The sequence below is a fragment of the Nostoc sp. NMS4 genome, assembly GCF_017115095.1.
In the GTDB taxonomy this organism is placed as follows: domain Bacteria; phylum Cyanobacteriota; class Cyanobacteriia; order Cyanobacteriales; family Nostocaceae; genus Nostoc.
In genome coordinates, this window is record NZ_JABXKI010000086.1 from 1 (window position 1) to 53,784 (window position 53,784).

Genomic DNA, 53,784 nt, shown 5'->3' on the forward strand with positions numbered 1-53,784 from the left:
ATTTTCAATCGACTCTACATTTATATTATGCAGCTTAAATGCCGATTAGCTTATTTCAGTATCAACTGCTCTATTTTTGTGCTTCTACAGAGTATTTGACAATGAGCAAGCAATTTCTACCATCCGCACCACGTTCGTATACAACCCGGTCAGCCAACCGCCGCAGGAGAAACCATCCATACCCACCTACTTGTAGAGTACCTGGGGCTGGCTCTGCGATCGCATCTGGATTGAAAGGTTTTCCATAATCCCAAATTCTAATCTCTAGTCGGTCAATCCACAGATAAACGTTAATTTCAATGGTTGTTTCTGGGGGTAAAGCATGATGAGCGTGACGAACAGCGTTGGTAAAGCCTTCTGCTAATGCTAAATTGAGGCGATCAAGTTGGGTTTTTGACCAGCCAAGTTGAGACAAGTGTTGCAGACAAAATTGCTCAAACCATTCTTGCACCTGGTTTAAGAGCCTGAGTTCGCTCTTAACAGTCAGATGGTCTTGCTGCACTATACTAAGCATTAACTGTGAGTTGAATATAAGTAAACCCAAGTTGCTAGTTATTAAATTCTGCACTGTTCGCAAAACTTCTCTGACATAAAAAAATCTAAATTGACATATTCTATGTACCAAAATACAAAACATGAATGATTTTGGCATTCTGAGGGTTGTAACTAGCAACTTACGTTAAGTAAGTAAGAAATGTTTGTATTTGTTGACTATCCGCTTTTTTGTTCAGAATTTAATTCTGTTAGCGGATAGCTAAGGTTTAGCCCATTCTGGCTTCTGATTTCTGAATTCTTTCCTGTTAAAATTGACGCCTGTTGATTGTTTTCAAAAGCACATCTGCATCTGCTCTTGAAAATCACAGGCGTCAAAGCACTTTGTAGTGACTAATTTAGAATAGTCCCAAGGTCAAAGATTTGTCCAATGGCAAAGCAGCACCGATACCCAGCCATAAGGTGACAAGAGTACCAACAAGGAATACTGTGGTTGCAACTGGACGGCGGAAGGGGTTTTGGAACTTATTCACGTTCTCAATAAAGGGAATGAGGATTAGCCCAACTGGTACCGAACCCATTGCTAACACTCCTAAAAGTTTGTTAGGAAGCGATCGCAAAATTTGGAAGACTGGATACAAGTACCATTCTGGCAAAATTTCCAATGGTGTGGCGAAAGGATTTGCTGGTTCACCGGTCATTGCGGGATCTAGCACAGCTAGAGCCACAATCGCAGCGAAGGAACCCATGATCACGATTGGAAAGACATAAAGTAAGTCATTAGGCCAAGCTGGTTCACCATAGTAGTTGTGACCCATGCCTTTAGCGAGTTTGGCTCTTAACTGAGGATCGCTCAGGTCAGGTTTTTTTTGTGTTGACATTTTGAAATCTGCTCTCCTGCTTAAGTTAAATTAAAGCATTTGTAAAAGCTATCAGCTACTAGGCAACCAACCCAGACGGCAGCATTTGTGTCTATCTCCGGTCAGCCGCCTAGAGGTTTTCTACAGCTTTCGGCTCCAGATACAAGTAGTTGTTTTTTGGAACTTATGTGCAATTGATTTCTTGTGTTTCATAAGTTTAAAACAAACAACTCGATCTGAAAACTGACAAATGTTGCCTTTCGCTAATAACTGAGATTACAAAGGCCCGGAAATGCCTTGCTTGCGAATCATCAAGAAGTGAAACAGCATGAATACCGCAATCAACCAAGGTAGTACAAATGTGTGTGCGCTGTAGTAACGAGTTAGTGTTGCTTGACCAACACTAGAACCGCCGCGCAACAGGTCGGAAATCAGAACTCCCACCACGGGAATCGCTTCTGGTACGCCGCTAACGATTTTCACAGCCCAGTAGCCAACTTGATCCCAAGGTAGAGAATAGCCGGTAACTCCGAAAGAAACGGTGATCACAGCCAGGATCACACCACTTATCCAGGTCAGTTCGCGGGGCTTTTTGAAACCACCAGTCAGATAAACCCGGAAGGTGTGCAAAATCATCATCAATACCATCATGCTGGCAGACCAGCGATGGATAGAACGAATTAGCCAACCGAAGTTTACTTCATTCATGATGTACTCCACTGAGGAGAAAGCTTCAGCGACTGTTGGCCTGTAGTAGAACGTCATGGCAAATCCAGTGGCAAACTGGATGAGAAAGCAAACCAGGGTAATTCCACCCAGGCAGTAAAAGATATTGACGTGGGGAGGGACGTACTTGCTAGTGACGTCTTCAGCGAGTGCCTGAATTTCTAGGCGTTCCTCAAACCAGTCGGAAACGTTGGCCATACAATCTCAAGTTCCTAAAAGTCGGTTGCGGTTGATAAATCCCGAAGTTCTGAATCGGCAAAAGCTTTCACTCAGACTTCTCTCCCAACTAGTAATTTTGGGATTTTAGTAAAGGGGAGTTTTTTTGTTTGCTTTTGGGCTTTTGGCGTGCTAAGAGACTTCAGAAACTTTACACTCTGTAAAGATGGAATATATTGCGATCTCTTTACGCCCCTACACACAAAATGGTGGACACAAAGTAGATTTTATCCTTTGGTGAGTGGATACGATGCATCAGTTGACTGAACAACTTGATGAGAAAAATGCACCACTTCTATAAAAAAAGTAACATAATCGAGAGATAGATTTCATCAACAACAGGGGAAGTAGGGATTATCTAGGCAATTTGGGTTGAGGTGGAATTGATAATGGGGTTCATGAACAAACAAGTCTTTCGGGTTGGATTTTCATTGTTAATGGCGTTTTGCTTGGCGTTGGGTTCGCTCACTCAGCCGGCAGTGGCTTTGACCGGCGAACAAAAACTGGTTTCGGAAGTTTGGCGAATTGTTAATCGCACTTATCTAGATGAGACATTTAATCATCAAAATTGGGCGGCTGTGCGGCAAAAGGTTCTGGAGAAGCCACTGGCAGACTCAAATGCCAGTTATCAGGCAATTGGGAAGATGCTCAAGAGCCTCGACGATCCTTTTACCCGCTTTTTAGATCCAGAACAGTACCGCAGCTTACAGGTTAATACTTCTGGGGAACTGACTGGGGTAGGATTGCAAATTGCTCTAAATCCTGAGACTGGGAAGTTAGAAGTAGTAGCTCCAATCATCGGTTCACCGGCAGATAAAGCGGGGATTAGACCACACGATCGCATCCTCAAAATTGAAGGCGTTTCCACAAAAAATCTTACCCTTGATGAAGCTGCAACCAAGATGCGCGGTCCGAGTGGCAGCCTTGTAACTCTGGTGATCGAACGGGATGGAGAGGCAGAAACGGAAATTAGACTGACACGCGATCGCATTGCTCTTAACCCTGTGGTTTCAGATTTGCGTGTTTCTGCTGAGGGTACACCCATTGGCTACCTACGTCTTGCACAATTTAATGCCAACGCTTCCACAGAATTGGCGCACGCTATTTCTAGTCTAGAAAAAAAAGGCGCTGCTGCCTACATTCTAGATTTACGAAATAATCCTGGGGGGTTATTGCAATCAGGAATTGAAATCGCCCGTCTGTGGTTAGACTCTGGGACGATCGTTTACACAGTTAATCGGCAAGGCATTCAGGGTAGTTTTGAAGCCTTTGGTCCAGCGCTGACGAAAGATCCTCTGGTGATTTTGGTGAATCAAGGAACTGCTAGTGCTAGCGAAATTCTCGCCGGCGCACTTCAAGATAACGATCGCGCCCAGTTGGTAGGCGAAACTACCTTTGGCAAGGGCTTAATTCAATCCTTGTTTGAATTATCAGATGGTTCGGGCTTGGCTGTTACCATTGCTAAGTATGAAACTCCTGAACACCGTGATATTAACAAACTAGGTATTAAGCCAGATAAAGTTATTTCCCAACCAGCCATTAACCGCGAACAGATTGGTACTGAAGCTGATTTGCAATATCAAGCAGCAGTCGAACTTTTAAAGAAAAACTCGGTGGTGGCGGGGAAAGCGTAAAAAGTTAGGAGTTAGCCTTGTTCCCAGTCATAGACTGGGAATGAGCGAATAATTACTAATTCATAATTAAAGAATGGCATTAATTTTGAATTTTGAATTCGGAGCGAAGCGACGTGACTGAGACCACCTCAAATCAGATTCGTTGGAATAGTGCCGATTTAGAACTATTTCCTGACAGCGAATGGAAACGTTACGAAATCGTTGCTGGAGAATTGTTTGTGAGTCGCGCTCCACATCTAGGTCATCAAGACTCTGGGGGTCGTATTTATGCACGATTATTATTTTGGTCGGAAGAAACCAACCTGGGTAAGCCTTTTTTTGCCCCAGGTGTGGTGTTCTCTGATGTAGATGACGTGATTCCTGATGTGGTATGGGTGAAGCAAGAACGCCTAGCTGGAATTGTCGATGAATCTGGACACCTGACTGCTGCACCAGATTTAGTTGTGGAAGTCCTTTCTTTGGGTAGTCAAAATGAGCACCGCGACCGCGAAGTGAAACTGCGGTTATATTCCCTCAACGGTGTCCTGGAATATTGGATTGTCAACTGGCGACTCCAGCAAATAGAGGTCTATCGGCGGGATGCGGGACAACTCAGGTTGGTAGGAACGTTGCGATCTGAGGATGAACTCACATCTCCTCTAATACCTGGTTTCTGCTGTCAAGTCGCCCGTTTTTTTTGAGATTCTTTGTCATTGGTCAGCTTAACACAACTGCGATTTTCTAGTTTATGTCGAGAACGGTAGCTGAATTACAAATTCAGTTCCTTTGCCAAGTTGGGAATTTACCGCGATCGCTCCGCCATGTTTTTCGACAATAATTTGCCGGGCGATCGCTAACCCTAATCCCGTCCCTTTACCGACAGCTTTCGTAGTAAATAAATGGTCAAATATTTTTGATTTGACTTGTTCACTCATTCCCTTACCATTATCAGCGATCGCAATTCTAACTAGATTATTTTCGATTGATGTTGTAATCGTAATGCAGTTAGGATTGGCTTTGATTTCTTCAAATATGCATCCGGTGTTAGATTCATCTAAGGCATCAATGGCATTTGCTAAAAGATTCATAAATACCTGATTTAATTGACCGGGGAAGCATTGAATTTGAGGCAAATTACCGTAGTTAGTGACAACTTCAATGGTAGGACGTTGTTCATTGGACTTGAGACGATGTTTCAAAATTAAAATTGTGCTATCAATACCTTCGTGAATGTTAAATGGCACTTTGTAGTCTTGATCGGCACGAGAGAAAGTACGTAAACTGGTGCTGATGTTTTTCAGCCTGTCGCACGCCATAGACATAGAATCAATCATCTTGGGCAAGTCTTCTAAGCTATAATCCAAGTCGATTTCTTCAGCGTGGTCAATAATTTCATCACTTTTGTTAGGTAAACTTTCTTGATAGATTTTCAAGTGTTCGATAATATCAGTAAACGTTGGTTTAGCTTGTATGAGACTGGCAGAAATAAAACCGAGGGGATTATTCATTTCGTGAGCTACCCCTGCGACTAAGTTACCCAATGCTGACATTTTTTCACTTTGAACAATTTGTAATTGTGCCTGTTGTAAATCTTGCGATTTTTGCTGCAATTCGGCAAACGATCGCTCTAGCTGTTGGGAATATTCTAGCGATCGCTCATAAAGTCGGGCATTTTCCAGAGAAATCGCAGCTTGAGCGCAGAGTAAATTGAGTAGTTCGATGCGATCGCTCGTAAACGCCCCCGTTGCTAAATTATTTTCTAGATATAAAATGCCCAGCAACTTACCTTGATGCAAAATGGGGCTACACAAGATACTTTTAGGCTGCTGACGAATGATATACGGGTCATTGGCTAAGATCAGATCAGCCGTCGCATCAAGCAACACAGCAGTCTGTCTATCGTGCTTCACTTTATAAATCAGCTTTAGGGGAATGTCCTGACTGTCCTCAACCAGAAGGCGCTGCAACACGACTGGCTCCGAACCCTCAATAATTAACCCTTTGATCAGCAGGCAATCATCTCGCAAAAGCATAAATACACATTTATTAGCCCCTGCATTTTCGATGACGATCGAAAGCAACGATGAAAGCAGTTTTTCCAGTTCGATTTCGCCTGAGATAGTTTGGGAAGCTTTGAGAATAGTTTTTAAATCTAGGGCATCCGAAACACTGCTAATGGTAGAAGTGACCGCAAAGGTGGATGTGACACTCCCCAAGGCAAACATAGTTTCGCTAGTTGATAGAAGAGAGACCAGAGAACGGGTTTGCTCTAGGATGGGAGCAAGCACTTTGGAATAGCGTTTTTCCAAGTCGGCAATCTTGGCTTTTGCACCCCAACGAGCATAACAATAGTAGGCGTTTGTCATGTATTCTTGGGCAATGCGCTCTTTGCCCCAATGGAGGTAGAACTTTGCCGCGAGTTCGTTAGCAAGTGCTTCTTCTTGAATATATTCGTTGGCTTTGGCTCCAGATATAGCCTTGTCGTAAAACTCAATAGCTTCAGCTTTTTGTCCTAAGACTCGACATTTTTCAGCTTCTACCAAATCAACTTTATGCTGGTGATTCATGGGGGCAAAGTGCGCCCAATGCTGTAACTGGGTTTGGTTTTGTGCCACCCGCTCTAATACTGTTGATGCCTCGGCTGACGGTTGACTCAACAGTTCCAGAGCAATCAGAGAATCATAGAAATAAAAGGCAGGTTCGCCGATCATTCCTGCAGCAGCCCTTAAATAGTTTCTGCCTAAGAGTGCATTGTTGTTAGCTTGTTCAACTTCCCCAAACAAAAAGCAAAGGGTCAGCTTATACAAATAGAATAAATGCAATCCAAGTAGGTCATTTGCCGACAGCAGCAGGGGCAGAAATTCCGTCTCTTGCAAGGCTGACCCAGACAAAATACTAGGATGCGACCCAACTCCCAGTAAGTTTAGTATAGATTGCCAATCGATCCGGCAGTAATTGGCTGTGGTCAATTGATTAACTTGCACCAAACCATTGTAGTAGGTGCGCGTAGCCTGCTCCAAAGTGTCCAGGGGCTGACCACACCAAAAAGAATTCATACAGAAACCGTGTCCAGTATATCCAACAAATTCCAGGTTTCCGACTTCTAGACCAGTCGCATAGCCCTCCCTGAAGAGTAGTAACGTTTCTTTGATGTGAGCTTTGCGGTGGTGGAGAAACCCTCCTAGTAACAGTAATACTTCAGGTTTACTCGCTTTAGCATGGAATTTTAAGACGACATTTAATGCCAACTGAGCAAACTGTGTTGCTAAATCTACATCTTGCAAGAGATTACAGAGAATCCTGCCATAGCAAGCATAGTTATGAGATGAAATAGCTATGTTTCCATACCGTAGGGATAATTTGACTGATAAGAAAGTCAGTAAGAGGAACAAGGGAGAACCACAGATGCTAGCTGGTGGGATGAGGCTGCTGGCAATCTGGATAATGGCAATTTTGTTTGCATCACTCATCATCGGGAGGTGAACAAACGTTTCAATTTTCCTGTCGCCAATTAGTTCGCTAATCTCTTGGATTGACTGTTGAATATCCTCTGGCGTGGGTGTTTCTGGAAAGGTGACACCCATCTGTTGCAGGATCTGGATGCCGATCGCAATGGCTTCGGTCAGTTTACTTTGAGAGGTATTGACTTGAATTCTAATCTGGTAGACATTCACCTTTTCTAGCAAAGAGTGTGCCTGAGCAATGACCGTCTCAATGAACTGTTCCATCGCCTCAAAGTCACCGCACAGCATCGCCAATTCCGCCGCATCGTCATGGAATGATCGAGTCATTTCATATTGTTGCTGCCAAGCATTTTCTCCCAGCAATGATAATCCAGTGCTGGCATATTCACGCCCTGCTTGATAGGCTGTGGCACTTTTGGCTTTGCGACAGGCAATCAGATTAAGCCCAGCTAGTTCATCTCGTTCTGTTTGTTGGCTAATTAAAGCAGTTCCGTGATTTAATTGATTGACTATTTCAAAAATCCGGTCAACTCTAGCTTCTGAGGAAATCTGTTGTAAAAGTAGTTGCCCGATTTGGTAATGAGTCGTCTGTTTTTGGTCATCGGGAATCAGAGAATAAGCAGCTTGTTGGACGCGATCGTGTAAGAATTTGTATGTAACAGTCTCTTGATTTTCCGGTGTACCTGCAAGAGTTTCTTGCCCAACATAAAACTTATAAACATCACTGAGCGGTAAAATTAATCCTTCTTGTAATGCTTTCCACAAATCAGCAGCCGCCTCAATTGTCGATTTTTGCGAAACAATTGCCAAAGTTGCTAAATCAAACTGATTCCCAATACAAGCAGCTAATTGCAAGACATTTTGAGTTGATTGTGGCAGTTTTCGCAATTGAAATGCCATAAAAGCCACAACGTCATCTGTAACTGCTTGAGTTATCACTTGTACAATATCACATTGCCAACAGCCTAATTCAAAATCAAATTTAATGAGATTATCTTGATGCAATGCTTTGAGAAACTGGGTTGCAAAGAACGGATTCCCTTGAGTTTTTTGAGAGACTAATTGAGAAAGAGTCCATGCCAAATTTTCTGTACATTTGAGTGTGTCAGCAACTAACTGATTTACTTGCACTTGACTCAGTGGTGCTAAAGTAATCGTGTTAATTGTGGCTTGTGCTTTTTGAATTTCACTCAAAGTTAACATCAATGGATGTCCTGGGTTGACTTCGTTATCACGGTACGCACCAATTAACAAAAGATACTTTGTATCAGCCATCAATAGCTGCATTAACTTCAGCGATGCTGAATCTGCCCATTGCAAATCATCTAAGAACATCACTAATGGATGTTCTAAGCTGGTAAAAACTTGGGTAAATTTTTGGAACAATAAATTAAATCTATTTTGTGCCGCCGTTCCTGATAATTCTATGGCGGGTGGTTGTTCACCAATAATTCTTGATAATTCGGGGATAACTTCAATAATTACCTGTCCATTGTCTCCAACAGCCTCTAATATTTGGTTACTCCATTGTTGGATTTGGGCATCACTTTCGCTTAAGAGTTGTCCCATTAAATCCCGGAATGCTTGCACAAATGCACTAAAGGGAATATTCCGTTGAAATTGGTCATATTTCCCTTTGATAAAATAACCACGTTGGCGCACAATTGGTTTATGAACTTCGTTGACAACCGCAGTTTTACCAATTCCTGAAAAACCAGCTACCAGCATCATTTCTGTTGCACCCAGGCTGACTCGCTCAAATGCATCAAGTAATGTTTGAACTTCGGTTTCTCGTCCATAAAGTTTGTCGGGGATGATTAAGCGATCGCACACATCCCGTCGCGCAATCTCAAAGCCTTCTATCTTACCAGAAACTTGTAGCTGATGTAAACAATTTTCTAAATCAAATTTCAAACCTAAAGCACTCTGATATCTATCTTCCGCATTCTTCGCTATCAATTTCATCACAATATCTGAAATTACTTGCGGAATCTCTTCCCTGTTTGCTAATGCAGTAGGCATTTTAGCAATATGAGAATGTACCAACTCCATCGGATCGTCTGATTGAAATGGTAAAATTCCAGTCAGTAATTCGTAGAATGTCACACCTAAAGAATAAAAATCAGTTCGGTAGTCAATCCCCCGATTCATTCTGCCTGTTTGTTCCGGGGAAATATAAGCGAGTGTGCCTTCTAACACATTAGGATTGATTAGTGTCTGCGTTTCCCGTGGCAGTAAAGATGCAATACTAAAGTCAATTAATTTAACTTGTTTGGTTTCGGGATTAATTAGAATATTGGCGGGTTTGATATCTTTGTGAATAATTCGCTCTCGATACAATATATCTAAGGTATTGCAGAGTGCGATCGCTATTTCTAAAAAATCTTGTACAGACGCGATATATCGTGTCTGGACAGAGGTGAAATAATTTTTGAGAGAAATCCCCCCAAAGTCTTCCATCACTAACGCATAACCATTTTGGTAGGGTTCTAGGCTGTAGGTTTGGACGATTAGGGGTGAGTTAAGATTTTTAGCTATAGTGTACTGATTGCGAAACGACAAAAGTTCGCTGAAATTCGGATAAGGATTTTTCAGCAGTTTAATCACTACAAGTTTGTGGTCAGTCTCTCGATAACCGCGATAAACTTGGGTTCTGGAACCATTGTAGAGTTGTTCGCTGACTTGATATCCGGGAATACTGACTTTTATACTTACCATGCTGCTAAATCCTGAAGATTTCCATATTTAGTATTCCCAGATATCTGAAGTTATTTACCAAAAAAAGCGAAAAATTATACCGGAATTGCAATGATAAATTCTGTACCCTCACCCAAAACTGAGTTAAAACTCAATTTTCCGCCGTGGGTTGATTCGACAATTTGACGAGCGATCGCGAGTCCTAATCCTGTACCTTTACCAACAGCTTTCGTCGTAAATAAATGGTCAAATATTTTTGATTTCACCTCTTCACTCATCCCCTTTCCATTATCCGCAATGACAATTTTAACTAGATGATTTTCTACTGTAGTTGTAATTATAATGCAGCTATGATTAGCTTTAATTTCTTCAAAGCTGCGTCCGTGATTATATTCATCCAAGGCATCAATGGCATTTGCGATTAGATTCATAAATACTTGATTTAATTGTCCAGGAAAACACTCAGTCTGAGGTAAATTACTGTACTTAGTTATCACTTCAATTGCTGGACGTTGCTCGTTAGCTTTCAGACGATGTTTTAAAATTAAAATCGTGCTGTCGATGCCTTGGTGAATATTAAAGGGTACTTTATAATCTTTATCGGCACGGGAGAAAGTTCGTAAACTGGTGCTGATATTTTTCAGGCGATCGCACGCCATAGTCATGGAATCAATTATCTTAGGCAAGTCTTCTAAGCTATAATCCAAGTCAATTTCTTCGGCATGGTTACGAATCTCATCACTCACATTAGGTAAGGTTTCTTGATAGAGTTTTAAGTGTGCAACTACATCAGCGATGGTAGGTTTAGCTTGTTTGAGACTGGCAGCAATAAAACCGAGAGGATTATTCATTTCGTGAGCGACACCAGCAACTAAGTTACCTAGTGCAGACATTTTCTCACTTTGCACCATTTGTAATTGGGCATTTTGCAGATCGGTTAGCGCTTGTTCTAAGTCAAGTGATTTTTGCTGCAAGGCAAGTTCAGCTAGTTTGCGATCGCTAATATCTATCTTTATGCCATCCCAGAGGATCGAGCCGTCGGCTTGCCGTTCCGGTCGTGATGCCGCTTGTACCCATTTCACAGTGCCAGAGGTCGTAATAATCCGCCATTCATGCTGAAATGGCGTAAGGGTCTGGGTAGAATGCATAATTGCCTGAGTGATGCCTTGGCGATCGTCAGGATGCTCTAGCATCCGAAAGTCTCTGATTCCTGTCAAGAACTCTTCAGGTGGCACTTCATATAAATCGGCACAGCCTGGACTAACGTAGGGAATTGAAACAGAACCATCGGCAGCGACACGGAACTGGAAAATAATACCAGGTACGTTATCCACTAGTTTCTGAAAGCGGGCTTTGCTGGCACTCAGTTCTACCAGCATTTGTTGGGCTTGCTCATAAAGTTGGGCATTTTCGATGGAAATTGCGGCTTGAGCGCAGAGCAAATTGAGCAGTTCGACGCGATCGCTTGTGAACACCCCCGTTACTAAATTATTTTCTAGATATAAAATGCCCATCAATTTACCTTGATGCAAAATCGGGCTACACAAGATACTCTTAGGCTGCTGACGAATGATATAAGGGTCATTGGCTAAGGTTGGATCGGCAGTTGCATCAAGTAGCACAGTAGTCTGCCTGTTGTGCTTGACTTTGTAAATCACTTTCAGGGCAATATCCTGACTGTCTTCAATGGGAAGGCGCTGCAACACCACTGGCTCCGTCCCCACGGTAATTAACCCTTCAATCAGCAAACGTTCGTCTCGCAAGAGCATTAACACACATTTATCGGCTCCCGCATTTTCAATGACTATAGAAAGCAACGATGAAAGCAGTTTTTTGAGTTCGATTTCGCTTGAGATACTTTGAGAAGCTTTGAGAATTGCAGCTAAATCTAAAGCGACAGAGACACTGCTACTACTAGAACTGGCGGAACTGCTGGAGGTGACACTTCCCAATGCGAAGACAGTTTCATTAGTTGACAGGGGAGAACGGGTTTGCTGGAGGATAGGAGCAAGCAGTTGGGGATAACGTCTTTCCAAATCGGCAACTTTAGCTTTAGCGCGCCAGCGAGCATAGCCATAGTAGGCGTTCGTCATGTATTCCTGGGCTATGCGCTGTTTGCCCCACTCCAGATAAAATTTTGCTGCCAGTTCATTGGCTAAGGCTTCTTCGTTAATAAACTGATGTTCTTTCGCCAGAGCAATAGCTTGGTCATAACAATCAGTTGCAGCAATTTTTTCACCCAAAATTCGATGTTTTTCAGCCTCCACCAGATACCATTTATGCAAGTGGTTCATCGGAGCATTTTGCGCCGATTGATGCAGAACTGTTTGATGGGTTTGCACCTGAAGAAGAATGTCCGCTTGCTCTGCCTCTGGCTGCGTAGGGAAGAGTGCCAGGTACGTTAGCGCAGCATAAAAATGGAAAGTCGGAATATGAATCGTTCCCGATACTGCGATCAAATAGGACTTGCCTTGGGTAATGTAGTCGAGGGCAGCGTGATAATTGCTAAAGTAGTTAGCAAGTAGGAGTTTCTGTATGTAGGCAATAGCGATCGTTGTCAGATCGTTATTCTGGTGGTGCTTGGGCAGCATCAGCGTTTCATCGTAGAAAGTGCCAATTAAGCGATCTGGTTGGCTCACCGTTTCTCTTAAATGCTGCACCGTTTGCCGCACCATGTCGATATAAATATGCGCGGAATCTTGTTTCACCTGAGCTAGGGCAGCACCGTAAACAGACAATTCGGTTTCCAAGTTATCCAGGTCTATACCTCCGAAAAGCCCATTACCGACAGAACCGACTATGCTGTAGCCAGAGGAGAGAAAATCACCTGTTTCCATGCCACTCGTGTAGCTATCTTTTAACGTCGTTATCGTTGCCAAAAGCGCTTGTTGGTGATGTTGAATAAACACCCCAAACAGGTTGAGAGTCATAGACTTCATGGACTGAGCATTCAACCGTTCTAGCAATGAGAGTGCTAACCGACCAAACTCGTAGCCGATTTTGATTTCGCCTAAAAAGCCACACAGCACCATGCCATGAATCGCATATCCTGCCACCGAGGTGGGTGCATTCCCAAACTGGAGCGACAACCGCACCATCGCCGCGCCCAAGAGGGGTAGTAAACCTGGCATTCCCTGGAGGACGGGTGAAAACAGCGCACCTAACAGTTGCATGGCGGCGATCGCGGTGCGATCGCTCATCATGGGTAGATCGACCAGCCCAGCCATCTCTCTACCGCTTAGTTGCTCCTTCAGGTCTTGTAACGCTTTCCCGATCTGGGCTTCGTCAGGTACACTCGGTAAATCTACCCCTAATTGACTTAGTGCATCTCTTCCCACCGCGATCGCTTCTAATATTTGACTTTGAGACGTTTGTGCCGCAATTTGAATTTCGTAGATTTTCACTTTGTCAAAAATCGTCTGCGCTTGCTGCAATACCAATGTGGCTTGCTGTTCCATGCCCGCAAAGTCACCATTCAAATAGGCAACTTCCGCAGATGTAACATACAGTTTCAGAGCCAATTCATACTGATATTGCCAGCAGTTTGCATCGAGTAGCTTAATCCCTGTTTGCAAATAAATTCTTGCGGCAGTGTATGCTGTAGAATTTCTGGCTTTCTGTCCCGCTTTTAAGTTAAGTTGAGTTAAGGCTTCGAGTTCATGCTGTTGAGTAATTAACTCAATTCCTAAATTCAAATGCCCGACCAGATCGAACACTTTTTCCTCAAGCGCTAACTCGGATAAGTTTTGTTGGAGTAACTGGCCTATTTTGAAATGAGTTGCTGCTTTTTGCTTATCGGGAATCAGAGAATAAGCTGCTTGCTGTACTCGGTCATGTAAAAATTTGTATGTAACTGTTATTTGTCCATCGCCTACTAATGACATAGGCGCTTCTCTACGAGATGCTACGCGAACGCTTTCGCGCAGGGTATGAGTATTGACTAATAACGAATCTTGATAAAACTTATAAACATCACTAATCGGTAAAATCAACCCTTCTTGCAGCGCTTTCCACAAATCCGCAGCCGTATCTATCTCTGATTGTTCGGAAACAATTGCTAAAGTTTCTAAATCAAACTGGTTGCCAACACAAGCAGCTAACTGCAATACTTGTTGAGTTGATGGTGGTAATTTTCTTAATTGCAATGCCATAAAGGCCACAACATCATCTGTAACCGCTTGCTGATTTATTTGTGCAATGTCACATTGCCAACAGCCTAACTCCAAATTAAATTTAATCAGATGTTCTTGATGCAATGCTTTGAGAAACTGGGTTGCGAAAAACGGATTACCTTGAGTTTTTTGATAGACCAATACAGAAAGTGTCCATGCTAAATTTTCTGGACATTTCAGTGTGTCTGCAACTAACTGATTTACTTGCTCTTGGCTCAGTGGTGCTAAGTTAATTGTATTAATCGTTGCTTTGGTTTTTTGAATTTCACTCAAAGTCAACATTAATGGATGTGCTTTTGTGACTTCGTTATCTCGGTACGCACCAATGATGAAAAGATGACCTGTATCAGCCATTAATAGCTGCATTAAGTTCAGTGATACCGAATCTGCCCATTGCAAATCATCTAAAAATATTACTAAGGGATGTTCTGCACTGGTAAAGACTTGGGTAAACTTCTGAAACAATAAATTAAATCTATTTTGTGACGCTGTTCCTGATAATTCTGGTGCTGCTGGTTGTTGACCAATAATTGTTTCTAATTCGGGGATAACTTCAATAATTACCTGTCCATTTTCTCCAACAGTATCTAATATTTGGTTTTTCCATTGCTGAATCTGTGCATCGCTTTCTGTTAGCAATTGCCCCATTAAATCTCGGAAGGCTTGCACAAATGCACTCAAGGGAATATTCCGTTGAAATTGGTCGTATTTACCTTTGATAAAATAACCGCGTTGCCTAACTATTGGTTTATGAACTTCGTTGACAACCGCAGTTTTTCCAATACCCGAAAAACCTGCTACCAACATCATTTCTGTTGCACCAAAGCTGACTCGATCAAATGCTTGGAGTAGGGTTGATACTTCGGCTTCTCGTCCATAGAGTTTATCAGGGATGATGAAGCGATCGCACATATCCCGTTGCCCAATTTCAAAACTCTCGATCTTACCAGAAACTTGTAACCGATCTAAACAATTTTCTAAATCAAATTTCAATCCCAACGCACTTTGATATCTGTCTTCGGCATTTTTTGCCATCAATTTCATCACGATATCACAAATAACTTGGGGAATCTCTTCTCTATTCCCTAAAAGTGGTGGCTGTTTTGCAATATGAGAATGTACCAACTCCATTGGATCGTTTGATTGAAATGGTAATTCTCCTGTGAGGAACTCGTAGAAAGCTACGCCTAAAGAATAAAAATCAGTTCGATAGTCAATCCCTCGATTCATTCTTCCTGTTTGTTCTGGAGAAATATAACTAAGGGTCCCTTCTAATACATTGGGATTTACTAGTATTTGCGTTTCCCGTGGGAGTAAAGATGCAATACTAAAATCAATTAATTTAACTTGTTTGGTTTCGGGATTAATTAAAATATTAGCGGGTTTAATATCTTTATGAATAATCCGTTCCCGATACAATATATCTAAGGTATTGCACAATGCGATCGCTATTTCTAAAAACTCCTCTAGAGATTGTCGCCTTCCCCTAACTCCCCAATCCTTGAGAGAAATCCCCCCAAAGTCTTCCATTATCAATGCATAGCCATTTTGATAGGGTTCCAGACTGTAGGTTTGGACAATCAGAGGTGAGTTGAGATTTTTAGTAATGGTGTACTGATTGCGAAACGACAAGAGTTCGCTGAAACTCGGATAAGGATTTTTTAGCAGTTTAATGACTACAGGTAATGAGTCAGTCTCTCGATACCCTCGATAAACCAGAGTTCTGGAACCATTGTAGAGTTCTTCACTAATGCGATATCCGGGAATGTTGACAAGAGTGCTAACCATATTGCTAAATCCTTGAGGTTTCCAGATTTAGTATTCCCAGATATCTGAAGCTGTTTCGCAACAAGAACGATAAGTTATACCGGAATTTCAATCATAAATTCTGTACCTTCACCTAAAACCGAGTTAAAACTCAATTTCCCGCCATGTTTTTCGACAATAATTTGCCGAGCGATCGCGAGTCCTAATCCTGTGCCTTTACCAACAGCTTTCGTCGTAAATAAATGGTCAAATATTTTTTGTTTTATCTCTTCATCGATACCATTAGCATTATCGGCAATTGTAATTTTAACTAGATGATTTTCTACTGTAGTTGTAATTGTAATGCGGTTTAGATTTGTTTGAATTTCGGCAAAACTTCGGCCAATATTTGATTCCTCTAAGGCATCAATGGCGTTTGCGATTAGATTCATAAATACTTGATTTAATTGTCCAGGGAAACACTCAACTTGAGGTAAATTGCTGTACTTAGTTATTACTTCAATTGCGGGACGTTGCTCGTTAGCTTTCAGACGATGTTTTAAAATTAAAATCGTGCTGTCGATGCCTTGGTGAATATTAAAGGGTACTTTATAATCTTTATCGGCACGGGAGAAAGTTCGTAAACTGGTGCTGATATTTTTCAGGCGATCGCACGCCATAGTCATGGAATCAATTATCTTAGGCAAGTCTTCTAAGCTATAATCCAAGTCAATTTCTTCGGCATGGTTACGAATCTCATCACTCACATTAGGTAAGGTTTCTTGATAGAGTTTTAAGTGTGCAACTACATCAGCGATGGTAGGTTTAGCTTGTTTGAGACTGGCAGCAATAAAACCGAGAGGATTATTCATTTCGTGAGCGACACCAGCAACTAAGTTACCTAGTGCAGACATTTTCTCACTTTGCACCATTTGTAATTGGGCATTTTGCAGATCGGTTAGCGCTTGTTCTAAGTCAAGTGATTTTTGCTGCAAGGCAAGTTCTGCTAGTTTGCGATCGCTAATATCTCGCATCACAACCACTGCACCCAGTTTATTGCCCGAAGAATCGAAGATTGCTTGTCCGCTAGCTAACAAAATTCTCCTCAAACCATGCTTTGGTGCAATTATCATTTCGGCATTTTCGACGATTTCCCCTTGTAAGGCGCGAAACAGAGGAATTTCCGTGGTTAATAGGGGTGTTTGCCCATCTGGTTGATAGAGATCGAAATGTTCTGCCCATTGTTCTGCTGCTAATGATTCTACTGGTAAGCCATGAAATTCACGAGTTGCTTTGTTAAATAGAGTCAATTTACCACTAGCATCGCAAACAACAATTCCATCGGTAATATTGTGAATTATGGCATTCAAAAACTCTCGTTCTTTGGCTAGAGATGCTTCGGCCTCTTTGGCATTGCTAATATCAATCATCACCCCATCCCATAGGATAGCGCCATCAGGTTGTCGCTCTGGCCGAGCAGTAGATCGAACCCATTTCACTTTTTCTGAAGGTAAAATAATCCGACATTCTATTTCAAATGGTGTCAGAGTTTGGGCTGAATAGGCGATCGCTTCGGCAATAGCTTGGCGATCGTCAGGATGATTCATGTTGTAAAGGCTATGCGTCCCTGCCATCACCTGCTCTGGCTCTAACCCATACAAATCGAGACAGCCAGAACTAACATAGGGTGTTGAAGTTGAACCGTCCACCTCCAGACGGAATTGGTACACCATCCCAGGAATATTATTTGCCAAATTTTGGAAGCGGATTTCACTAGCTTGCAATTGTACTAGAGATTGTGCCAATTTTTGAGCATAGTTTTGAGAATTTTGGTAAATTCGGGCATTTTCTAGAGAGATTGCGGCTTGAGCGCAAAGTAAGTTTAGTAGTTCGACGCGATCGCTTGTAAAGGCTCCCGTTGCCAAATTATTTTCCAGGTACAATATGCCCAGCAATTTACCCTGATGCAAAATCGGGCTGCACAAGAGACTCTTGGGTTGCTGTTGCTGAATATAGGGATCGTTGATTAGTTGCGGATGCACCGTGGCATCAGTAATTACTGATGGTTGTAAGTTGCGTTTGACACTATTAATTAAGCTAACTGGCACATCAACAGAGTCTTCAACAGGCTGTGGGTTGAGCAACATCGGGTAAAAATCGATGTTTTGTACACCGCTTAAGGAAAGCTGTGCTAACGCCTGAACTAGCAACCTACCTGACTCCAAAAGCATGAATACACATTTATCGGCTCCAGCATTTTCAATCACGATATGCAGCAAGACTGAAAGCAGTTTTTCTAGTTCAATTTCCCCAGAAAGGGTTTGAGAAGCTTTGAGAATGGCTGCTAAATCTAAAGCAACAGATACGCTGCTACTACTAGAAGTGGCGGAACTGCTGGAAGTCAAACTCTCTAATGTAAAAATAGTTTCATTCGTTGAGAGAGGAGAACGGGTTTGCTGGAGGATGGGGGCGAGAAGTTGGGGATAGTGGCGTTCCAAGTCGGCGACTTTGGCTTTTGCGCCCCAACGAGCATAGCCATAGTAGGCTTGGGTGATGTATTCCTGGGCAATGCGCTGTTTACCCCAATCGAGGTAGAATTTAGCTGCTAGTTCGTTGGCAAGTGCTTCTTCTTGGGTATAGCTGTGTTCTTTAGCAAGAGCGATCGCGCGATCGTACAAATCGATCGCCTCGGCTTTTTCACCTATAACTCGACACCGTTCTGCGGCAACTAGCGCACAGCGATGAGCCTGATTCCTGGGTGCATGAAATGCCCACTCCTGAAGTTTTTCTTGATGGGCAAAGACCCGATTTAGAATGGCTGCTTGTTCTGTCTGACTAACAGTTGCATAAATCGCTAATTGCACCAGGGCATCGTAGAAGGAAAAGAGCGGAACGTGTATTAGTCCGACTGCTGCGCCCAAATACTGTTCTGTTAGACGGGCATTTTCTCGCGCTTGTTCATAGCGATGGAACAGATAGGAAAGGAACAGTTTATTGAAATAAATTTGACAGATTGCCAGTAATTGATTGGCTTCGAGATGAAGTGGAATCATCTCATTTTCATCATAGTATTTACTACACAAGCGATCGGGTTCGGGTGTAGGTTCGAGCAAATTGAGTACCGCTTGATAGTAAATACTTTGAATGTGCAAGTAGCCATCCTGACGATATTGCTGGATGACCTTGCGGTGCAAGTCCATCGTCTGTTTGAGGGTAGAAAGTTCTTGCCCAGTAAAATAAGCGGTGTAGTTGTGGCAGAAGAGGCTGAGGGCAAGATATTCAAGATCGCCTGTTTCTAATCCACAAGTGTAAGCTTGCAGAAACCCGTCCAGCGTGTCTTTTGCTGGTTCTCGCCAATGTCTGAGGGAGACGTTGAATCCAAAAATGGTTTTAGCCGCAAGCTTGGGGGCATTGATGCGCTGTAATAGGTTAATCCCTAGTTGTCCAAAGCGATAGCCAGCATCAATATCATTTAACATCGCCACCAGCATCACCCCGTACTGAACATAGCTATATGTTGACTCTGTTGCATTCCCGTATTGCACAGATAAATCGACTTGAATAAAGGTGAGCAAGGGTAAGACGTTTGGAGCAACTTGATAAGCAACAGACATGATGTTCGATATAATTGTCATTGCTGCTTTTTGCTCCAGTGCGGTCATTTCGGGTAAATCCAACAGTGATTCAATCGATCTGCTGCCCAAGAGTGTTTGGGTGTGTTGAAGCGCCTGATTGATTTCTATTTGAGTTGGTTGCTCTGGCAGATACACCCCAAGGTGTTTTAGAATTTCTCGTGCCAGCTGCAAAGCCTCTAGATATTGATTTTGGGCGATGCCAGCTTGGATTTTTACCTGATATGTAGTGACGCGATCGAGCCAGGAATGGCTATGAGTCAGCACTATCTCTGCTAACTGTTCCATCTGTTCAAAATCGGTACTCAGGTAAGCTGCCTCGGCTGCACCTTCATAAAGGGCGAGACAGAGGTTATATTGATTTTGCCAGCGATCGCTAGGAAGCAGATCGATGCCCGTCTTCAAATAAGCGATCGCTGCACTGTAAGCCGTTGCAGCTCTGGCTTTACGTCCGGCAGCAAGATTTAACTCAGCGAGTTCATGGCGTTGGGATGGTTGGGTGATCAAAGATTGCCCGACGTTGAGATGATTGACGATATCAAACAGTTTTTCGCCCCGATCTCTGAGTGAAGTCTTCTGTAACAACAATTGCCCAATTTTGAGATGAGTTGCTTGTTTTTGGTCATCAGGAATCAAAGAATAGGCAGCTTGTTGGACGCGATCGTGTAAGAATTTATAAACTGTCATTTGTCCTTTGTCATTTGTCATTTGCAAATGACCAATTACCAATGAGGAATCTTGATAAAACTTGTAAACCTCATTGATGGGAATGATAAATCCTTCTTGTAATGCTTTCCACGAGTCTGAGGCAGTTTCTATCTGCGACTTTTCAGAGACGATCGCTAACGTCGCCAAATCAAACTGATTGCCAATACAGGCTGCCAGTTTTAAAATATCTTGAGTGGTGTCGGGCAATTTCTGAAGCTGTTGGGCCATAAATTCCACCACATCATCGGTAAGAGCCAGCGATCGCACTTGCGCGACATCACACTGCCAAAAACCTACCTCCCAATCAAAGGTAATCAGCCGATCTTCATGTAGCGCTTTCAGAAACTGAGTCGTGAAAAAGGGATTACCTTTAGCTTTTTGATTAACTAACTCTGTCAACGGCAATGCTTGGCCGGTTGTACAACTAAGGGAGTCAGCAATTAAATGGTTGACATCTGCTTGACTCAAGGGAGCTAGGCTTAAGGTATTAATACAAGAAGATGCAGATGCGTGTTTAATTTCATCTACAGTTAACATCAGTGGATGAGCCGCAGATACCTCGTTATCGCGGTATGCACCAATAATGAATAGATAGCCGTAATCGCTCTGAGACATTAACAACTTCAGCAAATTCAGCGATGCCGAATCTGCCCATTGCAAATCATCCAGAAATATTACCAAGGGATGTTCTCTGGTTGTGAACACCTGAATGAAGTGTTGGAATAGCAGATTGAAACGGTTCTGGGCTGCACTACTTGAGAGTTCAGCGATCGCAGGTTGTTTACCAATTATCTGCTCCAGTTCAGGAATTACCTCGATCAGAAGTTGCCCGTTCTCTCCAACTGCTGCTAGAATTTTACTCTGCCATTGTTGGAGTTGAGTATCGCTTTCAGTCAGCAACTGTCCCATCAAATCACGAAAGGCTTGCACAAAAGCAGATAGAGGAATGTTACGGTTAAATTGGTCGTATTTCCCCTTGATGAAGTAGCCGTTCCACCGGACAATGGGCTTATGCACTTCATTAACGACTGCGGTTTTGCCAATACCAGAGAAACCCGCCACCAACATCAGTTGAGAGCTACCATTGGCAACCTGGCCAAATGCCTCTAATAAAGTCTGTACCTCCGATTCCCGTCCGTAGAGTTTTTCGGGGATGAGAAAGCGATCGCTAATATCGCGCTGTCCTAAATCAAACCAGGTGTGTTTGCCTGTTTCTCGCCACTGTTCTAAGCAGGTAACAAGGTCGTGTTTGAGTCCTAGCGCACTTTGATACCGGTCTTCGGCGTTCTTTGCCATCAGTTTACGGACAATCTCGCCCAGCATCAAGGGCAAATCGGGGTTAAAATCGCAGAGCGCAGGGGGAAGTTTTGCAATGTGACAATGCACCAATTCCATCGGTTCATGGGACTCAAAGGGCAATTTTCCGCTCAGTAATTCAAAGAAAGTCACACCTAACGAATAGAAATCACTGCGGTAGTCAATACCTCTGTTCATCCGTCCGGTTTGCTCTGGCGAAAGATAAGCGAGGGTTCCCTCCAGTCCATTGATGCCTTGGATTTCCTGGGTTTCTCGTGGTAAGAGTGAGGCAATACTAAAGTCAATCAGCTTGATTTGTTTGGTGTCAGGGTGAATTAAGATATTGGCTGGCTTAATATCTTTGTGAATGACACGCTGTTGATGTAAGTGATGTAAGGTGTCTAGCAGTTGCAGAGCAATAGGTAAAAATTGCTCTAATGTTAGTGTTTTTCCTTGGGTAAATTGCCGCAAAGAAACACCACCAAAGTCTTCCATGACTAAGGCATAGCCATTGAGATAGGCTTCCAAGCTGTAGGGTTTGATAATGCCGGGAATATCTAGGTTTTTAGCGATGGCATATTGGTTGCGAAACTGGACTAATTCGCTAAAAGTTGGGTAATCTCGTTTTAAGAGCTTGATGACAACTGGTAGGCGTTGGCGAAGCCCACCGTTCGCGTAGCGTCTCGCAGAGAAGGTATCGCCTTCTCGAATTGCCCGATACACTTGAGTACGAGAACCTGAATATAGTTCCTCGATGATTTGGTAGCCAGCGATTCTTAAAGTTCCATCAACTTTTGCGCTCATAAACTTTTACGAGAATTTCTTTATACTAGCCTTATAATTCCCAGGACAATATCTTGGTTAACAATTGGCATTGAGAATTGGGGAGATGAGGGAGATGAGGTAATACTGTTCGGTTAAGGCAAGAGACGGCGATTCATCGCGTCTTTGTAATTTAGAATTTTCATCAAAAAACCTTAACCGAACCGTATTGGGAGATGAGGGAGACAAGAAGATAAACAAAACTTCTAACTCAGCACCTCATGGCGATCGCTTTTTGATGATTTCTCACCGAGATTGTTAATTTTGGATCGAGTCGAGTTAACCTACCTCTAAAGGGGCTGTATCCCCAGCAAAGCTGGTAAATCGAGAGAGGCGAGCTGTTGATAAGCTCGATCTATGGTACGCTTACCTCTGAGAAAACCTGTATTAGCTCCAGGACAAATATACTGGAGAGTTTCTGGTGTAAAACGTTCTAACAAGAATCGAAGACTCTGAATTTGCCTTGGCCAGTGAAAAGTTTTAGCTGTCCGTAATGGTACTAGTTTACCATGCTGGTTAGGGAGTAAATGACGACCAGAAAATAATATACCTCCAAGTTCGCTGTAGTAGAGACAAGATGAGCCGGGAGAATGGCCTGGTGTCCAAATTACTTGTGTTTCCGTATCAATAGTAAATTCTTGCCTAAAGGTAGTTACGGTTAAACCTGGTAACAAATACGCTTCTTGTTCTTGAATCAGCACCTCGCAGCCAAAGGTTTGCTGAATTTCAGCAGTCTTGCCAATAGCACCGCGATGGGTGAGGAATAACCAACGCACGCCTCCATGCGCTGCTAAAAAATATTGATTTGTTTGTTCTAGTGCAGGGCAATCTATGAGGATATTGCCTTCATTTCTTACAATAAAATAAGAGGTTCCCCCTAATGTATCCCGATTGGGTGGAAAGGCAAAAATGCTCTCTTGTGCGAAGTCCGATTGCAGAGAACCTCCGCTCAGAACTTCGTCAGGGAAAATAGGGCGTGGCGGCTTAGTTGTATGGCTTCGCTGTTGAGGTAAGGGGAACATAATAAAATAACTGACTAGGGACTGGGATTGAGGTCTGCCTTGTAGTTAATGCTATGGTGCTGAAGCTACTAGTGGGGCGTTTTGTCAAAATTACTGAAGATAACATGCTATTTTGGTTTCTGTTTATCCTCCTGCTGGGGCTAGCTACTTATCTAATGGTGCAGCGCAGCGTTGCTCACATCACCCGCACACCAGTATGGTTGTTGTGGCTGGTTTTAATGACACCAGCATTTCTGTTGAGTGGATGGACGCTCATTTACGGGGCGAAACCACCACCGCCGCCAGGACTAATTCTCTGGTCGGTATTTGTCTGCACAGTGTTGTACTGGATGTTGTTTCAATGGGGTCGTCAAGCACCAAGAGATACACAGACCGATGAAGCCCAAACCCAAGCCTCAGAATCACCACCGACTATCCAGCCTACCCCAGAACCAATGGTGCGTCCTATTGAACTAACGGAAGAAACCCAACTGCGAAATTGTTTTCCTTGGTCTGTATACTACGTTCAAAATATTGAGTATCGACCACAATCTGTGATTTGCCGTGGTCAGTTGCGAACTAAAGCCAGCAACGCTTACCAGCAGATTAAGGCTAATATTGAAGCACAATTTGGCGATCGCTTCTTGCTGATCTTTCAAGAAGGTTTCAATGGCAAACCTTTCTTTGTGCTGGTTCCCAATACTCAAGCTGCTAAACAGACAAATCCCGGACGCAACCAGGAACGGTTAACTCGCCCAGGATTAGCGCTTGTACTACTAGCAGCTACTTTGCTCACTACTACCTTGGTGGGAGTAGAAAATACTGGTGTTACTCTGCCGCCTATCTGGGATATTGGATCTTTGTTCAAGCTTCTCTCTAACCGAGATGTCCTATTTAAGGGATTGCCTTATGCTTTAGGACTGATGACTATTTTGGGCATTCACGAACTTGGGCATTATTTGACAGCTAAATTCTACAAGATTCGCTCGACGTTGCCTTACTTTATTCCTGTACCTTTCTTCTTAGGAACTTTTGGCGCATTTATTCAGATGCGTAGTCCCATTCCCAACCGCAAAGCTTTATTTGATATTAGTATCGCTGGGCCAATTGCAGGTTTTGTTGCCACTTTACCATTGCTAATATGGGGCTTGGCTCATTCTGATGTGGTTTCTCTGACTGAAAAAACCGGACTTTTAAATCCTGATGCTCTCAATCCTAAGTATTCCATCTTATTAGCGCTACTCTCGAAGTTAGCTTTGGGAAGTCAGTTAACAGCAAAATCAGCCCTCGATTTGCATCCAGTTGCAGTAGCAGGTTTTCTGGGACTAATTGTCACAGCCTTAAATTTAATGCCTGTGGGACAATTAGATGGAGGTCACATTGTCCATGCGATGTTTGGACAACGAATTGCGATCGTCATTGGTCAAATTGCCCGCGTGTTGTTGCTGTTACTTTCTTTAGTTCGGGAAGAATTTTTGGTGTGGGCGATTATCTTATTATTTATGCCCTTGATTGATGAACCTGCACTGAATGATGTCACTGAATTGGATAATCAACGTGACGTTTGGGGGTTATTGGCAATGGCTTTATTGATTGTAATCATTCTGCCATTACCGCAAGCGATCGCTAACTTTTTGCAAATTTAAAAAACTCCCCCTTTCTGTTAAAACGTAAAAGTAGTACGAAGTACACCTACAGTTGTTGTTTCGTTTCTGCTGTCACCTTCTGGGTTAAACAGAACAAATGCACCAGGGGTGATGCTGATATTATCACTGACTTTCACGCGATAATACCCTTCTAAATGGTAAGGAGTCGCTCGATTGTCACCAAGTTGAGCCGAACCACTAGCATCAGTACGGTAAAGGGGTTGACCAAAAATAATCCCCGCATTATTCCCTGACTTGAATAAATCTTGAAAGTGAACTCCCACCATCCAACTTGTAAAGGTGGTGGAAGCATTGACGCTACTAGAAGAAGCATCAACAAACAAGGCTGCACCATAACCAGACAAGGCTATCTTGGGAGACAATCGCCATGTTACCGTACTCCCAACAGAGTCGAGCGCGACCGGTGTCCCAGCCGCAACCCCTCCTAAAGCACCAATATCATCACTAACTAATCCTGTACCCAAAATATTGATTTCGTGATAGCTGTGGGCATAGTTGAGAGCAATATCAAGAGCGCTACTTGGCTTCAAGGTTAACTGTGCGGCTACAACACTACTACCACTAAACAAACCTGCTCCCAAAGGTGTAGTAGAAACTCCTGGTACTGCCTCACTAGCAGATTTTTCGGGTAAATTGGCATTTACGCTGCCGTATAAAGCTCTGAAATCCAAATTTGGCGAAATATTAAAAATAAATCCCGCCGCCGATGCCAAACCAGTACCCGAAGTTCCACCAGAAACCCGTAGCACAGGATTCAAGCCGGCGAAACGAGATATTGACTCTTGCCCTTCACCATAAAAAGGCGTAATTGCTGGGAAAGCATCTGATGTTTCCGCCGCAGTTCCCGCAAACAAGGTTAATTTCTCAGCGACGGGAAAGATATACAGTAATTTGTAAAGCTGAACACTGTTTGCACCAACACTCGACAAAGTATTGACATTTAACCCCGGAAATTGTGGCTCAAAACTGGTACGTGCGCTACTCGCACTTAAAAGCGGCGCAGCTAATCCTAAACTTTCTTGTAGGCTACCCTGTCCATTGGCTCCACCCAAAAAGTTATAAGCTTGCAATCCAGTAATTAATAAATCTTTACCAGTAAAGCTCGTGGTGAGATTTAACCGCACTCTATTTACTAGGATGATATTAGGATCGCTCTTATTAGGAGCGCCGCCGGTAGCATCAATAGCAGCAATAATGGCCTCACCATTAAGTTTGGTAGTAGTAGAAAACTGATTTGCTTGTAGTTCTGCTGTGCGTTCTTCTACAGCATCGACTCGACCCCGTAATGTTACCAATTCCGCAGCAAATTGTTCTTGTAGTTTCTGCAACTTGGCTAAATCTTCTTTTTTGACCAATTCAGCAGTTGATGTAGTAATTAGTTCATTGATTCGAGATAAACAAGCATTTAAGCCAGCCGCAAATTCATAACGAGTCATCGCCCGATTACCCCGATAGGTTTGATTGGGATAACCTGCGATACAACCATAGCGTTCAACTAAAGATTGTAGTGCTTGAAAAGCCCAATCTGTCGGCTGTACATCAGACAATTGGGATACGGATGTTACTTGTGCAAGTTTGTCTGATGCTTGAGATGAGTTTGCAGATTGGGCTGTGATTGTCTGTAAAGAATTCTTAGCAGAACTAAACTCTAAATCTTTTTGGCTTTCATTAGCTATCAGTAATTTACCAGAAATAGCATTGGCTAAATTGCTTTTGTGAAAATCAACTTTCTCATGGCTATCAACATCTTGATAAATTACTAAGTTTTTATTGCCAATCTCTAAATTAGAAATGGCTTGTACTGGTGATAACCCAGAAATTAAGCATAAAAAGCCTACTCCCCCAGCATAAGCTAGTAGATATTTTGCCATGATAACTCCCAATCTATATCTGAACTAGTGACAAACTTAATTGCGATATTTCAATGGTATTGATAAGTAAATTTAAAGTATCTTTAGCAAGATAGTCTTGTTAACTTTAAAATTTGCATATCAGAAAAGTTATTTCTGATTTGACTTATCAAAACATCAGTTTATATCGCAAGTATTAAATTATAGTAAATACTATTTTTGCAAAGAATTAACAATTAGTACTATTGATAATTTTGATAATTACTATTGACAAAATAATAATTAGAGTAGTGTGCTTTTATGGTATCGGATATAAGATAAACAGTTATTAAATATAGCAATCCTAAATCATTGCTGAATAAGCAGATCCCCGACTTCTCTAAGAAGTCAGGGATCTAAGTCTTTTGATTTGAACGAAATCAAATTTGAATTACCCAAAGGGGTTTATCTTTTTGCTAATTCTGGAGTTCGCCCCTTTAAGCCAATCATCAATTTCAGCATAAATACTTTTAATACAGGTACTCGCTGCAATAACCATAAACCGAGGCGACGAACTACCACCACAGGGAAGAAATTATTAGAAAACATCCGATCTAACAAATCGGTGAAACCTAAAATTGTCAGATTCTCTAACTTGCGCCAGCGTTCATAACCTTTGAGAATCTGAATATCGCCAATATCTTTACCCGCCTTGTGCGCTGCTTGAATTATTTGCGCCAAAGCTGCTGCATCCCGAATACCCAAATTTAAACCTTGTCCGCCGACGGGATGGCAATTGTGCGCCGCATCACCAATTAATGCTAGTCGAGGGAGAACATAGCGATCGCTTTGCATGAGTTGCACCGGAAAAACAAAGCGATCGCCTAGCAATTCCAATTTCCCCATGCGATCGCCATAGCGACGGCTGAGTTCTGCCAAAAATTGCTCGTCGTTTAAAGCACACAAAGCTTTTGCTTCTTCATGAGGCGCAGTCCAGACAATGCGGCAACGGTTCCCCGGTAGAGGTAAAATCGCAAAGGGGCCGCTAGACCAAAATCTTTCGTAAGCGGTGTTATTGTGGGGTTTTTCTGGTTTGACAAATGCTACAATACAAGATTGCCAATATTTCCAGCCAGAAGTTTTGATTCCAGCCGCTTGGCGAATTGGCGATCGCGATCCATCTGCTGCTACAACTAATTTGCTGCGAACTGTGCTTAACTGATTGGCAATTTTGATATCAATGGCGACTATATTCTGCTGGTATTGCGTATTTACCACTTCCGCCGGACACAGATAAGTCACATTTGGGCAATCTTTGACAAAATCTTGCAACGGCTGCAACAGTGCTTGATGTTCCGCCACATAACCCAATTCTGCTGTATTTATATCATCTGTAGTAAATTCCACCACATTAGGAGAATCGGCATCCGAAAGGCGAACGCGGTAATATTTGGCTATTTCAGGCAACATTTTGTCCCAAACGCCAATACCTTGATAAATTAGCGACGAAAGCTGATGAACAGCATAAGCTTGTCCCTTAGCTACCGCCGCAGATGCCACTTTCGCCTCAATTAGCAAAATACTCAAACCAGAATCTTTTAAAGCAGAGGCTAGAGTTAACCCAATAATCCCACCGCCGACAATTACCAAATCATATTCATATCCCCGCTCATTTGGCGGTGTTGGTTGAGGGGAAAGAGTTTGCTCAAGCTGCGTTATGGTCATTGTTAAGTTAGATTACAGCGTCTTAACTATTATTTTGACGCGATCGCGCCTCCTTGAGCAACTTTAAAAGCTAAACTAAGCATTTCTTCCTTCTCTTCCTTTGTGTACTTTGCGTCCTTTGCGGTTCGTTTCCCTAATTTTGCATAAACCCTAAATTATTTACTAACTCGATAAATTGGTCTAACCTGACGATAAGTATTAAGTAAGCTGAGAAATTTCTTACCATCAAAATTTATCGGGTCAACTTTTTTACCAGAACGGTCTACTAGATGGTGCGTAGTGATGCGATGATCTGGAACTTGACTTTGAGCAATTAACCAAGCAAGAGAATGATATTGAGCTTCCGTATAGCCGCTATGGGTTTGTTCGCTGCTACTGTCATAACTATCTGGCGGTGTTTCTAAAGAGACGTGATAAGCAAAATTATTCACAGATGCGGGCAAATTCGGATTAGTCTGCACAGTTTCCACTCCCTCGGAACCATCAAATACTGAGTTAGCTGCACCAAAAGCCCGCTTTTCTGGCGGTACTAGATAAACCACCGTTCCGTCTAACTTGACTAAAGCGTGGTAACTTGCTTGCACACCTTCATCAGTATGGGCTACTTGAAAGAAATTAACGGCGCTGGAAGCAGAATAACCAGTTTCATGGAGGACAATAATCGGTTGGTTGTGGAGAGTTACACCGTTCACATCTTGGGCGTACCGTTCTCCATAGTTACTGGGGTCAACCGAAGCAACTTGATAACTAGGTCTGTAGCGTGCAAAAGCTTGAGTAGTTACATACCTTGCTACAGTCTGGTTAATCTTGACTGGGGACTTGATAACATTTTGGAATTTCTTCTCTGGCTCTTTCGCCGATTGGAATTGCGCCTGGGGATATGGACTGAAAGCTGTAACCTGTGGATTGGATATACGGGATATTGTCGGATTGTTGTGTAATTTTGTCGCTCGTCCAATTAGCAGCACTACGATTAGAGTGGCGAACATCAGCCAGATTAGTAGCACCCTAGTCACCCAGTCTGTAAACTTCATTTTTCTAATACCCGTAAAAAGGTAGATATTAATTTATAGCTAAACTGGCGTATCCTTCGTAGAGGCGCACTTCTGTAAACCCCTACAGTTTATGGTATCCAAATAATAATCGCTATAATACCTTAATTCTAGTCAAATATACCTTGATAATACCTGCAATAGTGCTGTTAAAAGCTATTTAATTTCAATGCTGTGGGTAGTAGCAAAAAAATTTGTAGGTTGGGTTGAGCATTGCTCAACCCAACCTACATCTAATCCCGCATTTCTCACAAGCTCCCCTGCTCCCCTCGCGGGTGAAGTAATAAGTAATAAGTAAGATTCTTTACTCATTACTTATTACTTATTACTTATTACTCTTTACTTATTTAATTAATGAGATGTGGTGAGAAATCCAGGTAATGCACTATTTTAGCTGTGTCACGCTAACACGGTTTAGTTAATAGTTTGTTCGATCGCAGGAATGAGCTTATGGTCTCAAGACTCAATACCGGATCTACTAATTATAATGGCGTAATCCAATAAATAATACCTCGAATAGTTTGTTTTTTAAAACCAAACAGAGGTAAACTTTCTTCAGATAAACCCACATAAGTCCAATGTGGAACATCATTTTCTACTGTTTGAAACCAACCATTTTGATTCAGAGCTTTTCTCTGTTCTTTAGTGCCTATGCGTAAATCAATCGCTAGTCCTAAAAGATGTTGTGAAGTTCCGGGAGGTGCAACTAAACCGAGAATTTTTGTTTCTTTACCCTGTTGAACTTTTGCTAAAACTTGATTGTTAGCATATTTATTCCAAAATTTTAAATTAGTGTTGAAAGTGCGAGTACAATCACCAGAGCCATAACCAGATTTTAGCGGAATCTGTTGCTGCGATCGCGCTTTATTTAAAGCATCAGCCGCCGATTTTTGCAAATAACAGTCGTTGGTGCCATCAATATTACCCATTGTTAAATTAGTTTGAAATTCTTGGGTTTCTTGTTCGTTGGCAAAGATATCTTTTAACGGCAGTTTAATCCCAATATCGGGATTTACGAATACTGCACCATAGCTTCGCAGCAAAGTATATTCATAAGTACCAGGCTGGGGAATTGTGGTTAATTTTCTAGCGATCGCAGATAAAAAACGCTGTTGAGGATTTAATTTGACATCGGGAATAAATGGTTCTGATGTTGCCTTTTTAGAGCTATCTGTACAAGGTAATGAATCGTTAATCAAGCATTCTTGTAATGGTTGAGCAGTTATAGCAACTTTGTGGTGGGTAATCTCATTGCTAGCTACTAATACAAAAACTATCAAGATAACTATACTGATAAAACTTGTCTTTCTAATAAACCTACTAATATTTTTTTGATTTGGAAGGGTGAGTTTCATTTTTAAATAATTGCTTAGTGATTCAAGAATAAAATTAAGAATATTTGAGAAAATATCTATGATTGATCATTGAAAATCACAGATGATTTCTCGGCGTTGAGCTATAGTTTCATCCAATTTAGATAAAATATTTAATACATACCAGTTAGAAATTAATTGGTGCTGGCTAACGATATGAACAATAGCTGCGATCGACAACCCGGAACGTTGTCACAAATTTTAAAAAGATGATATTTTTCCCATCTTAGTAGAGTTAAAAAATGGAACCTTGCCTTTAATTGAGTACTAGTAAATTTGATAACTTTTTTATCAGAAAGTTACATCCATGAAACCACTGGAACAGTTAAAATTGAAAAGAACTCTAAGCTTGCCGATCCTGTAAGTATGACCATGCACAATTCCGTTGAATTCCAAGACGCTTTTGATGTCATAGTCGTCGGTGCAGGTCACTCCGGTTGCGAAGCGGCTCTCGCCTCTGCACGCCTCGGTTGTCGTACCCTGCTATTGACGCTCAACTTGGATAAAATCGCTTGGCAACCTTGTAACCCAGCAGTAGGTGGCCCAGCCAAATCTCAGTTGACTCATGAGGTAGATGCACTCGGCGGAGAAATTGGTAAAGTAGCAGACCGCACCTATCTGCAAAAACGTATCCTCAACTCTTCACGGGGGCCTGCTGTTTGGGCATTACGCGCCCAGACTGATAAGCGCGAATATGCAGGGGTGATGAAAAATATTGTTGAGAACCAAGAAAACTTGACAATCCGCGAAAGTATGGTAACAGATTTGGTGCTGGGTGCTAACGGTGAAGTCATTGGGGTTGAAACTTATTTTGGTGTCGGGTTCCAATGCAAAGCAGTCATCTTAACAACCGGCACCTTTTTGGGAGGCAAAATTTGGGTTGGTAACAAATCAATGCCAGCCGGACGTGCTGGAGAATTTGCAGCTGAAGGATTGACACAAACCCTGAATCGCCTGGGATTTGAAACCGGTAGACTGAAAACTGGAACCCCAGCACGGGTAGACAAGCGATCGGTAGATTATAGTAAAATGCTCATCCAGCCAGGTGATGAAGATGTGCGCTGGTTCAGCTTTGACCCAGATGTGTGGGTGGAACGGGAACAAATGCCTTGCTATATCACCCGCACAACCGCCGAAACCCATCGCCTAATTCAAGAAAATTTACACCTGTCGCCAGTTTATGGCGGTTGGGTGGAAGCCAAAGGGCCGCGTTATTGTCCCAGTATTGAAGATAAGATTGTCCGCTTTGCCGATAAGGAAAGCCACCAAATCTTTATTGAACCGGAAGGAAGGGATATACCCGAACTTTATATTCAAGGGTTTTCTACAGGGTTGCCAGAAAATTTGCAGTTGCAAATGTTGCGGACTCTCCCCGGTTTGGAAAAATGTGTGATGCTGCGTCCGGCTTATGCAGTGGAATATGACTATTTACCAGCAACTCAGTGTTACCCCACACTGATGACTAAAAAGATTGCAGGGCTATTTTGTGCTGGGCAGATTAACGGCACCACAGGTTATGAAGAAGCCGCAGCTCAAGGACTGGTGGCGGGAATTAACGCCGCTCGATTTGTTCGCTCTCAAGAAATGATTGTGTTTGCCCGCGAGCAAAGTTACATTGGGACGCTAATTGATGACCTGTGTACAAAAGACCTGCGAGAACCTTATCGGATGCTCACCAGTAGGTCAGAATACCGATTGCTATTGCGTTCTGACAATGCCGACCAACGCCTGACACCCTTGGGACGAGAAATTGGTTTAATTGACGATCGCCGTTGGGATATGTTTACTAAAAAACAGGGTAATATTACCACAGAAAAACAAAGATTGCAAGTCACACGAGTTAAAGAACATGATGAAATTGGAATAGCGATCGTATCTGATACCCAACAAGCAATTAAAGGTTCAATTACTCTCAACGACTTATTGCGCCGTCCCGGATTCCATTACGTTGAACTCGACAGGTTCGGATTGGGAAACCCCAACCTCAACCGAGCCGAGAAAGAAGGCGCAGAAATTGACATCAAGTATTCTGGCTATCTTGCTAGGCAACAAAATCAAATTGACCAAATTGCTCGCCAAGCCCACCGCCAGTTACCTGGGGATTTAGACTACACAACAATTGATACTCTATCTATTGAGGCACGGGAAAAGCTGACTCACATAAAACCACTTACTCTTGGTCAAGCTGCACGTATAGGTGGTGTAAACCCAGCAGATATTAATGCCTTATTATTATATCTAGAATTGCGTAGAACCAAGAGCCAGCCAGAGTTTCCAGCGTTAGCTTAACACAAGCTTGATAAAGACTGAGTATAGTAGTAGGGAGAGAGATTGGTATGATAGATGACATAACTATTAGTACTGGCATCATCAACAATCCCCAGATGAAAGTTGAATTTAATACCAACACTCAATCAACTTATCTCAATCAGATGAGGGATTGGATGTTTCATTATTCAGGAGGCAGAACGCAGGAGTAACCCACGCACAACTGTATAGGATTGGGGCAAGACCGGAGGCAAAGCTGTTCCACTCTTTGTATCTCGCTCGACACGTCTCAATACAATTCTGATTTTTAATCCGGTAAATTACTTAGAACTAAAGTTTTTTATTCATACTTCTTTCCTCCAGTAAGAATTGCCCTCTACCTGCTGCCTCCTCTGATAATCCTAATTTCCAAGCAGTGTCTATGAAACAAGTTTCACCACCAAGTATGAAAGAGGGACTGGGGACTGGAAACTGGGAACTGGTATTTTTACTCAGCACTCAGCACTCAGCACTCAGCACTTTCTAGGCAGTAGGGGTGGCGTTTCCTCATCCAAGCAACAACCCAGAACGTCTATGTTACAAGAAGCCAGCACCCGTCTCATAGTACCAGAACCATCAGAAGACTTAATCACCAACGAGCCTTGGTCGATAGAAAACTATGCTGATGGCCTAATGGATGAACTCTTTGCCGATATCGACTACATTCTGGATGCTAGTGGTAATCTACCTTCTCAAACTGTTAGGCACGGTAGTCAGAACCGATCGAGCCACTCTGTTGCTGGAGTTTCCGCCCAAGCTCAACGCCAATCGCCTCCAGAATACGTCCCTCTGCAAACAGTTACGATACCACAGATTATCTTACCGAACACACTGAACCAACCAGTGCAGTCAGTTGTTCAAGATAACCACAAGCAATTGAGTACCGTTGTATTTGACACCGCCACCGTTAAATCAGTTAATAGAAAGCGCCAGAAAAATAGTCAGGTTTTGGGCAAACTGCTGATTATCGGCACAACTTTAGGCGTGGCGATCGCTAGTACGATCTACTTGGTGCAGTCTGGAGTCGTATATCTTTTAAATAACAAATTGCCTGAGTCAGCGCTGACAGTGCCGCAACCGCAGTCACCGGTAAAACCAGAAATTGAGGCAGAGTTAGTTGACTATATGCTGCAATCACTGGCAGTTATAGATAAGCAAGAAGTAAAAAGCAATCAAAAATCTTTCAGTCCAAGATTCTCCAGTCAGGCAAATACTAACCAAATAGCCCTTGGTCGTGAGCAAGTAACTGGTAATCTACCAGCACTTCCACTTCTAGCTAACAATACACCGCCAGCCCCCAACCGTTCTGGAAGTGTTGTTGAGCGCATCTACGTTCCAGTTTATCAAGCTCCGTCACCAATGCGCTACGCCCTTCCAGCCATTCCGGGGACTCCCACACTTTTACCACAAGTTCCCAGTGCATTACGGGCATCTCAACCTAATGTTGTGAAAACTGCCCTGAATACAGTGCGACAAGCTGCCAAGCCTGTGACTGTCAATATGCTAGCTGCTGCTGTCAGAGCCGAACTCAAACCTGTGGCGGCCAAAACAGCACCGATTAGCGTGCGCCAAACACCCAAGCCTTTACCTGCATTACCAGTAGTTCCATTGCGTGCTGCACTCGCGCCAGAGTCAGAACCAACTATTACCCAGGAACAAGTATATCCGCCAACTGCGATCGCAGAAGCTCCAGCTCCGAGTAATACCTTAGAGGGATTGCTAGAGTTGGGGAACAAATCAGCCGCTTTGTTTAAAATCGATGGCGTGACTCGCCGGATCAATATGGGTGAAAACATCGGCTCAAGCGGTTGGACACTAGTAGATGTCAGTAATGGCGAAGCAGTTGTTCGACGTAACGGCGAAGTGCGATCGATTTACGCCGGACAGAAATTATAAATGTTTTCAGCCACTGCCTGGGTTGAGGAGGGTTTAAAGATTAAACTCATCTATCACCATTAACAGTACTGCGATCGGCAATAATTGATTGAAATAATTTGATTGCCCCTTTATAGCCTTAACATTATCAGCTTTATTGGCAGCAAGATCGCTTTTACCTATACCAGACTCTAGTAACTATTGAGTGACGATTATAGCATTTTTTTGTGAGGCTGCTTTGCGTCTACGTTTTTCTTTATTATACTTAGATATCCTTTAGCGCATCTTCATACAGAATTGGTAAGCTGAAAAACATCTAAATTGAATGTAATGAATTTCCCTACCTAAAGAGGGTTCACAGAAATAAATTTCAATGTTAGAACTATAACTTGTGTTTATAGTTTCACTACGGTGACTATTTGAAAACCTACATTTTGCACATATCTTGCTTAACCAAGATATATTTAACTAAAAAAAAGTTAGTTTGCTAATTGATGTAATCCTCAAACTTCACCAATATGAAACAACCTAACTATTTTCAAAATACTTCTAAAAATTCTTTAAGAGAAAAGTATCATCTTTACAAAGGCGAAAAGCTGAGTTGGCTTCAAGTAGCTCTCCGGCTTGAAAGCTCAATTATCTCTATAATTCTTCCTTGGGTAATTTTTTGTACTATTTATGGTACTCTCATATCATTTTTAGATCATTTAGGATTACCAATAGCATTTTCAGATTCCAACAATATTCTTACCAATGCTGTTTTAAGTTTTAATATTGGCTTTACATTACTATTAGTATTTCGGACAAATACAGCCCATGAGAGATTTTGGGAAGGTCGTCAATTATGGGGATCTTTAGTTAATACATCGCGTAACTTAACTCGTGGTATTTCGATAATAGTTAAAGAGAAGACACTGCAAGATAAATTAGAAAAGGAGGCAATACTTAGGTTAGTAACTGCTTTTGCAGTTGCAATGAAGTTACATCTAAGATCGGTGCCTTTAGACTCTCAGTTAGCATCATTAATATCTGAAAGACAATATTTGCAACTCCAGGAGAGTAATCATCCTCCACTACAAATTGCTTACTGGATAGGAGATTACTTGCAGTATCAGCATGACCGAAATTGTCTAAATGTCTATCAACTCACTACTCTGCATAACTGTGTAGATGATTTAGTAGATATTTTAGGCGGTTGCGAACGCATTTTAAAAACGCCACTGCCTTTGATATATACTATTAAACTTAGACAACTGTTATTAATGTTTTGTCTGATATTACCTTTGGAAATTGTGAGCTTTTTAAATTGGTGGACTGGTATAGTAATGGCTTTTGTAAGTTTCACATTATTAAGTATTGAACAAATTGGCTCAGAAATCGAAGAACCTTTTGGGTTCGATCCCAATGATTTACCTTTAAATGCAATTTGCAATACAATCTCAAACAATGTAGAAGAATTAATTAGGCTTACTTCTAACAATGTTCGTTCTTATTAAATCCATAAACTTTTCAAACCTCGTTTCCAGTCTCTGGCTGGAAATTATGATCCTTGCGGCTCTGCCGCAAGTCAAGAGGCGGAGCCTCTCAAAGGCATTCCCAGTCGGAGACTGGGAACGAGGCAATGTCTAAAAATCCTAGATAATACTGAAGTGAAAAATCCAATTGCTTAATAAATACTTCGCCAAGCTTTTACCGTCCCTTTACCAATTTCGCTATCAACAGTTTGACCGGCTTCCAATATTAGTCTGATATTTAAGTTCTCATCGGGAGCATTTTTTAAAGCGGTGGCTAATTCTTGACTGACAGCAAAAGTGCCGGTGGAACCGTCTAATTGAAAAACTTTTTCCCTGACCTTGAGCAAAAGTTTATCAACTTTTTTGGTACTCACAAACCTAAGATAGTCAGGTCTGGGATACACACGACCTGCGGTATAAAACGAAGACCTTGCTTGACTAGAATTTACTGTCACCAGTACTCTAATGCTTGAATGAGTCCACAAACTAATAACTTGCTTTGAACCCTCACGGTACAAATATCCACCTAAGAAGTTGCGGTCAAAAACCCCAAAAAGCTCGCCTTCAAAGGGATCAACAATTCTCACGGGTTTCGACCAAGGTACATCCATATCAGGCGACAGTCCTGCTGATTTGACCACTGGCAAATCGCTTGATGCTTGGGCAAAGTTAGCTACTTTTTGAAGAGTGAAAGCATCACAAAGTTGAGGGGAAAGTATAGCCAAGCTAGCCCCAAAAAGAAGAACTGGAATCGTTTGCGGTAACTTCATCATAAGTCAGGGGTATAATCTTCAACGAGTTCTTACTGCAAAACGGTTTGCCTCACTTCAATTGGTTCACCCGTCAAGCTAAAAGGGCGAACTTCGGTAATTTTTACCTTCACTAACTGCCCTTTGAGTTCTTTGATGTTACCAGTAAAAAAGGTCAAGCGATTACCGCCAGTGCGTCCCATTACCTGGGTTGGATCTTTAGGATTTTGGTCTTCTACTAAAACTTCTTCAATGCGTCCAAAGTAACGTTGCGATCGCTCTGCTACTTTCGAGTTTCCCAGATGATTGAGCCGTTGCAAGCGATCGCTTTTAATTTCTTCACTTAGTTGATTCTCCCACAAAGCGGCTGGTGTTCCTGGACGCGGTGAATAGGCTGCTGTATTCAACATATCAAAGCCAATATCTTCCACCAGTTTCAGGGTATTTTCAAACTGTGCTTCTGTTTCTCCAGGAAAACCGACAATCGCATCGGCACTAATGGAGGCATCTGGCATATACCGCCGAATGGTATCGATAATCCGGCGATATTTCTCATGGGTATAACCCCGCGCCATCGCTTTTAAAAGTTCATTATCCCCAGATTGAAAGGGAATGTGGAAGTGTTCGCACACCTTGGGCAATTCAGCACAAGCCTGAATTAATCTCTCAGTAAAATAACGGGGATGGCTAGTAGCAAATCTTAACCTTTCAACTCCTGGCACATCATGCACATAATAAAGCAAATCTGTAAAGTTGTGCAGATGCCGACCTTCCGGTGTCACTCCCGGTAAATCTCTGCCGTAAGCATCAATATTTTGACCGAGTAGAGTAATTTCTTTGTAACCTTGCCGTCCTAATTCTGCCATTTCCGCCCGGATAGCTGATGGCGTGCGAGATTGTTCAATACCGCGCACATTGGGAACCACGCAATAGGTGCAGCGTTCGTTACAGCCGTAAATTATATTTACCCAAGCGGTTACTGTACTATCCCGTCGCGGCTGGGTGATATCTTCAATAATGTGAACTGCTTCGGTTGCGACAACTTGATTGCCTTCAAACACCGACTCCAACAAATCTTTCAGGCGGTTGGCGTGTTGTGGCCCCATTACCAAATCTAATTCTGGGACTCGCCGCAATAGCGCTTCTCCTTCTTGCTGGGCAACACAACCAGCAACAATGAGCGTTAAATCAGGCTGCTCATGTTTGCGCTTTGCTTGTCTGCCGAGATATGAATATACCTTTTGTTCAGCATTATCCCGAATTGTGCAGGTATTGTAGAGAATCACATCTGCATGATTCGGGTCTTCGCACCACTCAAAGCCCATGTCTTCCAAAACGCCAGCCATGCGTTCTGAGTCAGCTTTATTCATCTGACAACCGAAAGTAGTGATGTGGTAGTGGCGTTTAGAAGTGGTCATGGGCAATTATGCTGAATCAGCGTAATGTATGTAAGGTTTATTTCTATTCTATAACGCTCTTAACCGGCTTCAGGAATGCTGAGTATCTCGTGCAAACATTAGCGGTGATGAAATTCCACCTCTTTCTCCAAAATCCTGATGTCATAGCTGCCAAAGAAATCATGACCCAGTAAGCCGATACTTGCTTTTGGTGCGATCGCTACTTGAAGATTGTTGGCTGTAATTCCACCTGCTGCAATAGATTTTACCTTACTGGTTGAAAATTCTACTTCACTACCATCGGCAATTTGGGCTTGCATTGTACCTGTAGTTTGTAGTTTAAGTGTATTCGCCATATCTTGAGTGATAATCGTTCCACTAGCACCTGTATCTACAATCATCTCAAAGGTTTTTTTCTCATTGAAGGTGACATCAATCACAGGAGTTCCACCAAAACGGCGTTTGATTGAGACTCGAAAAACTCTATTGTCTGAAGGTGCAGTTATTATATTGCCACAAATCCTTCCCAATCCAACGGTTTTACCAGAAGAAGTTATCATATAACACGCTCCTGGATCGTCTGCTATTGTCCGATGAGAGAATGCTAAAAATATCAGCGTCGGCATTAGTGCAATTGTAGCTAGATTAACGGTTGTAATCCAACGCTTCCAAGCATTCTTCATGTTATACTGCGCTCCATTTTTTCTGATTATTCTTAATAACTAAATTCATCATGGCGGCTGTAAAACATGGTGTTATAAGAACGGGGTAATTTGATATAAAAAATAAAGTTTTATCTTTTGTAAATAGATATTTAAAATAATTATGTTAGTTTTAAACTAGCTATATATATCGAAAATATGAAATTACATCTTACTCAATATATTTTACCTAGAATTACTGATTGAAATTTAAAGATTAGGTAAAGACATGATGAAACTACTTAGAGCCGATTCAATCTGACATACTAAGAAGTTAGATCAGAGAAATTTGTTAGCTTACTCAAAGCTTGCTGCTGCATTTACAGCAGTTGCAATCGCATTTTTAACAGCAATATCTTTTTGTTCTAAGATGATATTTTCACCATCAGTACGTGAAGCAACTACACCGCAAATAGCAGCAGCAGCAAAATTATATACTCCTGCCATTTTGAATAGTGTGCCGCATTCCATCTCGTAATTCAAGATATTCAAGCGCCGATATTCTTCTGTGATGCCATGCAGCGATCGCATTAAATTTGGATTGGCTGAATTAGTACGTTCTTGTCCTTCGTAAAATGTATCAACTGATGCCGTAATTCCGATGTAATGTTCAACCTTTAATTCTCGTGCAGCTTTAACTAAAGCGACTGTCAGAAACGGATCGGCTGCGGCTGGATATTCCACAGGTGCAATGTCATAAGCTGCACCTTGGCGACATAATGCTGCACTGCTAATAACAACACTACCGACTGGTATATAAGATTGAATTGATCCGCAAGTTCCAATGCGAATAATTTGTCTGATTCCTACTTGTATTAGCTCATTAACTACAATACTTAATGAAGGCGCACCCATACCACTTGTAGCTGATAAAATGGGGCGACCATTGGGTAAGTATCCTAGATAACTATTGAGTCCGCGATTTTCTGACAACACGCGTACATCTTGTAAATAAGTTTGGGAAATTAGGTGCGATCGCTCTGGATCGCCAGATAATAGAGCAATGCTGGGAGGCGATGAACCTAAATCGTCTTGTCCAAAGCCAATGTGATAGAAACGTTTATTTGGCATTCAATTTTGGATTTCAACTTTTAGATTATCTTACTACTTATAGCAATCCTAAATTATTTGTAAAAAGTTAGATTCCCAACTTCTTTAAGAAGTCGGGGATCTTTTTATTCATAACTCATTAGGATTACTATATAACTCCTGTTTTACTTAAAATCTCCTCCTTCCCATATCTGAAGTTGTCTTTCTGCCGCAACTATGCAATTAAGATGCTTGGGTGGATAGAGAAAATGATCGTAAGCTAATGCCATCTGTCTAGCAGCTTCAATATATGGCACTCGTCCTATTCCCGTACCCAATCCAGGACAAGCAATAGTGTTAATTTTTTGCCTAGTATATTGATTATGCTGGCGAACTGCTAGCAGCATCGCCCACATCGCAATATAAGGAATATCAGTCCCAGCAATAATCATCGGGACTCGCATCGTAGGAGTATGAGCCAAAAAAGGATGCTTGTGATGACCTGTTTCCACAATCATTGATGTTCCCACAGGCTGTTCACCCAAATAATTTTCAAGAATGCGCTGCTGAACTCTTGCCATTAAGGAATGACCGAAAAAACGGATAATTGCCGCATCTATGCCACCATCCATCATTCCAAAAGAGTTAGCAGGGCTGACCATACAATCAAAATCTGGCAACCACTCGAAATAGTCATTCACTATTTCTACATTGGGTAAATAATTAAAATGCTGTTCAAAGGCTGCACACAACAAAGAGTCAGGAGCTACCAATATCAGTTTCAAGCTTTCATTTCCTCCGCTTGAATACCTATTCTAAACGTCAGCTAGGGCAAACATCAACTGTTTCTTTGTATTATCAGCCTTGTCTTTTTATTGCACTACATATATAATACAAAATATTTGATTTGGTAAGCTAATCTTTTTGGCGATCGCTTCCAATACCAAAGAAATTGACTCCAGGCTGGACACATTGATCGCTAATCGTCTTGCTGATTTTCTGGCGAGTAAGGAACACCTAACCCCTGGGGCGGTATAGATTTACCAGCTAATCCTAGTAATGCAAATAAAGCAATCGTGTACGGTAGCATAACTAAAAATTGATAAGGAATATTTGCACCTACTGCTTGAATTCGTAACTGTAAAGCTTCTGTAGCACCAAATAAAAAACAAGCCAAAGTACTACCTAAAGGATGCCACCTACCAAAAATTAATGCTGCGATCGCAATAAATCCTTTACCTGCACTCATACCTTCTGTAAAAAACTTTATTTGCACCAAAGTGAGATCAGCCCCTCCTAAACTAGCAAGACAGCCACTGACTACTACAGCCAAATATCGTACCCTAGATACTGAAAGCCCAGCAGTTGCAGCAGCTTGGGGATATTCCCCTACCGCCCGCAAAGTCAAACCAAAGCTAGTATAAAATAAAATATAAATACTGCCAGCGACTAAAGTTATCAGTAAATATACAAGAATATCTTGCTGAAACAACAGAGATCCAAGTATAGGTATATTTGCCAGACCAGGAACGATCGTAGGCTCAATTCCTGGTAATCTTTGAGTGCTACTGCCATTAAATACTAACCGCGCTAAAAACGATGTTAACCCCGCAGCTACCAAATTAATCGCTAACCCTGATACTAACTGATTAACATATAAAGTGACACACATAAAAGCGTGAAGTAATCCAACTAATCCTCCAGCAATCAACGCACAGAGAACACCAAGCCAAGGGTTGCCAGTATAAAATGTAGCGACGGCACTAGAAAAAGCACCAGTTATTAACATCCCTTCCAGGGCAATATTTAGCACCCCCGACCGTTCCGAGTACATTCCCCCAAGGGCAGCAAATGCTAGAGGTATGGCTAAACTTAAACTAGCAACTAAGTAATCAGAGAAGAAATTAATATTATTCATTTTTATGGAAACATAGTAATTTATACTGATAAAGTCTGATAGCTTTTTTAAGCTGTATTCTCCAGTCCCCGACAAAAACATCAACTAACGTCTATTTTGACTGCAATTATCTCCAGGGAATAGGCTGACTAAAATGACGATATCTCATCAGGTAGTATATGACACTATATTTTCCTCGACGTAAATTTGTTTTGTATGGTTCAGCTACTTTCGCTACTAGCCTTTTACTGAAAGCTTGCAAGAGCAATCAAAGCACGACACCAACAGTTAGTAGTGGGGAAGGTTTTAAAATAGCGATCGCACTCCCTGGAGCGATTAGTGATAAAGCTTGGAATCAGTCTGGTTACGAAGGCTTAACCCTAGCTAAACAAAAGCTGGGTGCAGAAGTTGCATATCTGGAACAAGTCGCCCAAGCAGATCAAACAGAAGCATTAACAGACTTTGCCCGCAAAGGTTATAATCTTATATTCGCCCACGGTGGACAATTTGATGCAGCCATAGAACAAGTTGCTGCCCAATTTCCCAATACATTTTTTGTGGGTGTAAATGGTAATAACAAGGGAGAAAATATTGCCTCTTTGCGAATAGACCACTTGCAAGGTGGTTATTTATGTGGCATTATTGGCGCGGCTATGACTAAATCTAATAAATTAGCTTATATTGCTGGACAAGAATTCCCCGCTACCCAAGAAGAAGTACGGGGATTTCAATTAGGAGCAAAATCAGTTAAACCCAATATTCAAATTACTTCTACATTTCTAGGTGACTGGAATGATGTTGCTAAGGCAAAAGAAGCTACACTTGCTTTAATTTCTTCAGGTGCTGATGTCATTTATCAATGGTTAGATAGTGCTTCACCCGCAGTGTTGCAAGCAGCCAGTGATAAAGGAGTTTATGCTTTTGGTAATACCAAAGACCAATTAGATGTTGCTCCCAAAGCAGTCTTAACAAGTGCAGTTAAAAGATTGGATATAGCAATAGCTTATTTAGCAGAACTCGCAAAACAAAAACAACTCAAAGGGCAGATATATAGTATAGGTTTAGAAAGAAAAGATATATTATATTTAGGTCAATTTGGGTCAGCAGTACCCCAAACAGTTAAACAAAATGCTTTAAAAGTTCAACAAGAGATTGTCGATAAAAAAATTATCTTTGAAAATTGTCAGGAAGCGGGTAAAAATACACGTTGCGTCAAAAAAGCATGAACCTGAATGTATTTACGTTTAGAAAATATTAGTAAATGTTTTAACTCATTTGTAGCTAATGACAATATTAGCTTCAGTGTTGATGCTGGTAAAATTCATGGGATTTTAGGTGAGAATGGCGCAGGTAAGACGACTTTAATGAACATTATAAGTGGTCTATATCAACCTGATTCTGGAAAAATTTATCTAGAAGATAAACCAGTAAAAATCACTTCTCCAAATGCAGCAATCAAACTAGGTATCGGCATGATATACCAACATTTTATGCTTGTACCTAAGTTAACTGTTACTGAAAATATCATCCTGGGTAGAGAAAATAGTTGGAGTTTAAATCTTGAGGAAAAACAACAAGAAATTGCGGCTTTATCCCAAGCCTATGGACTAGAAATTAACCCCACAGATAAAATAGAAAATTTACCAGTTGGGACACAACAGCGAGTAGAAATTATCAAGGTTTTATATCGCCAAGCCCAACTATTAATTCTCGATGAACCAACAGCAGTTTTGACACCAACGGAAGTAAAATTATTAATTAATATCTTGCGACAATTGGCGGCGGCTGGCAAGACGATTATTTTTATTAGTCACAAGTTAGAAGAGGTAATTAATCTCTGCGATACAGTCACAGTAATACGAAGAGGTAAAGTAGTAGCGACAACAACAGCGAAAGAAGTGACTTCTCAGCAATTAGCAGAATTGATGGTGGGGCGGGAAGTAGTTTTACAAGTGAATAAATCGGCATTTGTACCAGGAAAAGTGATAGTGTCGGTACAAAATTTGTCAGTTGTTAATGATAGGAATATTCCTGCTATCCGCAATGTTTCATTTGAATTACGGGCTGGGGAAATTTTAGGAATTGCTGGTGTCGATGGTAATGGACAACGAGAATTAGCTGATGCGATGGCAGGTCTAAAAACTATCAATAAGGGTAAGATTGAGTTAAATAACTCTTGTACTCACCAAAAAATAGGTTACATTCCTGAAAATCGGCAAAAAATGGGTTTGGTGTTGCAGTTTAGCATTGCCCAAAACTTGATTTTGAATACTTTCAAAAACTTACCATTCTGCCGTACTTTTTTATTACAACCATCAGCAATCAAAAATCATGCCCAAGTTGCAATGCAAGAATTTGATATTCGGGCGACTGGGGAAGATATCAAGGTAAGCCAACTATCAGGGGGAAATCAACAAAAAGTAGTGTTGGCAAGGGAACTGGCGGGAGAACCAAATTTAATTATAGCGATGCAACCCACACGGGGATTAGATGTAGGGGCGACAAGTGCAGTTCATTCTCAGTTGTTAGCACAACGCGATCGCGGTGCAGCAATCTTGTATATTTCTACAGAGTTAGAAGAAGTGATGGCCATGAGCGATCGCATTGCCGTAATCTACAGAGGTGAGTTTGTCGCTATTTTGGATGCACAGACAGCGACGATAGAAGAAATTGGTTTATTGATGGCTGGGGGGACACGCAGAGGATAAAATGCCAAGCCTTTATATCATTGGTGGTGCAAATGGTTCAGGAAAAACTACCGTGTCCATGAGTTTATTACCAAATTTTTAGACTGCTTTGAGTATGTGAATGCAGATGCGATCGCCTCCGGCGGGCGGTTACGCCATCGCTGCTGGTTTATCCCCATTAAATCCAGAGTCGATGGCTATGGAAGCAGGAAGATTAATGATTACACGCCTACGGGCGTTATCTAACTCTGGTAGTGATTTTGCCTTTGAAACCACATTAGCCGCGAGGACTTTTGCACCTTTTATAATTGAATGTAAAGCTAAAGGCTACATAATTAATTTAATTTACTTTTGGTTACAAAGTCCTGATTTGGCAGTAGAACGGGTGGCACAAAGGGTTGCTAGCGGCGGACATTCAATTCCAGAAGATGCGATCCGAAGACGCTACCAGAGAGGGAGAGTAAATTTAATTTCTTTATATTTACCTTTGTGCGATGGTTGGATGATATATGACAATTCAAGTTCATCACCTGTTTTCGTTGCTGAACGCATTACAAATCAACAGCCTATAATCTATGTAAATGAAACTTGGAATCGAATTATAGAGGTGGAAAATGACTGAAGAAGAAATGAAAAAGTTACATAGTAAAATTGATGCTGGAGTTAAAGCGCTTCCGGCTATTATGCAATACAGTTTTTATCCTTGCCCCCTCCTAGCATAGCTTTCAGTTTTGAGGATGTACCTCATAGCTGCCGGAAGTGCTGTATCGAGTATTATTGACTGGGATTTACCTAATGCAAACAGGAATAGTTGAAGTTAACTTAATTCAACTCAATGATCATTTTAAATTGCCATATATTCCTGATTTAATTGCCCAAAAATTAGCAGATGTAGAAAAGTCTACTTTATCAAATGTTGATGTAGTTTTTCATCATCGAGAATATGAACGATTGCGCGAATGCTTGCAAGAAGCGTATGAGGCAAGTACACTACCTGAAGCACCTGCGGCGAAATCGGCTTTACATAATTTGCTGATACGTTTGAGAATTAGAAGTTAAAGCTAGCGTATTATATTGGTTTACAAAATCCAGAAACATCTCAGGAGAGTTCAGGAATGCCGATACTCATTTTTTGGGGTTGAGGGATGGCAATCATCGCATCATGATCATAAATAAACGCTTTCAACTCCTACTACCAATCCTATCACCGCTCATAGCGTTGGCGCAGCCCGCCGTAGGCATCGCCTCTGCCCTGATCGTCGGTGCTATGCTCATATTACTCGCTGGGGCAAATCCGATCGCTGCCTACACAGCTTTATTTCAAGAATCCCTAACTACATACTTTGGGTTTGGCAACACCCTCACCAAAATGACACCCCTATTATTTACCAGTTTAGGGGTATTAGTTGCATTGCGGGCTGGTCAATTTAATATCGGTGGCGAAGGACAAATTTATCTCGGTGCGTTGGGTAGCGCTTTAATTGGGTTATATGTGCAAGGAATACCTGCAATCATCCACATTCCCTTAGCACTTGTCGCAGGATTTCTCTTTGGTGCGGTTTGGGGTTGGATACCTGGTTATCTCAAAGCTATACGGGGAATCAATGAAGTCATCACTACTTTATTACTGAATTACATTGCGGTGAATTTAGTTAGCTACTTGGTGCAAAACCCCTTAAAAGCACCAAATTCCCCTAGTCCTTATTCGCCATTAATTGCTAAAGAAGCACAGTTACCAATTATTTTACCCCAAAGTTTAGCCCATGCGGGCATAATACTGGCGTTAATGACCGCCGGAGTTTTGTGGGTATTATTAGTGCGATCGCCTCTAGGATACCAAATCGCCGCCGTTGGTTTTAACCCCACAGCCGCCCATTATGCCCGGATTTCGGTCAAAAATACCATTATGCTAGTGATGGGGTTAGCAGGTGGTTTAGCTGGGTTGGCGGGTGCTTCTGAGGTGATGGGGTTGAAGTACCGCTTATTTGAACAGGTGTCATCTGGTTATGGGTTTGATGCTATTGCGATCGCTTTTTTAAGTCGCGGTAGTATTGGTGGTGTAGTGTTGACTTCTTTATTTTTTGCTGCCTTGCGTAGTGGTGCAAATGTCATGCAACGTAGTGCTGGTGTGCCTGTGACTGTAGTTTATGCAATTCAAGGATTAACTGTGTTATTTATTGCTATCAGTCTCGCTGTAGAGAGACAATTCAAAATTCAAAATTCAAAATAGGGGTCATCGTTAGAGGATGTTTGAAACAATATGTATAGACATATGCTTCACTCCATGAACGCACCCGTGTATACATCAAAAGACAAATTACAGATATTGATTACAAATTACCAATTATATCAAGTCCGGTTAATTACTTATGATTACCGCATCTGTACAAAAAGCAGGAAAATCTCTTTCTCCCTGCTCCCTGCACCCCTGCGGTCTAAATGATAAGTCTTTACCCGGACATGATATTATTTCCGCACTACTACTAAAGTTCCTGTTGAAGTCCAGTTGTAAAGATTGCGAGCTTGCTTAACAGGTAAATTTACGCAACCGTGGCTGACTGGAATCCCAAAACGGTTGTGCCAATAAGCGCCATGAATGGCATACCCTCTGTAGAAATACATTGTGTAAGGAACGTCAGGAATGTTGTAGCCTATGCCTCGCATCCGGTGAGTGCGATACTTAGAATTAATCCGAAATCTACCTATGGGTGTGGGAGTCGATCGCTTACCTCCAGAAATGCGGTATGAATGAACAAGTTTATTACCTTCCCATGCACGTAACCGTTGCTCTGACAGGTCAATTTCAATCCAGCGAGGTTGGCTAATATTATTAGTTTGATCGAGTGATGTGGCTGTTGCTGTAGTCGAGTTGGGTGTACCTGTTAGCGGTGATGACCAAGAGAATATTGTCACCACCATCAGCGCCACGCCTGTACAAAAAGAAAAAGTTCCTGAAGAACGAATCCCACCACGGCGAATCCAAGTTTGCATTATGCCTCACCTTCTAAACTACGCAAAAATCATCAAGTGAAGTAATTTTCTGGAAAACTACAAATTTCCAGAGTGACTACTTACTTTCTGTGGAGGATTTACGCAATTCATCCGCTAATGCTTCTTAAGACAAGTCCTAAGCTAATCCGCATTCAATTTGCACATTTGTCATTTGTCATTTGTCATTTGACTAATGACCAATGACTTTTGTTATTTGTCCGTTGTCATTTGTCCTTTGTCCTTTTACTAAGACCAATGACCAATGACTAATGACTAATGACTAATGACTAATGACTAATGACAATCTTGACAAAAATCTGTCATTTAAATGCCTAAATACAAACTTTCCCCAAGTTCATATTTGCATTTGTGATTTCATCCAGGAATTATCAGGATTTCCACGTATTTGTTGGGCAAATCGTTTAATGCCCTCTTCTATATTTTATTTCAAGTTCAGTAATTCCGACTCCGAATATTCCCAGCATAAAATTATGCTGGGAATCACTGAATTGTCTTGATTTGTTGTTATTGATGATTTTACCTAAATTGCCTTTTGGCTGCTTCACCGATTATTTCTGAATGACTATTGGTGTCCCTACCGATGCCCACTCGAATAGCCATTTTGCATGCTTAGGTGCGATATTCACACAGCCGTGGCTCACTGGAGTACCAAATCTCTTATGCCAGTAAGCTCCGTGAATAGCGTAATTACCTTGGTAAAACATCGCATACGGAACGTTGGGAACATTGTAGTTTTCTCCCTGCATCCGTGTAGTTTTAAACTTAGATTGAATCTTAAAAGTACCAGCAAGAGTAGGTGTGGCTTTTTTGCCAGAGGAAATAGCACTTCCATAAACCACTTTGTCACCTTGCCAAGCTATTAATCGTTGCTTTGAAAGGTTAATTTGAATCCAGCGCTGATCCGATTGTTGTAATGTTTGGATTGTCTGTGTAATTACTTGATTTTGGGAATTAGCCCAAACTTCACTGGTTCCAGGAGTAGTAAAAACACTTAATGATAGTGCTGTACCAGTGAGGATTATTTGTAAGCGATGCACCCAGTCAGGATAAATCTGTCTTTTCATTTTAGATACACTCACACTCAAATCATGGGGTTTTGAGAAACAGATAGGTTTTCACCTTTATTTCCCTATCTATTACTTTAATAGACGTGAATTTTGATGATTTGATTCTAAGTTAACCTAACTGTTGCATGAGGTTTTTTGCCTGAGTTGCGATCGCTTGCCAATTTCCCTCTGTGACAAGCTTTTTCGGAAATAATTCCCCACTCAAACCAACAGCGATCGCTCCGGCTTGTAAAAATTCTTTGGCATTTTCCAGAGTCACGCCGCCTGTAGGAATTAAGGGAATCTGACCCAGAGGCCCTTGCAAACTTTTGATATAATCAACTCCTCCCACTGCTTGCACGGGAAACACTTTTACACAACTAGCGCCCTGACTCCAAGCGGTAACAATTTCAGTAGGAGTCATAGCCCCTGGTATAATCGGCACATTTTTTTCTTGTGCTGCTTGAATCATTGCCGAATCAACGTGCGGTGTGAAGAGAAATTGCGCCCCAGATGCGATCGCATCTTCTAGCTGCTGCACATTAAATAGCGTACCAGTGCCAATCATACAGGCTGGTAATTCCGAACGTAGTTGACTGATTAATTCCCCAGCGCGATCGCTATTCCAGGTAATCTCAATTAGCTGCATTCCCCCAGATGCTACAGCCATTGCCATTTGCTGCCCCAATTCGATTTTAGGGGCGCGGATAACTGCGATCGCTCGGTGTTTTTGCAACTGTGATAACCAAATTTGATTAAGCATTTTGACTGGGAATTGGGGACTGGGACTAGAGAATAGTTTTCATCTAGTAAATACCTAATTTTTAATACTAATGCCCAATCCCCTTAAAACTTGCTTCTTGCATCAAGCTATGAGATATTAAATAATATAACAGTAAATCTATCGTATTACCGTAGTTTAAGATTAAATGCCTCAGCATTTGGGTCTAAAGGAGTAATTAAAATGACAATTGCCCGACAAAACACAACAGCATCCTTACCAATCACCATTCACGATTCCGAAAGTATTGATTTAGCTAGCTTATGGAAACTTGTGGAACTAGCTACAAATGGATTTTGGTGGCGCACTAAGTCATATACAACGATTCTGGGCGTTATGCTGCTGACCTTGATAAGTCTGATTTTCCTAAGTATGCATTGGTCTTACCGCAGACTGTTCCCATTTATCAGCCATCGAGTTAGTAGGAACGATCGCGCCTAAGCAATTAAAAATTAAAAGCTAGACATGAAGTTACGTAGGGATAGGCGATCGTCTCAATCGCCTGATTTTACTTACTTTAGAAACAGCCTCTAAAAACTCAGCTTAATTCTTCTAGTAGAGGATAGAGCTAATTAAAAATGCATATACTGCAATTACCAAGCAATAGTTTGTATAAGCCCCTAGTTCAAGACCTACTAGGAGCTTTTTTTTAATTGACTATCTACCTCAAATATGTAAGATGGATATTGGGCAATCGTAACAGAGTGGCTGTCACAGCTATCTATAGCAGACTTCTCCTAACCAGGATGTTAGCCGCAATATATCAAACAACTTAGTAGCAATTAAACTATTCCTAATGGATATTCATAATTAATTCTGATGGTAGATTAAGTCAGAAACGAAGATCGTTAATATGTATTTGTAAGTCAAAAACGTTTACCAACTAAACAACAATGAATATTCTTGCTTGGATTGTTTTAGGTCTAATTGCTGGTGCGATCGCAAAAGCTATCTACCCCGGTCATCAAGGTGGCGGAATTCTAGGAACAATTGTGTTAGGAATTATCGGTGCTTTTGTTGGTGGTAGTTTAGGTGTATTCTTCAGTACGGGAACCTTAGCTCTAGCCGCTCCTAGCCTCAGTATTCCAGGTATTGCAGTAGCTGTTCTTGGCGCAATTGTCGCAGTCTTCCTGTGGAATTTGTTAACCAACCGCAGTGCTGTATAAATATAAAATTGCGGTCAATCGATGAATGAGATTTGGCAAATGCATTTAACTATTTTTAACTGTGAATTAAATTAAAAAAACAGCGCCAGACTAATGATAGACTGGCGCTGTTTTGTCATTATAGCGGTTCTCAGTTGAGTCCAATACAGACCTAACCCCCAGTCCCTTCCATTGATTAAGTGCATTACGACATTCCCTCTAACCTCTCTATACCGTCAGGTTAGGCGGGAATTTCTGTATGAGGCTCGATTTTTGGACAGATATTAGTAAAAATTTTATAGGAAGATTAGCGATCGCTAAGTGTAGATTTTTCTGTTGTCCTTGACAATTGCTTATTTTTTCCAAGCTCTAAAAAAACTGACCAATATTACAACGCCCTGAAATATTGCTGTTTTTAATGGGAAAACTAACTTTAGTAAAGTGCAGTCTACTACGCCACTAAAAAAGGTATATATGAGCACAGTTAAAATTCAGGCTACGGAATATTCTATCTCTAAAGTATTTAGCAACGATTTTGTCTTCACTATTCCTTTATATCAGCGTCCCTATGCCTGGACAACCGAGCAAGCTGGAGAACTGCTTGAAGATTTAATCACTGCTTTAGGAGACGGTAACAAGACAATTGATGAGATAAACCCGTATTTCTTAGGAAGCATTGTACTCATAAAAAGAGATAAACCAGATGCTCAAGTTGTCGATGGTCAACAGCGTCTAACTACACTCACTATACTGATAGCTGTTTTACGGACATTACTTCCTAAAGAACAAACAAATCACTTGACTAAATATTTATACCAAGAAGGTGATCCTTTTGAAGGTACTTGTAATATTTATCGTTTGAGGTTACGTGAGCGAGATGCACAGTTTTTTAATGAATATATTCAAGATGAATGTGGTATCGGGAAATTGCAAGATTTAAATGTTTCTAAAAAATCTGATAGTTGTAAAAAAATTAAGGAAAATGGTCTTTTATTTATTCAGAGATTACGTCAATTTAATGAATCTCAGCTTTTTCGTCTTGTGCAATTTATTGTTACCAGATGTTTTATAGTAGTAGTATCTAGTCCAGATTTCGACTCTGCATATCGTATTTTTTCTGTATTAAACAACCGGGGATTAGACCTTTCACCTACAGATATTTTAAAGGCTGATATTATTGGAGAAATACCAGATATTGAAAAGGAACAGTACAATTCTAAATGGGAAGAAATCGAGGATTATCTAGGACGCGATGATTTTAAAGAGCTATTTTCTCATATCAGAATGATTTATCGTAAGGCTAAGTTAGCTGATACAATAATCAAGGAAATACGCGAGTATGTTAAACCTTTAGTTAATCCTCAGAATTTCATTAATAAAACTTTAATCCCTTTAGCTGATTCTTTTGAACAAGTCAAAAGAACAAGTTATACAAGCACTAATCGTGCTTCGGAAGTAAATAAATTATTTGAATGGTTAAATAGGATTGATAATTCAGACTGGATACCACCAGCTATTCTGTATCTATCAAAAAACTGCAATGACTCTGAGAAACTAGTATATTTCTTTACTGATCTAGAACGTCTTACCGCAGGGCTAATGATTAAACGGGCTAACATAAATGAACGCATCGGACGTTATGGCAGATTATTAACTGCTATTGACAAAGAAGAAGATTTATATAAGCCCGACTCACCGCTTCAACTTACATCAGAAGAACGGAATGATATCCTTGATATTCTCAAAAAAGACCTTTATTTAATTGAGAAAATTCGTCTTTATGTCTTGCTTCGTCTAGATGCTGCACTTACTGGTGGCGATGCATCTTACAACTTTCCTACTATTACAGTTGAGCATGTGCTACCACAAAGTCCAAATCCTAATAGTGTGTGGGTACAGTGGTTCCCTGATCAGAAAGAACGGGGAAATTTCGTACACCTTTTAGGTAACTTACTTTTGCTATCTCGTAAGAAAAACAGCGAAGCACAAAACTATGACTTTGCTAAAAAGAAAGAGATATACTTTACTGGTAAAACAGGTGTTTCACCTTTTGCATTGACTACCCAAGTGTTGAAGGAACAGGAATGGACACCTGAAGTCATCAACAAGCGGCAGAAACACCTAATTGATAAGCTCAAAGAAATTTGGCGTTTATAGCAGTAGTTTCTGACAGTGCGATCGCACCCTAAATTATACAGGAATCTGGAAAGTGATCGCACACCCAACCTAAAGCAAGTAGTATTTTTAACGTAAATTAATAGTAAATTTGTTTTTGATTTTAATAAGTATAAATACGTTAAAATCTACAGCTTTCATAAAATTTTCAATAAGTTGCACTGGTCGCACACACAAACCGACGATGTTTCGTTAAGCTGTAAGCGCTATGATTGAAGTTTATTGAACCTCTTATGCATTGGTTGTTATCTGGACCGTTGAGTAGAGAAGCATTGACGGTTAAGATTGTAGGTTTACCTGCATCGTTACAAGGTAAAAAGCTGGTGCAGTTGTCAGATTTTCACTACGATGGTTTGCGGCTGTCGGAAGATATGCTAG

Annotated in this window: 36 protein-coding genes and 1 pseudogene; 16 read left to right on the forward strand and 21 right to left on the reverse strand. The window is 41.5% G+C overall.

Annotation, left to right across the window (positions count from 1 at the left end; all coding sequences use genetic code 11):
- Positions 1–70: 70 nt before the first annotated feature.
- The 3 genes from HWQ37_RS05575 to petB form a co-directional block, all read right to left on the reverse strand.
- Positions 71–514, reverse strand: a complete 444-nt coding sequence (locus tag HWQ37_RS05575; RefSeq protein ID WP_292744744.1) for an ATP-binding protein — start codon at positions 512–514, stop codon at positions 71–73.
- Positions 515–890: 376 nt separating this feature from the next.
- Positions 891–1,373, reverse strand: coding sequence for a cytochrome b6-f complex subunit IV (gene petD, locus HWQ37_RS05580; RefSeq protein WP_104907753.1), 483 nt, complete (start codon positions 1,371–1,373; stop codon positions 891–893).
- A 255-nt stretch (positions 1,374–1,628) separates the two neighbouring features.
- Positions 1,629–2,276: a cytochrome b6 gene (gene petB, locus HWQ37_RS05585; RefSeq protein ID WP_292744746.1), complete on the reverse strand. Its 648-nt coding sequence runs from the start codon at positions 2,274–2,276 to the stop codon at positions 1,629–1,631.
- Positions 2,277–2,683: 407 nt separating this feature from the next.
- Here petB and ctpA point away from each other — a divergent pair, with 407 nt between their 5' ends.
- The gene (gene ctpA, locus HWQ37_RS05590; protein WP_292744748.1) at positions 2,684–3,928 is read left to right on the forward strand and encodes a carboxyl-terminal processing protease CtpA; all 1,245 of its coding nucleotides are present in this window, start codon (positions 2,684–2,686) and stop codon (positions 3,926–3,928) included.
- Between the two features lie 113 nt (positions 3,929–4,041).
- Entirely contained in the window at positions 4,042–4,608 is a 567-nt protein-coding gene (locus tag HWQ37_RS05595; protein WP_292744750.1) for a Uma2 family endonuclease, read from the forward strand.
- Positions 4,609–4,653: 45 nt separating this feature from the next.
- Here HWQ37_RS05595 and HWQ37_RS05600 read toward each other — a convergent pair whose 3' ends face one another.
- The 4 genes from HWQ37_RS05600 to HWQ37_RS05615 form a co-directional block, all read right to left on the reverse strand.
- Complete coding sequence (locus tag HWQ37_RS05600; protein WP_292744752.1) at positions 4,654–10,089, reverse strand: trifunctional serine/threonine-protein kinase/ATP-binding protein/sensor histidine kinase; 5,436 nt, start codon at positions 10,087–10,089, stop codon at positions 4,654–4,656.
- Positions 10,090–10,163: 74 nt separating this feature from the next.
- The gene (locus HWQ37_RS05605) at positions 10,164–16,028 is read right to left on the reverse strand and encodes a trifunctional serine/threonine-protein kinase/ATP-binding protein/sensor histidine kinase (protein ID WP_292744754.1); all 5,865 of its coding nucleotides are present in this window, start codon (positions 16,026–16,028) and stop codon (positions 10,164–10,166) included.
- Between the two features lie 74 nt (positions 16,029–16,102).
- The gene (locus HWQ37_RS05610; protein WP_292744756.1) at positions 16,103–22,426 is read right to left on the reverse strand and encodes an ATP-binding sensor histidine kinase; all 6,324 of its coding nucleotides are present in this window, start codon (positions 22,424–22,426) and stop codon (positions 16,103–16,105) included.
- Positions 22,427–22,734: 308 nt separating this feature from the next.
- Complete coding sequence (locus tag HWQ37_RS05615; protein ID WP_292744758.1) at positions 22,735–23,466, reverse strand: MBL fold metallo-hydrolase; 732 nt, start codon at positions 23,464–23,466, stop codon at positions 22,735–22,737.
- Positions 23,467–23,570: 104 nt separating this feature from the next.
- On the opposite strand from HWQ37_RS05615, the gene HWQ37_RS05620 reads away from it, so the two are divergent.
- On the forward strand, positions 23,571–25,091 hold the full coding sequence (locus HWQ37_RS05620; protein WP_292744815.1) for a site-2 protease family protein: 1,521 nt from the start codon (positions 23,571–23,573) through the stop codon (positions 25,089–25,091).
- A gap of 17 nt (positions 25,092–25,108) precedes the next feature.
- Here the strand turns inward: HWQ37_RS05620 and HWQ37_RS05625 are convergent, their stop codons facing one another.
- From HWQ37_RS05625 to HWQ37_RS05645, 5 genes are all read right to left on the reverse strand, one after another.
- A complete protein-coding gene (locus HWQ37_RS05625) occupies positions 25,109–26,983 on the reverse strand; it encodes an iron uptake porin (protein ID WP_292744760.1) in 1,875 nt (624 codons plus the stop codon).
- 423 nt (positions 26,984–27,406) lie between these two features.
- Positions 27,407–28,666, reverse strand: a complete 1,260-nt coding sequence (locus tag HWQ37_RS05630; RefSeq protein WP_292744762.1) for an FAD-dependent hydroxylase — start codon at positions 28,664–28,666, stop codon at positions 27,407–27,409.
- A 155-nt stretch (positions 28,667–28,821) separates the two neighbouring features.
- On the reverse strand, positions 28,822–29,700 hold the full coding sequence (locus tag HWQ37_RS05635; protein ID WP_292744764.1) for an N-acetylmuramoyl-L-alanine amidase: 879 nt from the start codon (positions 29,698–29,700) through the stop codon (positions 28,822–28,824).
- Positions 29,701–29,874: 174 nt separating this feature from the next.
- Positions 29,875–30,030 carry a hypothetical protein gene (locus HWQ37_RS05640; RefSeq protein ID WP_292744766.1) on the reverse strand — a complete coding sequence of 52 codons (156 nt, stop codon included), beginning with the start codon at positions 30,028–30,030 and terminating at the stop codon, positions 29,875–29,877.
- Positions 30,031–30,200: 170 nt separating this feature from the next.
- On the reverse strand, positions 30,201–31,073 hold the full coding sequence (locus HWQ37_RS05645) for a D-alanyl-D-alanine carboxypeptidase family protein (RefSeq protein WP_292744768.1): 873 nt from the start codon (positions 31,071–31,073) through the stop codon (positions 30,201–30,203).
- A 384-nt stretch (positions 31,074–31,457) separates the two neighbouring features.
- On the opposite strand from HWQ37_RS05645, the gene mnmG reads away from it, so the two are divergent.
- From mnmG to HWQ37_RS05665, 4 genes are all read left to right on the forward strand, one after another.
- Positions 31,458–33,380 (forward strand): tRNA uridine-5-carboxymethylaminomethyl(34) synthesis enzyme MnmG, encoded by a 1,923-nt coding sequence (gene mnmG / locus HWQ37_RS05650; RefSeq protein ID WP_292744817.1) that lies wholly within the window; start codon positions 31,458–31,460, stop codon positions 33,378–33,380.
- A 47-nt stretch (positions 33,381–33,427) separates the two neighbouring features.
- The gene (locus HWQ37_RS05655; protein WP_292744770.1) at positions 33,428–33,571 is read left to right on the forward strand and encodes a hypothetical protein; all 144 of its coding nucleotides are present in this window, start codon (positions 33,428–33,430) and stop codon (positions 33,569–33,571) included.
- A 361-nt stretch (positions 33,572–33,932) separates the two neighbouring features.
- Positions 33,933–35,294 (forward strand): hypothetical protein, encoded by a 1,362-nt coding sequence (locus HWQ37_RS05660; RefSeq protein ID WP_292744772.1) that lies wholly within the window; start codon positions 33,933–33,935, stop codon positions 35,292–35,294.
- Positions 35,295–35,791: 497 nt separating this feature from the next.
- Entirely contained in the window at positions 35,792–36,769 is a 978-nt protein-coding gene (locus HWQ37_RS05665; protein ID WP_292744774.1) for a bestrophin family protein, read from the forward strand.
- Between the two features lie 170 nt (positions 36,770–36,939).
- On the opposite strand, the gene HWQ37_RS05670 is transcribed toward HWQ37_RS05665, so the two are convergent.
- The 6 genes from HWQ37_RS05670 to HWQ37_RS05695 all read right to left on the reverse strand — a co-directional run bounded on the left by HWQ37_RS05670 (position 36,940) and on the right by HWQ37_RS05695 (position 42,581).
- A complete protein-coding gene (locus tag HWQ37_RS05670) occupies positions 36,940–37,560 on the reverse strand; it encodes a hypothetical protein (protein WP_292744776.1) in 621 nt (206 codons plus the stop codon).
- 29 nt (positions 37,561–37,589) lie between these two features.
- Complete coding sequence (miaB, locus tag HWQ37_RS05675) at positions 37,590–38,954, reverse strand: tRNA (N6-isopentenyl adenosine(37)-C2)-methylthiotransferase MiaB (protein ID WP_292744778.1); 1,365 nt, start codon at positions 38,952–38,954, stop codon at positions 37,590–37,592.
- 98 nt (positions 38,955–39,052) lie between these two features.
- The gene (locus tag HWQ37_RS05680) at positions 39,053–39,616 is read right to left on the reverse strand and encodes a retropepsin-like aspartic protease family protein (protein ID WP_292744780.1); all 564 of its coding nucleotides are present in this window, start codon (positions 39,614–39,616) and stop codon (positions 39,053–39,055) included.
- Positions 39,617–39,931: 315 nt separating this feature from the next.
- Positions 39,932–40,705 (reverse strand): nucleoside phosphorylase, encoded by a 774-nt coding sequence (locus tag HWQ37_RS05685; protein WP_292744782.1) that lies wholly within the window; start codon positions 40,703–40,705, stop codon positions 39,932–39,934.
- Positions 40,706–40,848: 143 nt separating this feature from the next.
- Positions 40,849–41,448, reverse strand: a complete 600-nt coding sequence (locus tag HWQ37_RS05690) for a macro domain-containing protein (protein ID WP_292744784.1) — start codon at positions 41,446–41,448, stop codon at positions 40,849–40,851.
- Positions 41,449–41,642: 194 nt separating this feature from the next.
- Positions 41,643–42,581 carry an ABC transporter permease gene (locus HWQ37_RS05695; protein ID WP_292744786.1) on the reverse strand — a complete coding sequence of 313 codons (939 nt, stop codon included), beginning with the start codon at positions 42,579–42,581 and terminating at the stop codon, positions 41,643–41,645.
- A gap of 158 nt (positions 42,582–42,739) precedes the next feature.
- Between HWQ37_RS05695 and HWQ37_RS05700 the strand changes: the two genes are divergently transcribed.
- The 5 genes from HWQ37_RS05700 (at position 42,740) to HWQ37_RS05720 (ending at position 47,477) form a co-directional block, all read left to right on the forward strand.
- Complete coding sequence (locus HWQ37_RS05700; protein ID WP_292744788.1) at positions 42,740–43,786, forward strand: BMP family protein; 1,047 nt, start codon at positions 42,740–42,742, stop codon at positions 43,784–43,786.
- A 6-nt stretch (positions 43,787–43,792) separates the two neighbouring features.
- Positions 43,793–45,268 (forward strand): ABC transporter ATP-binding protein, encoded by a 1,476-nt coding sequence (locus tag HWQ37_RS05705; protein ID WP_292744790.1) that lies wholly within the window; start codon positions 43,793–43,795, stop codon positions 45,266–45,268.
- A gap of 100 nt (positions 45,269–45,368) precedes the next feature.
- Positions 45,369–45,869, forward strand: a complete 501-nt coding sequence (locus tag HWQ37_RS05710; protein ID WP_292744792.1) for a zeta toxin family protein — start codon at positions 45,369–45,371, stop codon at positions 45,867–45,869.
- 173 nt (positions 45,870–46,042) lie between these two features.
- Positions 46,043–46,306, forward strand: a complete 264-nt coding sequence (locus HWQ37_RS05715) for a hypothetical protein (RefSeq protein WP_363318089.1) — start codon at positions 46,043–46,045, stop codon at positions 46,304–46,306.
- A 103-nt stretch (positions 46,307–46,409) separates the two neighbouring features.
- Positions 46,410–47,477, forward strand: coding sequence for an ABC transporter permease (locus HWQ37_RS05720; protein ID WP_292744796.1), 1,068 nt, complete (start codon positions 46,410–46,412; stop codon positions 47,475–47,477).
- 236 nt (positions 47,478–47,713) lie between these two features.
- On the opposite strand, the gene HWQ37_RS05725 is transcribed toward HWQ37_RS05720, so the two are convergent.
- From HWQ37_RS05725 to HWQ37_RS05735, 3 genes are all read right to left on the reverse strand, one after another.
- The gene (locus HWQ37_RS05725) at positions 47,714–48,238 is read right to left on the reverse strand and encodes a L,D-transpeptidase (protein WP_292744798.1); all 525 of its coding nucleotides are present in this window, start codon (positions 48,236–48,238) and stop codon (positions 47,714–47,716) included.
- Positions 48,239–48,807: 569 nt separating this feature from the next.
- On the reverse strand, positions 48,808–49,323 hold the full coding sequence (locus HWQ37_RS05730; protein WP_292744800.1) for a L,D-transpeptidase: 516 nt from the start codon (positions 49,321–49,323) through the stop codon (positions 48,808–48,810).
- Positions 49,324–49,435: 112 nt separating this feature from the next.
- On the reverse strand, positions 49,436–50,068 hold the full coding sequence (locus HWQ37_RS05735) for a bifunctional 4-hydroxy-2-oxoglutarate aldolase/2-dehydro-3-deoxy-phosphogluconate aldolase (protein WP_292744802.1): 633 nt from the start codon (positions 50,066–50,068) through the stop codon (positions 49,436–49,438).
- A gap of 201 nt (positions 50,069–50,269) precedes the next feature.
- Between HWQ37_RS05735 and HWQ37_RS05740 the strand changes: the two genes are divergently transcribed.
- From HWQ37_RS05740 to HWQ37_RS05755, 4 genes and pseudogenes are all read left to right on the forward strand, one after another.
- Complete coding sequence (locus tag HWQ37_RS05740; RefSeq protein WP_292744804.1) at positions 50,270–50,527, forward strand: hypothetical protein; 258 nt, start codon at positions 50,270–50,272, stop codon at positions 50,525–50,527.
- A gap of 452 nt (positions 50,528–50,979) precedes the next feature.
- Positions 50,980–51,252: a GlsB/YeaQ/YmgE family stress response membrane protein gene (locus tag HWQ37_RS05745; protein ID WP_069071700.1), complete on the forward strand. Its 273-nt coding sequence runs from the start codon at positions 50,980–50,982 to the stop codon at positions 51,250–51,252.
- Positions 51,253–51,705: 453 nt separating this feature from the next.
- Positions 51,706–53,388 carry a DUF262 domain-containing protein gene (locus tag HWQ37_RS05750; RefSeq protein ID WP_292744807.1) on the forward strand — a complete coding sequence of 561 codons (1,683 nt, stop codon included), beginning with the start codon at positions 51,706–51,708 and terminating at the stop codon, positions 53,386–53,388.
- A 251-nt stretch (positions 53,389–53,639) separates the two neighbouring features.
- Positions 53,640–53,784: pseudogene (locus HWQ37_RS05755) on the forward strand (metallophosphoesterase); the annotation flags it as partial.

What these genes read in the sequence shown, in the direction of transcription:
- HWQ37_RS05575 (WP_292744744.1), bottom strand. Translation starts at nt 514, where the DNA reads ATGCTTAGTATAGTGCAGCAAGACCATCTGACTGTTAAGAGCGAACTC.
- petD (WP_104907753.1), bottom strand. Translation starts at nt 1,373, where the DNA reads ATGTCAACACAAAAAAAACCTGACCTGAGCGATCCTCAGTTAAGAGCC.
- petB (WP_292744746.1), bottom strand. Translation starts at nt 2,276, where the DNA reads ATGGCCAACGTTTCCGACTGGTTTGAGGAACGCCTAGAAATTCAGGCA.
- ctpA (WP_292744748.1), top strand. Translation starts at nt 2,684, where the DNA reads ATGGGGTTCATGAACAAACAAGTCTTTCGGGTTGGATTTTCATTGTTA.
- HWQ37_RS05600 (WP_292744752.1), bottom strand. Translation starts at nt 10,089, where the DNA reads ATGGTAAGTATAAAAGTCAGTATTCCCGGATATCAAGTCAGCGAACAA.
- HWQ37_RS05605 (WP_292744754.1), bottom strand. Translation starts at nt 16,028, where the DNA reads ATGGTTAGCACTCTTGTCAACATTCCCGGATATCGCATTAGTGAAGAA.
- HWQ37_RS05610 (WP_292744756.1), bottom strand. Translation starts at nt 22,426, where the DNA reads ATGAGCGCAAAAGTTGATGGAACTTTAAGAATCGCTGGCTACCAAATC.
- HWQ37_RS05615 (WP_292744758.1), bottom strand. Translation starts at nt 23,466, where the DNA reads ATGTTCCCCTTACCTCAACAGCGAAGCCATACAACTAAGCCGCCACGC.
- HWQ37_RS05620 (WP_292744815.1), top strand. Translation starts at nt 23,571, where the DNA reads ATGCTATTTTGGTTTCTGTTTATCCTCCTGCTGGGGCTAGCTACTTAT.
- HWQ37_RS05625 (WP_292744760.1), bottom strand. Translation starts at nt 26,983, where the DNA reads ATGGCAAAATATCTACTAGCTTATGCTGGGGGAGTAGGCTTTTTATGC.
- HWQ37_RS05630 (WP_292744762.1), bottom strand. Translation starts at nt 28,666, where the DNA reads ATGACCATAACGCAGCTTGAGCAAACTCTTTCCCCTCAACCAACACCG.
- HWQ37_RS05635 (WP_292744764.1), bottom strand. Translation starts at nt 29,700, where the DNA reads ATGAAGTTTACAGACTGGGTGACTAGGGTGCTACTAATCTGGCTGATG.
- HWQ37_RS05640 (WP_292744766.1), bottom strand. Translation starts at nt 30,030, where the DNA reads ATGAGTAAAGAATCTTACTTATTACTTATTACTTCACCCGCGAGGGGA.
- HWQ37_RS05645 (WP_292744768.1), bottom strand. Translation starts at nt 31,073, where the DNA reads ATGAAACTCACCCTTCCAAATCAAAAAAATATTAGTAGGTTTATTAGA.
- mnmG (WP_292744817.1), top strand. Translation starts at nt 31,458, where the DNA reads ATGACCATGCACAATTCCGTTGAATTCCAAGACGCTTTTGATGTCATA.
- HWQ37_RS05655 (WP_292744770.1), top strand. Translation starts at nt 33,428, where the DNA reads ATGATAGATGACATAACTATTAGTACTGGCATCATCAACAATCCCCAG.
- HWQ37_RS05660 (WP_292744772.1), top strand. Translation starts at nt 33,933, where the DNA reads ATGTTACAAGAAGCCAGCACCCGTCTCATAGTACCAGAACCATCAGAA.
- HWQ37_RS05665 (WP_292744774.1), top strand. Translation starts at nt 35,792, where the DNA reads ATGAAACAACCTAACTATTTTCAAAATACTTCTAAAAATTCTTTAAGA.
- HWQ37_RS05670 (WP_292744776.1), bottom strand. Translation starts at nt 37,560, where the DNA reads ATGATGAAGTTACCGCAAACGATTCCAGTTCTTCTTTTTGGGGCTAGC.
- miaB (WP_292744778.1), bottom strand. Translation starts at nt 38,954, where the DNA reads ATGACCACTTCTAAACGCCACTACCACATCACTACTTTCGGTTGTCAG.
- HWQ37_RS05680 (WP_292744780.1), bottom strand. Translation starts at nt 39,616, where the DNA reads ATGAAGAATGCTTGGAAGCGTTGGATTACAACCGTTAATCTAGCTACA.
- HWQ37_RS05685 (WP_292744782.1), bottom strand. Translation starts at nt 40,705, where the DNA reads ATGCCAAATAAACGTTTCTATCACATTGGCTTTGGACAAGACGATTTA.
- HWQ37_RS05695 (WP_292744786.1), bottom strand. Translation starts at nt 42,581, where the DNA reads ATGAATAATATTAATTTCTTCTCTGATTACTTAGTTGCTAGTTTAAGT.
- HWQ37_RS05700 (WP_292744788.1), top strand. Translation starts at nt 42,740, where the DNA reads ATGACACTATATTTTCCTCGACGTAAATTTGTTTTGTATGGTTCAGCT.
- HWQ37_RS05705 (WP_292744790.1), top strand. Translation starts at nt 43,793, where the DNA reads ATGTATTTACGTTTAGAAAATATTAGTAAATGTTTTAACTCATTTGTA.
- HWQ37_RS05710 (WP_292744792.1), top strand. Translation starts at nt 45,369, where the DNA reads ATGCAGATGCGATCGCCTCCGGCGGGCGGTTACGCCATCGCTGCTGGT.
- HWQ37_RS05715 (WP_363318089.1), top strand. Translation starts at nt 46,043, where the DNA reads ATGCAAACAGGAATAGTTGAAGTTAACTTAATTCAACTCAATGATCAT.
- HWQ37_RS05720 (WP_292744796.1), top strand. Translation starts at nt 46,410, where the DNA reads ATGATCATAAATAAACGCTTTCAACTCCTACTACCAATCCTATCACCG.
- HWQ37_RS05725 (WP_292744798.1), bottom strand. Translation starts at nt 48,238, where the DNA reads ATGCAAACTTGGATTCGCCGTGGTGGGATTCGTTCTTCAGGAACTTTT.
- HWQ37_RS05730 (WP_292744800.1), bottom strand. Translation starts at nt 49,323, where the DNA reads ATGAAAAGACAGATTTATCCTGACTGGGTGCATCGCTTACAAATAATC.
- HWQ37_RS05735 (WP_292744802.1), bottom strand. Translation starts at nt 50,068, where the DNA reads ATGCTTAATCAAATTTGGTTATCACAGTTGCAAAAACACCGAGCGATC.
- HWQ37_RS05740 (WP_292744804.1), top strand. Translation starts at nt 50,270, where the DNA reads ATGACAATTGCCCGACAAAACACAACAGCATCCTTACCAATCACCATT.
- HWQ37_RS05745 (WP_069071700.1), top strand. Translation starts at nt 50,980, where the DNA reads ATGAATATTCTTGCTTGGATTGTTTTAGGTCTAATTGCTGGTGCGATC.
- HWQ37_RS05750 (WP_292744807.1), top strand. Translation starts at nt 51,706, where the DNA reads ATGAGCACAGTTAAAATTCAGGCTACGGAATATTCTATCTCTAAAGTA.